The 56,467-nt window shown below is 71.9% G+C and carries 50 protein-coding genes and 1 pseudogene (1 of these 51 running past the window's edge); 19 read left to right on the forward strand and 32 right to left on the reverse strand.

What is annotated here, in order from left to right:
- From ACIBVL_RS23330 to ACIBVL_RS23345, 4 genes are all read right to left on the reverse strand, one after another.
- On the reverse strand, positions 1-568 hold a 568-nt coding region (locus ACIBVL_RS23330), incomplete at its 3' end, for a GNAT family N-acetyltransferase (protein ID WP_399099262.1).
- A 63-nt stretch (positions 569-631) separates the two neighbouring features.
- Positions 632-1,696 (reverse strand): chitinase, encoded by a 1,065-nt coding sequence (locus ACIBVL_RS23335; protein WP_399099264.1) that lies wholly within the window; start codon positions 1,694-1,696, stop codon positions 632-634.
- Between the two features lie 222 nt (positions 1,697-1,918).
- The gene (locus ACIBVL_RS23340; RefSeq protein ID WP_399099266.1) at positions 1,919-2,326 is read right to left on the reverse strand and encodes a Zn-ribbon domain-containing OB-fold protein; all 408 of its coding nucleotides are present in this window, start codon (positions 2,324-2,326) and stop codon (positions 1,919-1,921) included.
- A complete protein-coding gene (locus ACIBVL_RS23345) occupies positions 2,323-2,772 on the reverse strand; it encodes a DoxX family protein (RefSeq protein WP_399099268.1) in 450 nt (149 codons plus the stop codon). Before ACIBVL_RS23345 ends, ACIBVL_RS23340 begins: the two co-directional genes overlap by 4 nt.
- A 332-nt stretch (positions 2,773-3,104) precedes the next feature.
- On the opposite strand from ACIBVL_RS23345, the gene ACIBVL_RS23350 reads away from it, so the two are divergent.
- The 5 genes from ACIBVL_RS23350 (at position 3,105) to ACIBVL_RS23370 (ending at position 10,000) form a co-directional block, all read left to right on the forward strand.
- On the forward strand, positions 3,105-4,304 hold the full coding sequence (locus ACIBVL_RS23350) for a flavin-containing monooxygenase (protein WP_399099270.1): 1,200 nt from the start codon (positions 3,105-3,107) through the stop codon (positions 4,302-4,304).
- Positions 4,305-4,443: 139 nt separating this feature from the next.
- Entirely contained in the window at positions 4,444-5,961 is a 1,518-nt protein-coding gene (locus ACIBVL_RS23355) for a flavin monoamine oxidase family protein (RefSeq protein WP_399099272.1), read from the forward strand.
- A 117-nt stretch (positions 5,962-6,078) separates the two neighbouring features.
- Entirely contained in the window at positions 6,079-8,304 is a 2,226-nt protein-coding gene (locus tag ACIBVL_RS23360) for an acetate--CoA ligase family protein (RefSeq protein ID WP_399099274.1), read from the forward strand.
- A 16-nt stretch (positions 8,305-8,320) separates the two neighbouring features.
- Positions 8,321-9,187, forward strand: coding sequence for an enoyl-CoA hydratase/isomerase family protein (locus ACIBVL_RS23365; RefSeq protein WP_399099276.1), 867 nt, complete (start codon positions 8,321-8,323; stop codon positions 9,185-9,187).
- A gap of 228 nt (positions 9,188-9,415) precedes the next feature.
- Positions 9,416-10,000, forward strand: coding sequence for a flavin reductase family protein (locus ACIBVL_RS23370; RefSeq protein ID WP_399099530.1), 585 nt, complete (start codon positions 9,416-9,418; stop codon positions 9,998-10,000).
- Between the two features lie 26 nt (positions 10,001-10,026).
- On the opposite strand, the gene ACIBVL_RS23375 is transcribed toward ACIBVL_RS23370, so the two are convergent.
- Complete coding sequence (locus ACIBVL_RS23375) at positions 10,027-11,334, reverse strand: MFS transporter (protein ID WP_399099278.1); 1,308 nt, start codon at positions 11,332-11,334, stop codon at positions 10,027-10,029.
- Between the two features lie 71 nt (positions 11,335-11,405).
- On the opposite strand from ACIBVL_RS23375, the gene ACIBVL_RS23380 reads away from it, so the two are divergent.
- Entirely contained in the window at positions 11,406-12,449 is a 1,044-nt protein-coding gene (locus tag ACIBVL_RS23380) for a GlxA family transcriptional regulator (RefSeq protein WP_399099280.1), read from the forward strand.
- Here ACIBVL_RS23380 and ACIBVL_RS23385 read toward each other — a convergent pair.
- The 4 genes from ACIBVL_RS23385 to ACIBVL_RS23400 form a co-directional block, all read right to left on the reverse strand.
- Positions 12,333-13,622 carry an MFS transporter gene (locus tag ACIBVL_RS23385; RefSeq protein ID WP_399099282.1) on the reverse strand — a complete coding sequence of 430 codons (1,290 nt, stop codon included), beginning with the start codon at positions 13,620-13,622 and terminating at the stop codon, positions 12,333-12,335. The genes ACIBVL_RS23380 and ACIBVL_RS23385 overlap by 117 nt on opposite strands.
- Positions 13,623-13,710: 88 nt before the next feature.
- Positions 13,711-14,760 (reverse strand): Zn-dependent alcohol dehydrogenase, encoded by a 1,050-nt coding sequence (locus ACIBVL_RS23390; protein ID WP_399099284.1) that lies wholly within the window; start codon positions 14,758-14,760, stop codon positions 13,711-13,713.
- A complete protein-coding gene (locus tag ACIBVL_RS23395; protein ID WP_399099286.1) occupies positions 14,760-15,914 on the reverse strand; it encodes an acyl-CoA dehydrogenase family protein in 1,155 nt (384 codons plus the stop codon). The genes ACIBVL_RS23390 and ACIBVL_RS23395 overlap by 1 nt, the downstream gene beginning before the upstream one ends.
- A gap of 120 nt (positions 15,915-16,034) precedes the next feature.
- Positions 16,035-16,949 (reverse strand): SDR family oxidoreductase, encoded by a 915-nt coding sequence (locus ACIBVL_RS23400; protein WP_399099288.1) that lies wholly within the window; start codon positions 16,947-16,949, stop codon positions 16,035-16,037.
- An 84-nt stretch (positions 16,950-17,033) separates the two neighbouring features.
- Between ACIBVL_RS23400 and ACIBVL_RS23405 the strand changes: the two genes are divergently transcribed.
- The gene (locus ACIBVL_RS23405; protein WP_399099290.1) at positions 17,034-17,960 is read left to right on the forward strand and encodes a cyclase family protein; all 927 of its coding nucleotides are present in this window, start codon (positions 17,034-17,036) and stop codon (positions 17,958-17,960) included.
- 387 nt (positions 17,961-18,347) lie between these two features.
- On the opposite strand, the gene ACIBVL_RS23410 is transcribed toward ACIBVL_RS23405, so the two are convergent.
- From ACIBVL_RS23410 to ACIBVL_RS23420, 3 genes are all read right to left on the reverse strand, one after another.
- Entirely contained in the window at positions 18,348-18,935 is a 588-nt protein-coding gene (locus ACIBVL_RS23410) for an ATP-binding protein (RefSeq protein ID WP_399099532.1), read from the reverse strand.
- Positions 18,936-19,484: 549 nt separating this feature from the next.
- Positions 19,485-20,366, reverse strand: a complete 882-nt coding sequence (locus tag ACIBVL_RS23415) for an acyl-CoA dehydrogenase family protein (RefSeq protein ID WP_399099293.1) — start codon at positions 20,364-20,366, stop codon at positions 19,485-19,487.
- 9 nt (positions 20,367-20,375) lie between these two features.
- Entirely contained in the window at positions 20,376-21,506 is a 1,131-nt protein-coding gene (locus tag ACIBVL_RS23420; protein ID WP_399099296.1) for an acyl-CoA dehydrogenase family protein, read from the reverse strand.
- A 150-nt stretch (positions 21,507-21,656) separates the two neighbouring features.
- On the opposite strand from ACIBVL_RS23420, the gene tnpA reads away from it, so the two are divergent.
- Both tnpA and ACIBVL_RS23430 read left to right on the forward strand, forming a co-directional pair.
- The gene (gene tnpA / locus ACIBVL_RS23425; RefSeq protein WP_392614371.1) at positions 21,657-22,085 is read left to right on the forward strand and encodes an IS200/IS605 family transposase; all 429 of its coding nucleotides are present in this window, start codon (positions 21,657-21,659) and stop codon (positions 22,083-22,085) included.
- Positions 22,082-23,290 (forward strand): RNA-guided endonuclease InsQ/TnpB family protein, encoded by a 1,209-nt coding sequence (locus ACIBVL_RS23430; RefSeq protein ID WP_399099299.1) that lies wholly within the window; start codon positions 22,082-22,084, stop codon positions 23,288-23,290. The genes tnpA and ACIBVL_RS23430 overlap by 4 nt, the downstream gene beginning before the upstream one ends.
- 41 nt (positions 23,291-23,331) lie before the next feature.
- Here ACIBVL_RS23430 and ACIBVL_RS23435 read toward each other — a convergent pair whose 3' ends face one another.
- Positions 23,332-24,528 (reverse strand): amidohydrolase family protein, encoded by a 1,197-nt coding sequence (locus tag ACIBVL_RS23435; protein ID WP_399099301.1) that lies wholly within the window; start codon positions 24,526-24,528, stop codon positions 23,332-23,334.
- 154 nt (positions 24,529-24,682) lie between these two features.
- On the opposite strand from ACIBVL_RS23435, the gene ACIBVL_RS23440 reads away from it, so the two are divergent.
- Positions 24,683-26,194, forward strand: a complete 1,512-nt coding sequence (locus ACIBVL_RS23440; RefSeq protein WP_399099303.1) for a class I adenylate-forming enzyme family protein — start codon at positions 24,683-24,685, stop codon at positions 26,192-26,194.
- On the opposite strand, the gene ACIBVL_RS23445 is transcribed toward ACIBVL_RS23440, so the two are convergent.
- Positions 26,173-26,685: an EF-hand domain-containing protein gene (locus tag ACIBVL_RS23445; protein WP_399099305.1), complete on the reverse strand. Its 513-nt coding sequence runs from the start codon at positions 26,683-26,685 to the stop codon at positions 26,173-26,175. The genes ACIBVL_RS23440 and ACIBVL_RS23445 overlap by 22 nt on opposite strands.
- A gap of 352 nt (positions 26,686-27,037) precedes the next feature.
- Entirely contained in the window at positions 27,038-27,421 is a 384-nt protein-coding gene (locus ACIBVL_RS23450) for an STAS domain-containing protein (protein WP_399099307.1), read from the reverse strand.
- A gap of 372 nt (positions 27,422-27,793) precedes the next feature.
- Between ACIBVL_RS23450 and ACIBVL_RS23455 the strand changes: the two genes are divergently transcribed.
- Both ACIBVL_RS23455 and ACIBVL_RS23460 read left to right on the forward strand, forming a co-directional pair.
- Positions 27,794-28,375, forward strand: a complete 582-nt coding sequence (locus ACIBVL_RS23455) for a sigma-70 family RNA polymerase sigma factor (protein WP_399099309.1) — start codon at positions 27,794-27,796, stop codon at positions 28,373-28,375.
- Between the two features lie 5 nt (positions 28,376-28,380).
- Positions 28,381-29,703 (forward strand): maleylpyruvate isomerase N-terminal domain-containing protein, encoded by a 1,323-nt coding sequence (locus ACIBVL_RS23460; RefSeq protein WP_399099534.1) that lies wholly within the window; start codon positions 28,381-28,383, stop codon positions 29,701-29,703.
- 76 nt (positions 29,704-29,779) lie between these two features.
- On the opposite strand, the gene purU is transcribed toward ACIBVL_RS23460, so the two are convergent.
- Positions 29,780-30,664, reverse strand: a complete 885-nt coding sequence (gene purU, locus ACIBVL_RS23465) for a formyltetrahydrofolate deformylase (RefSeq protein WP_399099311.1) — start codon at positions 30,662-30,664, stop codon at positions 29,780-29,782.
- 71 nt (positions 30,665-30,735) lie between these two features.
- Positions 30,736-31,236: a hypothetical protein gene (locus ACIBVL_RS23470; RefSeq protein WP_399099313.1), complete on the reverse strand. Its 501-nt coding sequence runs from the start codon at positions 31,234-31,236 to the stop codon at positions 30,736-30,738.
- A 118-nt stretch (positions 31,237-31,354) separates the two neighbouring features.
- Here ACIBVL_RS23470 and ACIBVL_RS23475 point away from each other — a divergent pair, with 118 nt between their 5' ends.
- Both ACIBVL_RS23475 and ACIBVL_RS23480 read left to right on the forward strand, forming a co-directional pair.
- On the forward strand, positions 31,355-32,686 hold the full coding sequence (locus ACIBVL_RS23475; protein ID WP_399099315.1) for an ABC transporter substrate-binding protein: 1,332 nt from the start codon (positions 31,355-31,357) through the stop codon (positions 32,684-32,686).
- Between the two features lie 16 nt (positions 32,687-32,702).
- Positions 32,703-32,948: pseudogene (locus ACIBVL_RS23480) on the forward strand (transposase); the annotation flags it as partial.
- Between the two features lie 169 nt (positions 32,949-33,117).
- On the opposite strand, the gene ACIBVL_RS23485 reads toward ACIBVL_RS23480, so the two are convergent.
- The 3 genes from ACIBVL_RS23485 to ACIBVL_RS23495 form a co-directional block, all read right to left on the reverse strand.
- The gene (locus ACIBVL_RS23485) at positions 33,118-33,663 is read right to left on the reverse strand and encodes a GNAT family N-acetyltransferase (RefSeq protein WP_399099317.1); all 546 of its coding nucleotides are present in this window, start codon (positions 33,661-33,663) and stop codon (positions 33,118-33,120) included.
- 88 nt (positions 33,664-33,751) lie between these two features.
- Complete coding sequence (locus tag ACIBVL_RS23490; RefSeq protein ID WP_399099319.1) at positions 33,752-35,401, reverse strand: hypothetical protein; 1,650 nt, start codon at positions 35,399-35,401, stop codon at positions 33,752-33,754.
- A gap of 199 nt (positions 35,402-35,600) precedes the next feature.
- Positions 35,601-36,986, reverse strand: a complete 1,386-nt coding sequence (locus ACIBVL_RS23495) for a transcriptional regulator (protein WP_399099321.1) — start codon at positions 36,984-36,986, stop codon at positions 35,601-35,603.
- Positions 36,987-37,252: 266 nt separating this feature from the next.
- Between ACIBVL_RS23495 and ACIBVL_RS23500 the strand changes: the two genes are divergently transcribed.
- From ACIBVL_RS23500 to ACIBVL_RS23510, 3 genes are all read left to right on the forward strand, one after another.
- On the forward strand, positions 37,253-37,915 hold the full coding sequence (locus tag ACIBVL_RS23500; protein WP_399099323.1) for a bifunctional DNA primase/polymerase: 663 nt from the start codon (positions 37,253-37,255) through the stop codon (positions 37,913-37,915).
- 95 nt (positions 37,916-38,010) lie between these two features.
- Positions 38,011-38,781: an ABC transporter ATP-binding protein gene (locus ACIBVL_RS23505; protein WP_399099325.1), complete on the forward strand. Its 771-nt coding sequence runs from the start codon at positions 38,011-38,013 to the stop codon at positions 38,779-38,781.
- Between the two features lie 5 nt (positions 38,782-38,786).
- Positions 38,787-40,385: a transporter gene (locus tag ACIBVL_RS23510; RefSeq protein ID WP_399099327.1), complete on the forward strand. Its 1,599-nt coding sequence runs from the start codon at positions 38,787-38,789 to the stop codon at positions 40,383-40,385.
- 31 nt (positions 40,386-40,416) lie between these two features.
- Here the strand turns inward: ACIBVL_RS23510 and ACIBVL_RS23515 are convergent, their stop codons facing one another.
- Together ACIBVL_RS23515 and ACIBVL_RS23520 are read right to left on the reverse strand one after the other, a co-directional pair.
- A complete protein-coding gene (locus tag ACIBVL_RS23515) occupies positions 40,417-41,334 on the reverse strand; it encodes an alpha/beta fold hydrolase (protein ID WP_399099330.1) in 918 nt (305 codons plus the stop codon).
- 508 nt (positions 41,335-41,842) lie between these two features.
- A complete protein-coding gene (locus ACIBVL_RS23520; RefSeq protein WP_362755197.1) occupies positions 41,843-42,535 on the reverse strand; it encodes a metal-dependent transcriptional regulator in 693 nt (230 codons plus the stop codon).
- A 261-nt stretch (positions 42,536-42,796) separates the two neighbouring features.
- Here ACIBVL_RS23520 and ACIBVL_RS23525 point away from each other — a divergent pair, with 261 nt between their 5' ends.
- Positions 42,797-43,552 carry an SIS domain-containing protein gene (locus ACIBVL_RS23525; RefSeq protein WP_399099332.1) on the forward strand — a complete coding sequence of 252 codons (756 nt, stop codon included), beginning with the start codon at positions 42,797-42,799 and terminating at the stop codon, positions 43,550-43,552.
- A gap of 24 nt (positions 43,553-43,576) precedes the next feature.
- On the opposite strand, the gene ACIBVL_RS23530 is transcribed toward ACIBVL_RS23525, so the two are convergent.
- The 3 genes from ACIBVL_RS23530 to ACIBVL_RS23540 all read right to left on the reverse strand — a co-directional run bounded on the left by ACIBVL_RS23530 (position 43,577) and on the right by ACIBVL_RS23540 (position 47,151).
- A complete protein-coding gene (locus ACIBVL_RS23530) occupies positions 43,577-45,001 on the reverse strand; it encodes a PAS domain-containing protein (RefSeq protein ID WP_399099334.1) in 1,425 nt (474 codons plus the stop codon).
- A 250-nt stretch (positions 45,002-45,251) separates the two neighbouring features.
- Positions 45,252-45,659 (reverse strand): RidA family protein, encoded by a 408-nt coding sequence (locus ACIBVL_RS23535; protein ID WP_399099336.1) that lies wholly within the window; start codon positions 45,657-45,659, stop codon positions 45,252-45,254.
- Between the two features lie 391 nt (positions 45,660-46,050).
- A complete protein-coding gene (locus ACIBVL_RS23540) occupies positions 46,051-47,151 on the reverse strand; it encodes a citrate synthase 2 (protein ID WP_399099338.1) in 1,101 nt (366 codons plus the stop codon).
- 217 nt (positions 47,152-47,368) lie between these two features.
- Between ACIBVL_RS23540 and pdxH the strand changes: the two genes are divergently transcribed.
- A complete protein-coding gene (pdxH, locus tag ACIBVL_RS23545) occupies positions 47,369-48,067 on the forward strand; it encodes a pyridoxamine 5'-phosphate oxidase (protein WP_399099340.1) in 699 nt (232 codons plus the stop codon).
- A gap of 14 nt (positions 48,068-48,081) precedes the next feature.
- Here pdxH and ACIBVL_RS23550 read toward each other — a convergent pair whose 3' ends face one another.
- The 7 genes in view from ACIBVL_RS23550 to ACIBVL_RS23580 are tightly spaced (at most 40 nt apart) and all read right to left on the reverse strand, a layout consistent with a single transcriptional unit that may run on beyond the window.
- Positions 48,082-48,708, reverse strand: coding sequence for a TetR/AcrR family transcriptional regulator (locus ACIBVL_RS23550; RefSeq protein WP_399099342.1), 627 nt, complete (start codon positions 48,706-48,708; stop codon positions 48,082-48,084).
- Positions 48,696-49,430: an enoyl-CoA hydratase family protein gene (locus tag ACIBVL_RS23555; RefSeq protein ID WP_399099344.1), complete on the reverse strand. Its 735-nt coding sequence runs from the start codon at positions 49,428-49,430 to the stop codon at positions 48,696-48,698. The genes ACIBVL_RS23550 and ACIBVL_RS23555 overlap by 13 nt, the downstream gene beginning before the upstream one ends.
- Positions 49,427-50,995, reverse strand: coding sequence for a 4-coumarate--CoA ligase family protein (locus ACIBVL_RS23560; protein ID WP_399099346.1), 1,569 nt, complete (start codon positions 50,993-50,995; stop codon positions 49,427-49,429). Before ACIBVL_RS23560 ends, ACIBVL_RS23555 begins: the two co-directional genes overlap by 4 nt.
- A gap of 20 nt (positions 50,996-51,015) precedes the next feature.
- Positions 51,016-52,143: an acyl-CoA dehydrogenase family protein gene (locus ACIBVL_RS23565; protein ID WP_399099348.1), complete on the reverse strand. Its 1,128-nt coding sequence runs from the start codon at positions 52,141-52,143 to the stop codon at positions 51,016-51,018.
- 40 nt (positions 52,144-52,183) lie between these two features.
- Positions 52,184-54,073 carry a biotin carboxylase N-terminal domain-containing protein gene (locus ACIBVL_RS23570; protein ID WP_399099350.1) on the reverse strand — a complete coding sequence of 630 codons (1,890 nt, stop codon included), beginning with the start codon at positions 54,071-54,073 and terminating at the stop codon, positions 52,184-52,186.
- A gap of 5 nt (positions 54,074-54,078) precedes the next feature.
- Positions 54,079-55,677 carry an acyl-CoA carboxylase subunit beta gene (locus ACIBVL_RS23575; RefSeq protein WP_399099352.1) on the reverse strand — a complete coding sequence of 533 codons (1,599 nt, stop codon included), beginning with the start codon at positions 55,675-55,677 and terminating at the stop codon, positions 54,079-54,081.
- Positions 55,674-56,467, reverse strand: the end of a protein-coding gene (locus ACIBVL_RS23580; protein ID WP_399099354.1) for an acyclic terpene utilization AtuA family protein. The gene runs 877 nt beyond the window's last position; 794 of the gene's 1,671 nt are visible here — the last part of the coding sequence; its start codon lies beyond the right edge, outside the window; its stop codon occupies positions 55,674-55,676. Before ACIBVL_RS23580 ends, ACIBVL_RS23575 begins: the two co-directional genes overlap by 4 nt.

The following is a 56,467-nucleotide window of genomic DNA, read 5'->3' on the forward strand; positions in this document are numbered from 1 at the left end:
ACGGCGCCTTCGGCTCCGGGTCGGTCGCCAGGCGGCCGTGGCGGTGGGCGTCCCGGAAGGCGTCCCTGCGCTCCGCCTCCCACATCGCCCCGCGCAGGGTGCCTTCGTACAGGAACCCGCACCGCTCGGCGATCCGGCAGGAGGCCTCGTGGCCGAGGGCGTGGCCCAGTTCCAGCCGGTGCAGTCCGACCTCGTCGAACGCCCAGCGGGCCGCGAGCAGCAGGGAGCGGGTGGCGACCTGCCGGCCGCGGGCCTCGGGCAGCACCCAGTACCCGACGATGCCGTTGCTCAGGATGCGGTCGATCGCGTTGACGGAGATCTGACCGAGGACGGTCCCGTCGGCGGCGTCCGTGACGCAGAAGGTCATGGCGAGTCCGGCGGCCACGTCCGCGGCCTTGGCCGCCAGCCCCTCCCGGGCACTGGCGGCGTCGGTGATCGTGCGCAGCGGGGTGTTCCAGCGGCGGAACTCGGGGTCGAGGTGTCCGCGCAGCCACGCGTCCACATCGGTGGCGGACTCGGAGTCCCAGTGCCGCAGGACAAGGCCGTACCCGTCAAGAACATCGGTCATCGGGCCATTCAACACCTCCGGTCCCGCCCCCACGCCGTCCTCGGGACCGGAGGGAGAGGACCGTCAGTCCCGCGCGAACCGCTCGAAGGCGTGGCTGAAGTACCAGGTGTCCTGGGCGATGCCGGAGCAGGAGTCGGAGCCCCCGGTGCCCACGCAGCCGCCGTTGTCGCGCTGGAGTGCCCAGAACGAGAGCGTGTTGATCCCCTTGGCCTCGGCCCACTTCTCCACGGTGACCGCGTCCTGCGTGGTGAAGGTCTCCTCGGGGCCGAAGTCGTCGATGCCGGGCATCTCGATGACGCCGATCATGTTCCACAGCTTCGCGGGGCTCTTCTTCGGGTAGAGCGCGGCCAGTTGGCCGTACAGCCCCTCGGCGGCCGTCTTGGTGTCGGCGGCCATGTCGTGGGTGGCGCCGTCCCAGTAGTCGAACGTCATGAGGTTGACGACGTCGACGCGCGCGCCGTTGTCGACGGCGTTCTTCAGCAGGGCCACGCCGTTGGCCGCGAGACCGGTCGTGGTGGTCGGCAGGGTGTAGGAGAACTGCACGCTGTGACCGGTCTGTTCGGCCCAGGCCTGCACCTCGGCGATGGCCTTGTTGCGGCGGTCGATCCCGGCGGCGTTGTCGATGGAGTCGCCCTCGATGTCGAGGTCGATGCGCGTGATGCCGTAGGTGGTGACGAGGCTCTCGTACACCGCGGCGATCGCGTCCACGCTGGTGCAGTTGTCCGCGAGTTCGGTGCCGGTCGTGTCGGCGGTCCATCCGCCGAAGGACGGGACGACGTTGCCGCCGCGTGCCTGGATCGTGGCGATGTCCTGCCCGAGGGTCGCCCGGGAGATCGGCTGGTCGGCCTCGCCGTTCCAGTAGGCGGTGCACGAGCCCGCCGCGGCCGTCTGCAGGAAGGCCAGGGTGAGGTACTTGTTGCCCGAGGCGGCGGCGAGCGCGGCCGGGCTCTCGCCGGCCCAGGCCTCGAAGTACGGCGCCGCCACATGGGCCGGCATGGGCTTCACGGGGGCGGGGAGGGAGTCCGGCGCGGCGAGCGCGCTCCCTCCCCCGAGTCCGGCAAGCCCGGCGGACAGCGCGGTGACGCTCAGACAGGACAGCAGCGCACGAACAGAACCAGGTCGTCTCACTGACGCTCCCAGGGGGAAGGGCGGGCGGGGACAGCGGAAGGACAGAACCGCGGGCCAGAACAGCGACCATGCTTGGACTAGACCATTTAACTGTCAAGGTTCTTTACAGTTAACTGACCCAAGGAAAAGGCCGTCAGCGCACCGATCAAGGGGACGACGGCCCCTACGTGTTCGCCCGACCACCTCACCGCGAGATCCCTCACCGAAGGACCTGAACAGCCCTCACACCAGCCGGAAGACCGGCACGCCCTCCCGGAAGTCCACCGCCAGCGCCATCCCGGCCGAGAGCTCGCCCGGCACCCCCGCCCCCACCACCTCGGTCGACATCCGCGGCCCCTCCGCGAGGTCGACGACCGCGGCGACGTACGGGGTGCGCTCCCCGAAGGGCGGCAGGTCGTTGCGGTGGACGACCGACCAGGTGTAGAGGGTGGCCCGGCCGCTCGCCCGCTCCCAGGTCACGTCCTCGCTCCAGCAGTACGGGCAGAACTCGCGGGGGTAGTGGTGGGCCCTCGCACAGGCTCCGCAGCGGCGGAGCAGCAGCGTGCCCTCGGCGGCCGCCTCCCAGTAGGTGCGCGTGAAGGCGTCGGCCTCGGGGAGGTCGTACCGGACGGACTCGGGACGGGCGCTCACCGGAAGAGTCCCAGCGCGCTGTCCACCGACCATGTCTGCCAGGCCATCCCGCCCAGCCCCACCACCGAGATCAGCGCCATCATGCCGTTCTGCCCCTGCTCGGCCCAGTCGTGGATCATGAGGACGAGGTAGATCAGGTTGAGCAGCAGACCGCCGGCCAGGGCGATCGGGGTCAGGAGGCCCGCTGTCAGGCCGACGCCCAGGGCGAGCTCCGCGTAGACGACGACGTACGCCATCACGCGCGGGCGCGGCTGGACGACCACCGCGAAGCCGGAGCGCACGGCGTTCCAGCGGTGCTTGGCCGCCACGTCCGCGGCCCAGGTGATGCCGGTGCCCTCGAACCAGCTCTTCTTCTCCTTGTGCCGCCAGCTCTCCAGCCACCACAGCCCGAGCCCGATCCGCAGCACCGCCAGCCACTGAGCACCGTCGAGCCAGATCGCATCCATGAATCTGACGGTACGTCAGATGACGGGATCCGGGAACCCCGGGCATGCCCGATGGGAGAACTCCCGGCGCCTCCGGGAGGCATCCCGGACGCGGCGGCGCCTGTTTCCCTTCACAGCTACCGACGCCGTCCGCTCGCGACGCCTGGCCCAAGCGCACCCGGACCGGGCGTCGCACCTTTTCCCGGAGCGCGTCCTCGCCTCCAGGCCTTCTCCACGACCAGGTGAAGTACGACACCGGTCCCACCCGCATCTCCCCCAAGCGTGATCGATCCGCAACCAATTCCGGTCTTGACCGAGACCCATCAACCTCCTGCGTGATTACGCTCGCGCTCATGGAAGACTCCGCACCGCCAGCGATCACCAGCGCGAACCCCGCCGACCGCCCCGTCTACGTCATCGGCGGCGGCCCCGGCGGACTCGCCACCGCGTACGCCCTGCGCGCGCACGGGATACGCGCCGTCGTCGTGGAGAAGGCCGACCGGGTCGGCGCGTCCTGGCGGCGCCACTACGACCGGCTGCATCTGCACACCACCCGCCGCCTCTCCGCCCTGCCGGGACTGAGGATGCCCCGCCGGTTCGGCCGCTGGGTGGCCCGCGAGAACGTGGTGCGGTACCTGGAGAAGTACGCCGAGGTCCACGAGCTGGAGATCGTCACCGGCGTCGAGGTCTCGCGGATCGAGCGCACCCCCGACGGCACCGGCTGGCTGCTGCACGCCACCGGCGGCCGCGAACTGACCGGCTCGGCGGTCGTCGTCGCCACCGGCTACAACCACACCCCCCTCCTGCCGGACTGGCCCGGCCGCTCCACGTTCTCCGGTGAACTCGTCCACGCCGCCGCCTACCGCAACGGCACGGCGTACGCCGGCCAGGACGTCCTCGTCGTCGGCGTCGGCAACACCGGTGCCGAGATCGCCGTCGACCTCGTGGAGAGCGGCGCCTCCCGCGTCCGGCTCGCCGTGCGCACCGTCCCGCACATCGTCCGCCGCTCCACCGCCGGCTGGGCCGCCCAGTACACCGCGATCCTCGTACGACGGCTGCCCGTCGGCCTCGTCGACCGGCTGGCCCGCCCGATGGCGAGACTCAGCGTGCCCGACCTGTCGGCGCACGGCCTGCCGCGCCCCGACACCGGCCTCTACAGCCGCGTGAGGGAGGGCGCGATCCCGGTGCAGGACGTCGGTCTGATCAACGCGATCCGCAAGGGCCGGGTCGAGGTGGTGGCCGCCGTGGAGAGCTTCGAGGACGGCAAGGTCGTCCTCACGGACGGCACCCGGATCTCCCCGGACGCCGTCGTCGCCGCCACCGGTTACGTCCGCGCCCTGGAGGACCTGGTCGGCCACCTCGACGTCCTCGACGAACGCGGCCGCCCGCTCGCCCACGGCCCGCGCACCGCCAAGAACGCGCCCGGCCTGTACTTCACCGGCTTCACCACCCCCATCAGCGGCACCCTCCGCGAGCTGTCCCTCGACGCGGAGCGGATCGCGAAGGCCATCCGCCGAGGGCTTCGCCAGGGCGTGCTCCAGAACACGCGCTAGACCCCCAACTCCTCTCCTTTCCCTGCCTGTTACACGTGTGTCAGATGTGACGAGAGCGTTGTGGCGCGCCCGCGCACGGCACCAGAATGTGAGCCCTGTTCACCTTTCCGGCTCCGCCCCCTCTCTACGGAGGACGCACGTGGCAAGTGAAAGACACCTCCCCCGCCGTTCCGTCGACGGCCTCTCCCGCCGCTCCCTGCTCGGCCGCACCGCCGCCGTGGCCGCCGGGGCCACCGCTCTCACCACGACCGCCGCCGGCACGGCGTCCGCGGCGGCCACCCGGAGCGTGGACGTCGCGATCGTCGGCGCCGGCCTCGCCGGCCTGACCGCGGCCCGCGACCTGGTGGCGGCCGGCAAGACGGTCGCCGTCCTGGAGGCCCGCGACCGGGTGGGCGGCCGGGTCCTCAACCTGTCCCTGGCCAACGGCGGGGTCACCGAGGGCGGCGGCGAGTTCATCGGCCCCACCCAGGACCGCATCAAGGCGCTCGCCGACTCCCTCGGCGTGGCCACCTTCGCCACCTACAACACCGGCAAGAACCTCCTCTACAAGGACGGCAAGAAAACCCCCTACGCCACCGACGGCCTGCTCGGCTCGGTCCCGCCCGTCGACGCGGCAGGCCTCGCCAACGCGGCGATCGTGCAGGCCTCCCTGGACGACATGGCCAAGACCATCCCGGTCGACGCGCCCTGGACCGCCGCGAAGGCCGAGGAGTGGGACCGGCAGACCTTCGAGACCTGGCTGCGCGCCAACGCCGTGATCCCGTCGGCCAAGTTCCTGCTGGACGTGGCCTGCACCTCGATCTTCTCGGCCGAACCCCGGGAACTCTCCCTCCTGTTCGTCCTCTTCTACATCGCCGCCGCCGGCAACGAGTCCACCGTCGGCACCCTCGAGCGCCTCACCGAGACCGCGAACGGCGCCCAGGAACTGCGCTTCGTCGGCGGCTCCCAGCTGGTGCCGGTCAAACTCGCCGCCACCCTCGGCGACCGGGTGGTGCTCAACGCCCCGGTGCGCACGATCAGCCAGTCCGGCGGCACGTACGTCGTGACGGCCGACGGCATCACGGTCACCGCCAAGAAGGTCGTCGTCGCCGCACCCCCGCCGCTCGCCGCCCGCATCACCTACGACCCGCTCCTCCCCGCCGGCCGCGACCAGCTCACCCAGCGCCTGCCGATGGCCTCGGTCGGCAAGGCGATCGCGATCTACGACACCCCCTTCTGGCGCGCCGACGGCCTCAACGGCCAGGTCGTCAGCGACACCGGCGTGGTCAGCTCCACCTTCGACAACTCCCCGCCCGACGCCTCGTACGGCGCCCTGATGGGCTTCATCGAGGCCGACAAGGCCCGGGAGTGGGACGCGGCGAGCGAGGCGGAGGTGAGGGCCGCCGTGCTGAAGGACTATGTGACGTACTTCGGCGAGAAAGCCGCCTCCCCCACCTCCTTCGTCCTGCAACGCTGGAACAACGAGGCCTACACCCGCGGCGGCCCCGTCTCCATCGCCGCGCCCGGTGTCCTGACCCAGTACGGCCCCGCCCTGCGCAAGCCCGTGGGCGGCATCCACTGGGCCGGCACCGAGACCTCGACGCACTGGATGGGCTTCATGGACGGTGCCGTCCGCTCGGGCGAGCGGGTGGCGAAGGAGGTACTGGCCGCGCTGTAGTCCCGTCCTTCGAAGGTCTGCTCCTTTCTCTGTGCACACCCATTCCTGACACACCGTCAGATAGGTAACCTGACAGTTCGTCAGTTACTTGGCAGTCACACAGGAGCGGGCGGACCGATGCTTGGATCAACCCACGGCACCCTCACCACCGACTCCCGCCGGGCCCGGGTCGTCGCATGCGGCGAGCAGCCCGGGCCCGCCGTCCACGGCCGGCCGGCCGACGTCGACGACCTGGACGTCAGCGGCCGCCCGTTGTATTCGACCGTCCCCGATCTCGACCGGTTCTTCCGGCCCGAGTCGGTGGCGGTCATCGGCGCCTCGGACGCCGAGGGCCGCCCGAACACCGGTGTCACCCGGCAGCTGGTGGGCTGGGCCGAGCGGGTGGGGGCGCGGCTGCATCCCGTGCACCCCACCCGCGAGTCCGTCTTCGGCATCCCCTGCACGGCGTCGGTCGCGGATCTGCCGGAGCAGGTCGACCTGGCCGTGCTCCTGGTCGCCGACCCGCTGCCCGTGATCGAGCAACTGGCCGAGGCGAAGGTGAGGTTCGCCGTCGTCTTCGCCTCCGGTTTCGCGGAGACGGGTGACGAGGGTGCGGCGGCACAGGCCCGTCTCGCGGCGGCCGTGGAACGCTCGGGGATCCGTCTGCTCGGCCCCAACACCAACCTCAACGCCTTCGAGCGCTTCCGGGACGACCTCACCGGCCCGTCCATCGCCCTGATCACCCAGTCCGGCCACCAGGGCCGTCCGGTCTTCGCCCTCCAGGAACTGGGTGTCCGCCTCTCCCACTGGGCCCCCACCGGCAACGAGGCCGATCTGGAGACCGCCGACTTCCTCTCCTACTTCGCCGAGCGCCCCGAGGTCGGTGCCATCGCCTGCTACGTGGAGGGCCTGAAGGACGGCCGCGCCTTCCTCCTCGCCGCCGACCGGGCGGCCCGGCGCGGGGTCCCGGTGGTCGCGGTCAAGGTGGGCCGCACCGAGACCGGCGCCCGCACCGCCGCCTCCCACACCGGCAAGCTGACCGGCGCGGACGAGGTGGTGGACGCGGCGATGCGGCAGTACGGCGTGATCCGCGTGGACGGCCTGGACGAACTCCAGGACACGGCCGCCCTGCTGGCCCGGGCCCGCCCGCCGCGGGCCGACGGCGTCGTCATCTACTCGATCTCGGGCGGTACCGGCGCCCACGCGGCCGACCTGGCGACGGCGGCGGGTCTGCGCCTGCCGCCCCTGTCGCCCGCCAGGCAGGCGGAGCTGCACCAGTGGATCCCCGAGTACCTGAACGTGGCCAACCCGGTCGACAACGGCGGGCACCCGGTGGGCGACTGGCGCGGCCGCAAGATCATCGACGCGATCCTCGCCGATCCGGCCGTCGGCGTCCTGATCTGTCCGATCACCGGCCCGTTCCCGCCACTGAGCGACCGTCTCGTGCAGGATCTGGTGGACGCGGCGGAGCAGACGGACAAGCTGGTGTGCGTGGTGTGGGGATCGCCGGTGGGCACGGAGGCCGCCTACCGCGAGGTGCTGTTGGGCTCCTCCCGGGTGGCGACCTTCCGCACCCTCGGCAACTGCATCACGGCGGTGCGCGCCCATCTCGACCACCACCGCTTCGTGAGCGGCTACCGCTCCCCCTTCGACCAGGCCCCGCGCACCCCGTCCCCGTCCTTCCGCAAGGCGCAGCTGCTGATGCGCCCGGGCCAGCAGCTGAGCGAACACGCGGCGAAGCAACTGCTTCGGGCGTACGGCATCCGGGTCCCGCGCGAGCAGCTGGTGACCAGCGCGGCGGCGGCAGTGCGGGCGGCGGGCCTGGTCGGCTACCCGGTCGTGATGAAGGCGTCCGGCGCGCAGATCGCCCACAAGACCGAGCTGGGCCTGGTGAAGATGGGCCTGACCTCGGCCAGCCAGGTCCGCGACACCTACCGCGAACTGACCGACATCGCCCGCTACGAGGGCGTCGCGCTCGACGGTGTCCTGGTCTGCCAGATGGTCGAGCGGGGTGTGGAGATGGTGGTCGGGATGACCCACGACGACCTCTTCGGCCCGACCGTCACGGTCGGCCTCGGCGGGGTCCTGGTGGAGGTCCTGCGCGACGCCGCCGTACGCGTACCGCCCTTCGGCGAGGACCAGGCCCGGGACATGCTCGCCGAACTCCGGGGGAGGACCCTGCTGGACGGCGTCCGGGGCCGCCCGCCCGCCGACGTGGACGCCCTCGTCGAGGTGGTCCTGCGGGTGCAGCGCATGGCGCTGGAGCTGGGGGACCACCTGGCGGAGCTCGACATCAACCCGCTCGTGGTCCTGCCGCGGGGGCAGGGAGCGGTGGCGCTGGACGCGTTGGCGGTGTGCAGCTGACATGAATGAGACGAACATGACCGATTACCCCCGTGAGTCGGCTGCTTCTGGAACATCCGGAGTGACCGGAACTCCCGACAAGCCGGAAAGTTCCCCTGACTCATTGGTACGGCACGCCACTGACAGTCACGTCTCGACCCTCACCCTCAACCGCCCCGAGACGCTCAACGCCATCACCCCTGACCAGCGCGAACGCCTCATCCAACTTTTTTCCGAGGCCTCCGCCGACCCCGCCGTGCGGGCCGTCGTCCTCACCGGCACCGGCCGCGGTTTCTGCGCCGGGGCGGATCTGCGGGGCGGGGCGTCGGCGGGGGAGCGCGTGGCCGGCGACGTGGCCCGCACGCTGCGCCTGGGCGCCCAGCGACTGATCGCGGCGGTCATGGACTGCGAGAAGCCGGTGATCGCGGCGGTGAACGGCACGGCCGCGGGCCTGGGCGCGCATCTCGCCCTCGCCTGCGACCTGGTCCTGGCCGCCGAATCGGCCCGGTTCATCGAGGTGTTCGTCCGCCGCGGCCTGGTCCCCGACGGCGGCGGCGCCTACCTCCTCCCCCGTCTGGTCGGCCCCCAGCGGGCCAAGGAGCTGATGTTCTTCGGCGACGCGCTCACCGCGCCGGACGCCGAGCGCCTCGGCCTGGTCAACCGGGTGGTCCCGGACGGCGAGCTGGAGAAGACGGCCCGCGACTGGGCGATCCGCCTGGCCAACGGCCCCACCCGCGCCCTGGCCCTCACCAAGCACCTGGTCAACGCCTCCCTCGACACCGACCGGGCCACGGCCTTCGCCGCCGAGGCCGCCGCGCAGGAGATCAACATGACGACGGCGGACGCGAGGGAGGGAGTGGCGAGTTTCGTGGAGCGGCGGGCGGCCCGGTTCGGGGGCCGGTGACGATCAGGCGGCGGCCGGCCGGAGGATCCGCAGCCCGGAAGCTGTGCCGCCCCGGCCGCCGCAGCCGCGGCCATGTCGGCGCCGGCCCCTTTTCGTCCCATTTTCGTGCGCATGCCACCCCACCCCATGGCGGGCAGCGTACGCGGCGTGCCGCCACGCCCGCCGGCCGCCACCGGGAGGCTCACACCCCTTCCTATCTGACATACCGTCAGCTTCAATGGGGACATGATGGGACACGCGGGAATGGCGGCCGCCGCCGTCCGTTACCTGAGGGCAGGCCCGGTCGAACCGTTGCCGCGCCCCGAACTGCGCTGCGTCCGCGAGGACGAACGAGCGCCGGTGGACCAGGGCGAATTCCGGCGGGTCCTGGGGAACTTCGCCTCCGGCGTGACCGTTGTCACGGCACCCGGCACCACCCCCGACGACACCCCCGCCGGCTTCGCCTGCCAGTCCTTCTCCTCCCTCTCCCTCGACCCGCCCCTGATCGCCTTCATGGTCGGCCGTACGTCCACGACCTGGCCGCGCATCGCCCGCGCGGGCGTCTTCTGCGTCAACGTGCTGGGCGCGAGCCAGGGCGCCCTGTGCCGCGCCTTCGCGAGGAGCGGCACGGACAAGTTCGCGGGCGTCGAGTACGACGCGTCCCCGGTGTCCTCCTCCCCCCGCCTCGCCGGCACGCTCGCCTGGATCGACTGCGCGATCCACGCCGTCCACACGGGCGGCGACCACCTCATCGTCGTGGGCCGGGTGGACGCCCTGGGGGCTCCGGACGGGGACGAGCCGCCGCTGCTGTTCCACCGGGGCCGGTTCCTCTGAGGAGCGAGCCCGCGCCGGTACGGCTCTCAGACCGCCGCAGGCACCGGTGACACCGGCCGCCGCCGGATCACCAGCGCCATCAGCGCCGCCGCCGCGCACAGCGCCCCCGACGCGTACCAGACCACGTCGTACGAGCCGAACACGTCCCGCGCCGCGCCCCCGAGGAAGGCCACCAGGGCCGCGCCCACCTGGTGGGAGGCCAGCACCCAGCCGAAGACGATGGCGCTGTCGTCGCCGTAGTGCTCGCGGCACAGGGCGAGGGTGGGCGGGACGGTGGCGACCCAGTCGAGGCCGTAGAAGACGATGAAGAAGATCATCGGGGGGTGGACGGCGGGGGCGAGCAGCATCGGGAGGAACAGCAGCGAGACGCCGCGCAGCGCGTAGTACACCGCCAGGAGCCGGCGCGGCGAGAAGCGGTCGGTGAACCAGCCGGAGGCGATCGTGCCGACGACGTCGAAGACGCCGATGACCGCCAGCAGGGAGGCCGCCGCCGTGACCGGCATGCCGTGGTCGTGGGCCGCCGGCACGAAGTGGGTCTGGACCAGGCCGTTCGTCGAGGCGCCGCAGATCGCGAAGGTGCCGGCGAGCAGCCAGAACGGTCCCGTGCGCACCGCCGAGAACAGGACCTGCACGGTCCGGCGCGCGGCTCCCCGCACCGCCGCCGGCTTCGGCACGAACTCCCGTGCGCCGTACGGCTTCGCGCCCACGTCCGCCGGGTGGTCGCGCAGCAGCAGCCAGACGAACGGGACCACGGCGAGGGCGGCCAGGGCGACCGTCACGGCAGCGGGGCGCCAGTCGTGGCGCGTGACGATCCAGGACAGCAGCGGCAGGAAGATCAGCTGGCCGGAGGCGGAGGCCGCGGTGAGGATGCCGCTGACCAGGCCCCGGCGTTCGGTGAACCAGCGGTTGGTGACCGTCGCGGCGAAGGCCAGTGCCATCGAGCCGGAACCGAGGCCGACCAGCAGGCCCCAGCAGAGGAGGAGTTGCCAGGCCGCCGTCATCCAGACCGTCAGGCCCGAGCCGAGCGCGATCACGGTGAGGGCCACGGCCACGACCCTGCGGATGCCGAAGCGGTCCATCAGCGCGGCCGCGAACGGCGCGGTCAGCCCGTACAGCGCGAGGTTGATCGAGACGGCCGCGCCGATCGTGCCGCGCGACCAGCCGAAGTCCGCGTGCAGCGGGTCGATGAGCAGACCGGGGAGGGAGCGGAAGGCGGCCGCACCGATGATCGTGACGAAGGTGACGGCGGCGACGAACCAGGCGCGGTGGATGCCGGGCCGGGAGGTGGGCTTCTGTTCCTCTATGGCTGCGGGAGCCTCGCTTGTCTGGGTCACGCCATAAAGAGTGCGGTGTCCGTCTCGGCGCGACGAGTGGCCCGAAGGCCAGCATTCATTAGGATCGGGCCATGAGCGCAGAGAGCGACCGTCCTCCCCACCGCGTCGTCGTCCTGGCCCTCGACGGCCTGCTCCCCTTCGAACTGGGCATCCCGCACCGCATCTTCGGCCGCCCCAAGGATGCCGAGGGCCGGCACCTGTACGAGGTCGTGACCTGCTCGATCCGGCCGCCGGGGCCGGTCGGGACGGACGCCGACTTCGCGATCATGGTCGAGCACGGCCCGGAGACCCTCGCCACCGCCGACACCGTCGTCGTCCCCGCCTCGTACGAGCTCGGCCCGGTGTTCGAGGAGGGCGTGCTGACCGAGGACCTGGCCGCCGCGCTCGCGCACATCCGCCCCGGCACCCGTCTCGCCTCCATCTGCACCGGCGTCTACGTCCTGGCCGCCGCCGGCTACCTCGACGGCCGCCCCGCGACCACCCACTGGGCCGACGCCGAAAATTTCCAGCGGCTCTTCCCGAAGGTCGACGTCGATCCGGACGTCCTGTTCATCGACGACGGCGACGTCCTCTCCTCCGCCGGTGTCGCCGCCGGCATCGACCTGTGCCTGCACATGGTCCGCCGCGACCACGGCACCGCCGTCGCCAACGACGTCGCCCGCCGCACGGTCGTACCGCCGTACCGCGACGGCGGTCAGGCGCAGTACATCGAGCGGCCCGTACCCGATCCGCAGCACACCGGCACGACCACCGCACGCGCGTGGGCGCTCGGCCGGCTGCACGAGCCGATCCAGCTGCGGGACATGGCCGCCCAGGAGGCCATGTCCGTACGGACCTTCACCCGCCGCTTCCGTGAGGAGACCGGGGTGAGCCCGGGGCATTGGCTGACCCAGCAGCGCGTCGAACGGGCCCGGCACCTGCTGGAGACCACCGACCTCTCCGTCGACCAGGTCGCCCGGGGCGCCGGCTTCGGCACCGCCCAGTCGATGCGACAGCACCTACAGACGGCCCTCGGAGTCACTCCGACCGCGTACCGCCGCACCTTCCGCAGCGGCAGCGGCGGTACGGGAGTCGGCGAGAGCGAGACCTACGGCGGTGTCGGCGCCCGGCGCTGACCGGGCAGCGGCGCGCCGCGCCTCGCCCCACCACCCGATCCCGGTCAGCGCCAGCGTCAGACCCACCCCTGCCAGGATCGCGGTCGACGGCGCCACCACCTGGAGCAGGGCACCGGCCAGCGATCCCGTCGCCGCGTAACCCGCTCCCGCGGCCGCGTACATGACCGAGTACCCCGCGGCCAGGGCGCCCGGCGGGAGGGCCTCGCGCAGGGACAGGTTGCGGGTGAGCATCGCGCCCGACTGGAGCGCGCCTCCCACCAACAGCGCCGGCGCGATCCCCGCCGCGTGCGGTATCAGCGCGGCGCACATGACGCAGACCGAGGTACCGGCCATCAGCACCACGCTGCGGGTGCGCAGCCGTCCCGGCCAACCGCGCAGACCGTAGAGGAAGGCGCCGAGCCCGCCGCCCACCGCCATCCCGGTCAGCAGCGGGCCGGACCAGCCGACGCCGACGCCCCGCTGTTCGAGCAGCGCCGGCAGGACGAGTTCGGCGAGGCCGAGCAGGGTCAGGCTCGCCGCACCCGTGACGTACACCGGCCAGGCGCCGGTCAGGACCCTCGGCAGCGACGCGCCCGCGCGGTCCTCACCACCCGTGTCGCCCGTGCCCCACGCGGCCGGAAGGAGCCACAGGCCCGCGACCGACGAGGCCATCAGGGCGGCGGCGAGGAGCAGCGGGACGCGCGGCGCGGCACCGAGGGCCAGGCCGGCGACCGCGGCCGGGGAGACGGCCCACACGCCGGCCGACAGTATCGACTCGACGGACAGCGCCTGCGCTGCGGCGTGTTCGGGCACCAGCTCGGTCAGCAGGGTGCGCAGCCCGCCGGTGGAGGCGGCCGGGGCGGCACCGGCCACGAACGCGAACACCCCGAGGACGACGGGATGCGCACCCGGTGAAACCCCCGGTCCCGCGAATCCGAGGGCTCCGAACGCCAGGCCGACGGCCAGATGAACGCGGGCCCGCTCAGGGCGTAACCGCATCCCGAGAACGGGGGCGCCCACGATCTCACCGATGACGTAGGCGGCCGCGAGGACCGCCCCCAGGGAGTAGCCGCCGGGACGCTCACGCACCAGGAACACCAGGGCCAGCGGGGCCATGGCGACGGGCGTGCGGGCGCCCACGGCGGTGCAGGCCCAGATCAGGACCTGCCGGGAGGCGACGTCGCGGTAGCTCATGAAACGACGGTAGGCGCCGGTACCGACAGCGCCCCGGGGATTTTCCGCGGCCTGTGGAAAACCGGCCAGGACCGGCCCGCCGAAACTCTTAGAACGTCAGTACGCCCCGAGCCACCCGCCCCGCCTCCGCGTCCGCCGTCGCCTTCTCGAAGTCCTCGACCGGGTAGGTCTGGGTGATGAGCTCGTCGAGGAGGAGGCGGCCGTCGCGGTAGAGGTCGGCGTAGAGGGCGATGTCGCGTTGGGGGCGGGAGGCGCCGTAGCGGCAGCCCAGGATGGACTTGTCCAGGAAGAGGGAGGAGACGAGGAAGGACGCCTCGGCCGTGGCAGGGGGAACGCCCAGCAGGACCGCCTGGCCGTGCCGGTCCAGCAGGTCGATCGCCGCACGGATCAGCTCCACCCTCCCCACGCACTCGAAGACATGGTCCGCACCCGTCGGCAGCACCTCCCGCACGCCCTCCGTGGACGTCAGGAAGTCCGTGGCCCCGAACCGCCGCGCCACCGCCTCCTTCGCCGGGTTGGCGTCGACCGCGACGATCCTCAGCGCACCCGCGATCCGCGCGCCCTGGAGGACGTTGAGCCCGATGCCGCCCGTCCCGATGACGACGACACTCTCCCCGCACCCCACCCGCGCGCGGTTGAGCACGGCACCCACCCCCGTCAGCACCCCGCAGCCGATCAGCGCGGCGGACGGCAGCGGGATGTCCTTCGGGATCCGCACCGCCTGCACGGCCTTCACGACGGTGCGTTCCGCGAAGGCCGAGTTGGACGCGAACTGGTACACCGGCCGCCCCGCGCGCGTGAACGGCTGCTGCGGCCGCCCGATCGCCTGCCGGCACATCGTCGGCCGCCCCCGGTCGCACTCCGCGCAGGTCCCGCAACTGGCGAGTGTGGACAGGGCGACATGGTCCCCCGGCACGACATGGGAGACCCCGGCCCCGACCGCCTCCACCACCCCCGCGCCCTCGTGCCCCAGCACCACCGGCGCCGGGAAGGGAATCGTCCCGTCGACCACCGACAGGTCGCTGTGGCACAGCCCGGCAGCGGAGATCGCGACGAGCACCTCACCGGGTCCCGGATCGCGGACGTCGAGATCGTCGACGACCTCCGCCCGCTTCCCGTCGAACAGCACGCCTCGCATCAGACGACCCCCTTGCGCTCTCTGGGCAGGCCGAGCACGCGCTCGGCGATGATCGTGCGCTGGATCTGGTCCGAGCCGCCGTAGATCGTGTCGGCCCGGGAGAACAGGAACAGGTGCTGGGTTTCGTCGAGTTCGTACGGTGACGCGGGCGTCCAGTCCGACGGACCCGCGCTCGCCGCCGGACCCCGCACCTGCACCGCGAGCTCCCCCAGCCGCTGATGCCAGCCCGCCCACAGCAGCTTGGCGACGCTCGGCGCGCCCGGTCCGCCGGAACCCCCCAGCGTGCGCAGCGCGTTCCACCGCATGGTCCGCAGCTCGGCCCACAGCCGCACCAGTCGGTCACGTACGACGGGGTCGTCGGCCGCGCCCGTCTCCACCGCCGTACGGATCACGCGCCCCAACTCGGCGGCGAAGCCGATCTGCTGGGCGAGCGTCGACACCCCGCGTTCGAAGCCGAGGAGGCTCATCGCGACCCGCCAGCCGTCGCCCACGGCGCCGACGACGTGCTCCACGCGTGCGTGTGCCCCGTCGAAGAAGACCTCGTTGAAGTCGCTGGTGCCGGTCATCTGCCGGATGGGCCGCACCTCGATCCGGCCCGGCTGGTCCATGGGGACGAGCAGGAAGGTCAGCCCGTGGTGACGCGTCGAGCCGGGGTCGGTGCGGGCGAGGACGAAGCACCAGTCGGCCTCATGCGCGAGGGAGGTCCAGATCTTCTGACCGGTGACACGGTACGTCCGGCCGTCGGGGGCGAGTTCGGCTCTCGTACGGACTCCGGCGAGGTCGGACCCGGCGCCGGGTTCGCTGTAGCCCTGGCACCAGAGTTCGGCGCCCGCCGCGATCGGGGGCAGGAACCGGGACTTCTGCTCGGCCGTACCGTGCGCGAGGAGGGTCGGCGCGAGCAGGTTCTCCCCGATGTGCCCGGAGCGGGCCGGCGCGGCCGACCGCGCGTACTCCTCGGCCCAGGCGACCTGCTGGGTGAGGCTGGCGGTCCGGTTCCCGTACCCGCCCTCCGACCACCCGAGCCCGATCCAGCCGGCGGCGCCCAGGGTGCGCTCCCAGGACCGGCGGTCCTGTCCTTGCCCGGCGTGCGCGTCGAGCCAGTCACGCGCTTCGGCACGGAACTCGTCGTCCTCTGCGGCGAACCCGAAATCCACGTTCAGCTCCTCGAGAAGCGGTTACTGCACCTACCCGGGGGCGCCGGCCGTATCGACAGGCGGCTCTCCGCGTGAACGCGGCCGGCCGCGACGAACCCGCACCCGCCGACGACTCCCGGCTCACCCGTTGGGCCGCGCCCCTTCCGCCGCCGCGCGAGCCATCTCCTCCAACCGCTCCAGCATCGGCATCGGATCCACCCCCACCGACCCCGGCAACGCCTCGGCGATCCGCGACGGCGTCCAGGACCCGCCCTCGGCGTACGCGGCGCGCAGCTCCCGCGGCTGTGCCCACACCGCGATCTTCGCACCGGCGACCGTGTAGACCTGTCCGGTTATCCCCAGCTCCCGCGCGCGGTCCGACAAGAGGAAAATCACCATCGCGGCGACATCCTCCGGCTCCCCGATCTCCGCCAGCTCCATCGGCACGCCCGCCGACATCCGCGTCCGAGCCACCGGCGCGACCGCGTTGGCGGTCACCCCGTACTTGTGGAGCCCGAGGGCGGCGCTCCGCACGAGGGAGATGATCCCGCCCTTCGCCGCGCTGTAGTTGGCCTGCGACACCGACCCCTGGTGGTTGCCGCTGGTGAAGCCGATCAGAGTGCCGGAGCGCTGTCGGCGCATCACCGCCGAAGCCGCCCGGAACACGGTGAACGTGCCCTTGAGATGGGTGGCGACGACCGGGTCCCACTCCTCCTCGGACATGTTGAACAGCATCCGCTCGCGCAGGATCCCGGCCACGCACACGACCCCGTCGAGCCGCCCGTACGCCTCCAGCGCCACGTCCACGACCCGCTGCCCGCCCGCCATCGTGGAGATGTCGTCGGCGACCGCGACGGCCTCGCCGCCCGCCGCCTCGATCTCCTTGACGACGGCCTCGGCGACCTCGCTCGTGGGCGCCGCGCCGTCCACGGCCACCCCGTAGTCGTTGACGACGACCCGCGCGCCCTCGGCCGCCGCCGCGAGCGCCACCGCCCGCCCGATACCCCGCCCCGCCCCGGTGACGGCGATGACCTTGCCGGTCAAGAAGTTCCCCACGCCCGGCCCCTTCCCGCAGTTTCTGACGGACCGTTAGATTTTATGTCCCGTCAGACAGTCGGAGACAAGCCCCGGGGAGCACCGATGTCACTGCCGCAGGCGTTCCAGGACATCGCCAAGCGCGTCAACAACTGGGGACGCTGGGGCCCCGACGACGAGATCGGCACCCTCAACCTGATCACCGACGAGGTCGTACGGGGCGCGGCGGCCGAGGTCCGCGCGGGCCGCCGGGTCCCGCTGGCCCTTCCCCTGCGCGAGGACGGTGTGCAGACGGGGCTCATCCCCGGGCGGGTCAACCCGTTGCACGCCATGGTGCAGATCAACCAGGAGATCTTCGGCCCCGGAACGGTGGCGTGCAGCGACGACGCCGTGACGATGGGCCTGCAGGCGGCCACCCACTGGGACGCGCTGACCCATGTCTCGCACTCGGGGAAGCTCTACAACGGCCGCCCGGCCGCGACCGTCACCGCGCACGGCGGCGCGGAGTTCAGCGGCATCGACAAGGCGCGGCACATCGTCTCGCGCGGGGTGCTGCTGGACGTGGCACGCGCGCGTGGCGTCGACCGGCTGGCGGGAGGGCACGCGGTCACCCCGGAGGACCTGGAGGCGGCGGAGGAACTGGCCGGTACGCGCGTGCGTGCCGGTGACATCGTGCTCGTACGGACCGGGCAGATCCAGCTGTACCTGGCCGGCGACAAGCACGGCTACGGCTTCCCCTCGCCCGGGCTGTCGGTCCGCACGCCGGAGTGGTTCCACGCGCGCGATGTGGCCGCCGTGGCGAACGACACCCTGACCTTCGAGATCTTCCCGCCGGAGATCGAGGACCTGTGGCTGCCCGTGCACGCGCTGGACCTCGTGGAGATGGGGATGCTGCAGGGCCAGAACTGGAATCTCGAGGAATTGTCCACAGCCTGTGGAGAAGAGGGCCGCTACACGTTCCTGCTCTCGGCGATGCCCGAGCCGTTCGTCGGCGGCACCGGAACTCCGGTGGCGCCCGTGGCCGTTCTCTGATTCCCCCGGACATGTTGGATGGCGGCGCGCCGCTGCCCGCCCCGAGCACGGCACCGCGCGCCGCCATCCGACCCCGGCGTCCCCGCCCCCGTTCCCCTCCGACCCCGAGAGGCCCGACGCCGCATCGCGACCCGCACTCGGCGAGGGCCTCCGTCACCGAAGCCCTCGTCGTCCCCTCGCGGCGGATCGCTGACCACAAGCGTGATCAAACGGACATGCCGCGTCAACACCCGAACGGGGATTTGTTACTTACGCCCTATTTCCCATAGGCGCGCACGGAAGCACGTCCGGGCGCACCGAGGCCGCTCCGGCACGGCTCGACAGCGCTTTCTGCGACCGTGCACCGCCCCCGACGGACTTTGCACCCCGTGCACCCGCCGCCCCCTGTCAGACGACCTCGAACGCGCGCCCCTCGAACGCCGGCTCCGGGCGCACCGGCGCCTTCGAGTACACCGGCTCCGGGAAGGCCGTACCCCGGCGGTCCGTCACGCTCTCGCGGTCGGCGGCGCTCCGGCACTCCACGGCGCCGCCGTGCCCCGCGACGCTCCCGAGGTCCGCCGCGCTCTCGGCGGGCTCCTCGCAGCGGTCCAGTTCGCACCAGATGCGCTTGCCGCCGCCCTCCACGCTCCAGCCCCAGCGGTCCGCGAGACAGTCGACGAGGGCCAGGCCCCGGCCGCCCGTCGCGTCGTCGCCCACGCACCGGGGCACGGGGGCCCGGTCGCTGGTGTCGGCGACCTCCAGACGGACGGTGGCCGCCCCGTCCACCGCACCCGGCCCGCCGCCCGGCAGGGACAGCCGCACGACGGCCGGACAGCCGGTGTGCACCACGGCGTTGGTGACGAGTTCGGAGACGAGCAGGATCAACGTCTCGGCGAGCGACTCGTCGTCCCCTATGCCGGACCCGGCAAGGCGCGAACGGGCCCACCTCCGTGCGCGCCCCACTTCTGCGGGGTCGGGCCGGATCTCCAGCTGCACTTGAAGCACCTGCACCGCTCACACCATCCGAACCGGCGGACACATGGCCGTGCGCCACGCAAGCCACGCGAGCCGCGTGTGCACCATGACGACGGGGGCCACGATCGTAGCCATTTTCTGCATGGCCAGAACAACAGCCAGAGGCAGCGTGACGGAACGTGAATCCCTTACGAGACAGCTTGGTTGACGTACAGTCACCTCAACAAGCGCTTCGGGCATATTCCAGCGCGAAGGAGTACTCGTGCGGCATACTGTGCGACGCCCGCCCCCCGGAGTCGAACAGGCGCGGGCCACCGGCCCGTCCGCCCTGCGAGCAGCGGCACGCACCGCCGGATTCGGCACCGCCCCAGGGGCACCACCGGCATGGCTCATGCTCGGAACCACTCGCATCCCACAGAAGGTACCGGAGCGACCCGCCGACTCCGGGCCGTGACGGGTCACGCATCGGACACAACCCGAAATCAACGCTCCGTGATTCCGGTATGCCACAATCCGCGACACTCCGAGGACGGTCCGGCCCGCGCAGGGCGGTCATCGCAGGCAGACGCGCTACCGGCCCGCCCCGGCCAGCAGTTCCGCCGCGAGCAGTTCCTCACTCTCCGTCCCGCCACCCGCACGCCGGGTACGCACCCAGGCCCGCTTCAGCAGCAGGTGCACGTCCGCCTCCCAGGTGAACCCCATGCCGCCGTGCACCTGGAGACAGTCGCGGGCGCCGCGTACGGCGGCCTCGTCGGCGAGAAGCCGGGCGGCCGCGATGTCGGCCGGATCGGCGGTGACGGCGGCCGCGTAGACCGCCGCACGGGCCACCTCGACCCGTACCAGGAGTTCGGCGCACAGATGCTTGACCGCCTGGAAGGCGCCGATCGGCTGCCCGAACTGCTCACGCGCCCGGGCGTGTTGCACGGCCAGCTCACACGCGCGCGTGGCCGTGCCGAGTTGCTCGGCGGCGGTGAGCAGGACGGCGACCGGGTGCGCGGCACCGGACGCGGAAACCCTGTGCAGGGGCGTCAACGGGTCCACCGACCGAAGGGGTACGGCGTCCGAGGCGTCGCCCCCGTGGACCACGTCCGCCTCCGTCAGCCACTCCACCAGCCCCCCGCCGTCGACGGCCGTGACGACCGTCTCGCCCTCGGCCGCGCCGGGGACACGGCCGGCCGCGAGGTGCGTGGCCACCAGGGGCCCCGGCAGCAGCGCCCGGCCCGCCTCCTCGAACACCACCACCGCCTCGGGCAGCCCGAGCCCGACCCCGCCGTCCGACTCGGGCAGCCGCAGCGCGAAGAACCCGGCCGCGCCCAACTCCCGCCACAGCGCCCGGTCGAGCCCGGGCCGCTCCACCGCCGCCCGCAGCGCCTCCCGGTCGAACCGCCGCGCCAGCAGCTCCCGTACGCCCTGCTTCAACGCACGCTGGTCGTCTGTCAGTTGGAAGCGCATGTCGTACGGTCACCGCCCCTTCGGCAGCCCCAGGATCCGTTCCGCCACGATGTTCCGCTGGATCTGCGAGGTCCCGGCCGCGATGGTGTACGACAGCGAGGAGAGCCGGTCGAGCACCCAGGGCCGGTCGAGATCGAGGGCCGCGTCGCCGAGGACCTCGGCAGCGGCGTCGTACAGCTCCTGACGGGCGTGCGAGTACCTCAGTTTGAAAACCGAACCCCCTACGCCGGGGACGCCGCCCTCCGAGGCCTCGCTCACGTTCCACTGGGTCAGCCGCCACAGCGCCCGGAACTCCGCCTCCAGGAGGCCGAGCCGCCGTCGCAGTGCCGGATCGTCCCAGCGCCCGTTCGCGCGGGCCTGGCGGGCGAGTTCGCCGAGCACGCGACGACAGGCGACGACCTCGCCGACGAACGCCGTGCCGCGCTCGAAGGACAGCGTCACCATCGTCACCCGCCAGCCGTCGTTCTCGTCCCCGACCCGGTTGGCGACCGGCACCCGCACCTCGTCGAGGAACACCTCGGCGAACTCCGCGGACCCGGCGAGCGTCCGCAGCGGCCGTACGGTGATCCCGGGGGCGTCCATGGGCATCGCCAGCCAGGTGATGCCCCGGTGCTTGGCCGCCGTCGGGTCCGTCCGCACCAACAGCTCGCACCAGTCGGCGACTTCGGCGTGCGAGGTCCATATCTTGGAACCGCTCACCACGTAGTCGTCGCCGTCGCGCCACGCGCGCGTGCGCAGCGACGCGAGGTCCGAGCCGGCGTCGGGCTCGCTGAAGCCCTGGCACCAGACCTCCTCCCCGCGCAGGACGGGCGGCAGCCAGCGCTCCCGCTGCGCCGCCGTGCCCTCCGCGGCGATCGTGGGCCCGGCGTGCAGCAGTCCGACGAAGTTGGCCCCCACGTAAGGGGCGCCGGCCTTCTCCGTCTCCTCCAGGAAGATGAGCCGCACGGTCGGGGCGGCGTCCCAGTGCACGTGCGCGTACCCGGCGTCGTACAGCATCCGCTGCCAGCCGAGGTCGTAGGCGCGGCGGCCCGGCCAGTCGTCCGGGGACGGCTTCGGCGGCAGGGTGGGCAGCGCCTTGCCGAGCCAGTCCCGCAGCCGGGCGCGGAACTCGGCGTCCTCGGGGGTGTCCGAGAGGTCCATCAGGACCTAGCCAGGGGACGCCCCGCTTTAGCGGGGTGGGGAATGGCTTCTGAGCCCTGTTCTGACCTCAACTGCGTGCAGGGATCCGCACTGTTCACCTGGGCCCACCTCTCTGCCGCATTAGACCTGCGGCGTGTGTATAGCGATCGTGTGGCCGTGACCAGGAAGGTTCGCCGATTCTCCGGCGGCGTGTACGACCTCGGGCTCCACGTCGTGTGGTGCCCGAAGTACCGCCGTCCGGTCCTCGGCGGCCGGGTCGCGGAACGACTGGACGAACTGATCCGGCAGAAGGCAGACGAACGCGGGTGGGAGATCATCGCCCTTGAGGTGATGCCCGACCACGTGCACCTGTTCGTGAAGCACGACCCGAAGTCGTCGGCCTCGTACGTGGCGAACCAGTTCAAGGGCTTCACGTCCCGCGTGCTGCGCGAGGAGTTCCCGCACCTGAAGTCGCGGATGCCCACGCTGTGGTCGTCGTCGTACTTCGCGGCCTCGGTGGGCGCCGTGTCGGCGGCCACGGTCGAGAAGTACATCAACACCCAGTGGGAACGCCCGTGGAAGAAGGGGGACGGCTCGTGATCCGCGCGTACGAGTTCCTCCTGCGCCCCACGGCCCGTCAGACGGCAGCGCTCGGCGAGATGCTGCGCGACCACTGCTCCCTCTACAACGGCGCGCTGCAAGAGCGCCGGGACGCCTACCGGCACACCTCGAAGACCAGCGTCCGGTACGGCGACCAGTCCGCCCAGCTCAAGGAGATCCGCGCGTTCGATCCCGAGCGGCAGGGCCGCTGGTCGTTCTCCTCCCAGCAAGCCACCCTGCGCCGCCTGGACAAGGCGTTCCAGGCGTTCTTCCGCCGCGTCAAGGCCGGACAGACGCCGGGCTACCCGCGCTTCAAGGGCGTCGGGCACTTCGACACCGTCACCTTCCCCAAGGACGGCGACGGCTGCCGCTGGGACTCCGCCCCCCACGACGCGCAGACCCGCGTCCGTCTGCAAGGTGTCGGGCATGTCCGCGTGCACCGGCATCGGCCCGTGCAGGGCCGCGTCAGGACGATCTCGGTCAAGCGTGAGGGGAACCGTTGGTACGTCGTCCTCTCCTGCGACAACGTGCCCGCCGAGCAACTGCCGCCCACCGGGGCGATCGTCGGTGTCGACATGGGCGTCGCTCACTTCCTGACCACCTCGGACGGCGAACACGTCGCCAACCCGCGCTTCCTCCAAGCGATGGCCGGCGAGCTGGCCGAAGCGCAGCGGCACCTCGCGACGTTCCCGAAGCGGACCCGGCAGCGCACCAAGCGCCACCGCGCCGCCGCCCGGAAGGTCGCCAAGCTGCACGGCAGGATCCGGCGGCAGCGCGCCGACTTCCACCACAAGACCGCCCGTACGCTGATCGCCGGCCACGACGTGATCGCCCACGAGCGGCTCACCACGGCGGGTATGACCAAGAGCCCCGCACCCAAGGCCGACCCTGAGCAGCCCGGCAGCTTCCTGCCGAACGGTGCCGCCGCGAAGGCCGGACTCAACCGCGGCATCCTCGACGCGGGTTGGGCACAGTTCCTCGCAATCCTGGCGAACAAGGCTGAGAGTGCCGGTCGCCTGGTGGTTGCGGTGGACGCGCGCAACACCTCCCGCACGTGCCCCGAGTGCGGGCATGTCGCGAAGGAGAACCGCGCCACCCAAGCGAAGTTCGCATGCACGGCGTGCGGGTTCGCGGCGAACGCGGACCACGTCGGCGCGGCGAACGTCCTCAACAGGGCCGGGCTGGCCCTCTGCGCGGCGGCCTAGCCACCGACGCAGGAAGCCCGCGCGTTTACACGTGGGTGGAGTCACCAGGTGTCGAGGTCCAGGTCCAGCATGCGGATCGCGTTGCCCCGCATCAGCTTGTAGACCGTCTCGTCGTCGAGGCCCTTGACGTGGTCGAGGGCGACCTCCTTGGTGTGCGGGAACGTCGAGTCGACGTGCGGGTAGTCGGTCTCGAAGGTGGCGTTGTCCCGGCCCACCACGTCCAGGGACGCGACCCCGTGCTTGTCGCGGAAGAAGCAGCAGTAGATCTGCCGGTAGTAGTACGTCGACGGCGGCTCGGGGACGAGGTCCCTGACCCCGCCCCAGGCCCGGTGTTCCTCCCAGACGTCGTCGGCGCGCTCCAGGGCGTACGGGATCCAGCCCATCTGACCCTCGGAGTAGGCGAGTTTGAGGCGCGGGAAGCGGACCAGGACACCGCTGAAGAGGTAGTCCATCATCGAGGCCATGGCGTTGTTGAAGGACAGGGAGGCCTGGACGGCGGGGGGCGCGTCGGGCGAGGCGGCCGGCATCTGCGAGCTGCTGCCGATGTGCATGTTGACGACCGTCCCCGTCTCCTCGCACACCGCGAAGAACGGGTCCCAGTAGCCGGAGTGGATGGACGGCAGCCCCAGGTGGGTGGGGATCTCGGAGAAGGTGACCGCGCGCACCCCGCGGGCCGCGTTGCGCCGGATCTCCGCCACCGCCAGGTCGATGTCCCACAGCGGGATCAGGCACAGCGGGATGAGACGGCCGCCGCTGTCGCCGCACCACTCCTCGACCATCCAGTCGTTGTAGGCGCGCACGCAGGCCAGCGCGACCTCCTTGTCGTGCGCCTCGGCGAAGGTCTGTCCGCAGAAGCGGGGGAAGGACGGGAAGCAGAGGCTGGCCTCGACATGGTTGAGGTCCATGTCGGCGAGGCGCGCCTTGGGGTCCCAGCAGCCGCGCCGCATCTCCTCCCTCGTGATCCCCTCCAGGGTCATCTCGTCCCGGTCGAAGCCGACGGCGGCGATGTTGCGCTTGTACGGGAACTTCAGGTCCTCGTAGATCCACCAGTCGGTGGGCGGACCGTCCGGGTCCATCGTGATCTGGTACTTCCCGCCGACGTAGGCCAGCTCACCGATCCCGGCGGTGAGGGCCTGCGGCCCGCGCTCCCGGTACTTCTGCGGCAGCCAGGTCGCGAAGAGATGCGCCGGTTCGATCACATGGTCGTCGACGCTGACGATGCGCGGCAGTTCGGTCATGGAACCCCCACTCGTGAACCGATGTAAACCCATTATCTGATGGACCGTCAGATTCGACGTACCAAGAAGGCTAGTGCGGCACCCCTGGACCAGCAAGGCACCGGGCCCTACGCTCTGCCCAGATCTGACTGAGCGTCAGCTGAAGGGGGCCGTCGTGACCGACACCGCACATGCCCTGAGCTCCTGCGGCACCCTCTGGGAGCTGGTGACCCGCCGGGCCGCCCTCACCCCCGACCGGCCCGTCCTCCTCCAGGAGGACCGCACGCTGACCTTCGGGGAACTACGCGCGCGTGCCGAGCGGACGGCGGCCGGCCTGTACGGCATGGGGGTGCGCCCCGGCACGGTCGTCGCCTGGCAACTGCCCACCCGCATCGAGACGGCCGTGCTGTCCTTCGCACTGGCCCGCCTGGGCGCCGTACAGAGCCCCGTCATCCCCTTCTACCGGGATCGCGAGGTCGGCTTCGCGCTGCGCGAGTCGAAGGCGGAGTTCTTCGCCGTGCCGGGCGTGTGGCGCGGCTTCGACCACGGCGGGATGGCGCTGCGCCTGGGCGCGAGGGGCGTCTTCGAGGCCTACGACGACCTGCCCGAGGGCGACCCGGCCGTCCTGCCCCCGCCGCCCTCCGACGGCACCTCCGTGCGCTGGATCTACTGGACCTCGGGCACGACCTCGGACCCCAAGGGCGTCAGGCACACCGACCGTTCCCTCATCGCGGGCGGCTCCTGCCTCGCCCACGCGCTGCGGCTGACCGGCGACGACGTCGGCTCGATGGCCTTCCCGTACGCCCATATCGCCGGCCCCGACTACACCGTGATGCTGCTGCTGTACGGCTTCCCGGCGGTGATGTTCGAGCAGTTCGCGCTGCCGGACGCGCTGGAGGAGTACCGCCGGCACGGGGTGACGGTGGCGGGCGGGTCGACGGCGTTCTACTCGATGTTCCTCGCCGAGCAGCGCAAGCGGCCGGGCGAGAAGGTGATTCCGACCCTGCGGCTGCTCGCGGGGGGCGGTGCGCCGAAGCCGCCCGAGGTGTACCACGCCGTCGTACGCGAGATGGGCGTGCAGCTCACCCACGGCTACGGCATGACCGAGGTGCCGATGATCACCATGGGCGATCCGGACGACACCGCCGAGAACCTCGCGACGACCGAGGGGCGGCCCCCGGAGGGCATGGAGATACGGATCGCGGAGGACGGGGAGGTGCGGTTGCGCGGGGAGGCGGTGTGCCAGGGGTATCTGGATCCGGCGCAGACCGCGGAGGCCTTCGACGAGGAGGGCTTTCTGCGCACCGGCGACCTGGGGTACGTGACGGACTCCGGGCACCTGGTCCTCACCGGGCGGCTGAAGGACGTGATCATCCGCAAGGGCGAGAACGTGTCGGCGAAGGAGATAGAGGATCTGCTGGCCGCCCATCCGGCCGTCGGGGACGTGGCGGTGATCGGTCTGCCGGACGCCGAGCGCGGGGAGCGGGTGTGCGCGGTGGTGGAACGGGCCCCCGGGAGCCGGGAACTGACCCTTGACGCCATGACGTCGTATCTGCGCGCGGAGGGGCTGTCGGTACACAAGGTGCCGGAGCAGCTTGAGTTGGTGGACGCGCTGCCGCGCAACGAGACGCTCAGGAAGGTGCTGAAGTACAAGCTCCGCGAGCGCTACTCGGGCACGGTGAAGTAGCGGGCGAACGCGGGCACGATGTCCGGCTCGCCGACCCTGCCGTCCGCGTCGGCGTCGAGGACGCCGGCGACCGCGCGGGCGAGGTCCTCCGGCACGCCCAGGACCCGCAGCACGCGCGCGGTGTCCTCGACCGTGGCCAGGCCGTCGCCGTCGCCGTCCGCGATGGCCAGGGCGGCGTGCAGGAAGGGACGGGCGATCTCGGCGAACCGGTCGGGGTTGTCGTGCAGGCGTTTGACGGCGCCGCCCACGAACTCGTCCCGGGTGATGCGCTGGTCACCGTCGCGGTCCGCGATGCCCGCCATGCCCTGCCAGAAGGCCTCCGCGCCCGCGTACAGCGCCTGCCCCTTGTCGGACCGGGCCGGCGTGCCGAACTCGGCGAGCAGCGCCTTGGCCGCCGTACCGAAGTCCTCCCGGTCGATGTACCCGTTGCCGTCCTGGTCGAAGGTGGCGAACCGGCCCGCGATCCTGCGTTCGTACTCGCTGCTGACCATGTCTGCTCCGACCGCCTTTCGCCGCCCCTTGGGGGATGCTTCCGGCAGGGAGCGTACGACGCCGGCGAGCGCTCCGGCAGCGGAAGAACGGCGTCTGTACCAGGACCGGGAGAATTTCGGGACAGGGCCGTGGCAGAGCGGTGATGTGGTCGGCTGTCCGGTGCGCAGGCCGTGGCGGCGAGTGCCACAGCGGCGCCGGGGACCCCGCTGGGCGCGGGCGGGACGCACCGGTTCGACTGCGGGCGGTGGAGCGCACCGAACGGTTCACCCGCGACGACGACATCCGCCGCGACACCACCCGCCCGCTGATCACGGAGTTCGCGGCCCAGGCCAGGGGCACGCCCGGCACGCCCTAGGCGGACAGTGGTTCCGGGCCGTCCTCGGCCAGGGCTTCCGTCAGGTCGCCGTACACGTCGAAGAGGCGGCGGACGCCGAGAGCGCCCAGGACCCGGTTGACGTGGGAGCCGTCCGCGGCCCCGCGTGCGGGCAGGATCAGGCGCAGGCGGCCCCGGCAGGAGCGGATGAGGCGGCGGGCGGCGATGAGCACGCCGACGCCGCTGGAGTCGCAGAAGTACACCTCGGAGAGGTCCAGGACGAGGCTGTGGCGGCCCTCGGCCACCTCGTCGTGCACCCGCTGACGCAGCACCGGCGACGTCACCAGGTCCAGCTCGCCCGACACTTGGAGCACGGCCCACCCGCCCCGCTCGCCGCCGGTCACTTTGAAGGCCACCACCACGCCCTTCGCTCGCTGTAAACGGAAGCTGTCCCTTCGCTTCCTTGCAGCGCGGCTGCCCAGCGGCGGTGCCCCGAAACACCGAGCGAAAAACGGAAACCGTGAGGGAGAGGCTGGTTTTCGTCGCATCCAGTCCTGTTCGATCCACCTCGATCAGATATCGGTAAGACATCGATCAGCCATCGGTCATAGATGTGCCGTACTCGAACCGGCTTGGTCAGGGGGACCCTGGGTAGGCGCCGCCCAATACCACTGCCCGGCCGCCCAGGGGCGCACATTGGAACAAAGGGGCGTGCGTTGTCGGACGTGCCGACTACATTCGAGGTGACGGTGGACGCAGGCTGGGCACAGGGACGGGCACGGTGAGGGGGCCGCATGGCGAAGAGGGACGCACCGCCCCGCTGGGACCGCAGGATGCAGCAGCGCCTCGCGCGCGGTGAGGCCGCCGCCCTCGGTGAGCTCTACGACCGGTTCGCTTCGCTCGTGCACGGGCTCGCCCACCGCGTGCTCGGAGACGAACACGCGGCCGACGGCATCACCCGCGACGTCTTCGCCCACCTCTGGGAACACCCCGACGCCTACGACCCCCAGGAGTGCCCCCTGCGCACCTGGGTCGCCACGCTGACCCACCGCCTCGCGGTGCAGCGGCTGCGCGCCACCGAGACCGCCGCGCTCGCCGAGGGCGGCCACGGCTCCACCGAGGAACTGGAACTGAAGGTGCGGCACGCCTCGGTCGCCGCCCGCGCCGACTACATCGTCCAGGCCATGCCCGCCCCGCTGCGCGCCGCCCTGGAGCTGGCCTACTTCCAGCGCCGCGACTACCGCCAGACCGCCGCCGACCTCGGCGTCACCGAGGACGAGGCACGCCGTCGGCTCCGCCTCGGCCTCCAGCTCCTCTCCACGGCCCACGACGCCCCCTCCCCGGGTGCCCCGCCCGAATACGGGGGTGCCGCTTGAACGGCATGGACGGCTTCGAGGAGTACGACGGTGACGAGGAGGAGGACAGCACGGAGGAAACCGAGGGCACGCCGGCTTCGATCCACGCGGAGGGCGCGGACGGCGACAGGGTGAGCTCGGCGCGCATACCGCTCCCCCGGGCCTCCGTCGAGGACACCGGGTTGCCGTTGCCCGAGCTGGAGGCGCTCACCGCGCCGGAGCCGCTTCGGCTGGAGCACCCCGTGCTCAAGGCCCTGCTGGGCGCCTGGGCGCTGGCGGCCTGCTCGGTGAAGGAGACGGCCGCCGTCGAGGACCACCTCGGCAGCTGCGGCACCTGCGCGGACGAGGCCCGGCGGCTGCGCGAGGCGGTCGGCCTGCTCCAGCGCCCGGAGAGCCTCGACCTCGACCCCGGCCTGCGCACCCGCGTCCTGGATGCCTGCCTGGACCGCCGCCCGCCGCACATCCCGGTGCCGGCGTGGGCAGCCTCGTACGACGCCGAGACCGCCCGGCTGGACGCCCTGCTCCAGGACTTCGGGGACGCCGAGTGGCACGCGCCCGTGCGGCTGCGCTGGTTCCGCGGCGGGGGCGAGGCGACCCGCCGGACCACCGTCGCCGGTGTCATCGCCCACCTCCTCGCCGTGGACGGCCTGGTCGCCGTGGCACTGGGCCTGGAGGACCCGCTCGGCGCACACGAGAAGGACGAGGCGGACAAGCCACGCACCCCCGCCGGGCGCACGGAGGCGTTCTGGGAGGCCTCGCACTTCCCGCCCACCCGCTCGGTGCGCGGACCCTGGCGCGAACTGAGCCACGCCGTCGTACGCACGGTCTCCTTCACCGGCCCGGGCCCCGGCACCCTGCCGGTCTCGTACGGCGATTTCGAGCTGCCCCTGCGGGACGCCATGCTGGACCGGGCCTTCGAGTGCTGGGTGCACGCCGAGGACATCGCGGAGGCGGTCGACTACCCGTACGCGCCGCCCGCGCCGCGCCATCTCCGCGGCATGATCGACCTGGCCGCGCGGATGCTTCCGCGGGTACTCGCGGCCCGCCGCCGCACGGGGCTCGCCACACCCGCCCACAGCCGCCATCTGGTCACCGCCGGCGAGCCCGGCCGCAGCCTCCGCCTGGAGATCGAGGGCGACGCCGGCGGCCAGTGGCTGATCCCCCTGGACTCCCCCGGAGCGGTGGGCTCCGCGGATCACGAGGTGGCCCACGTGGCCCTGGACGACGTGGAGTTCTGCCGGCTGGCCGCGGGCCATGTGTCACCGGAGGAAGCGGCGGCGGGGCAGCTGGGCGACCGGGCGGCCATCAGGGATGTGCTGTTCGCCGCGGCGAGCTTGAGCCGGATGTAGGGGCTGGCCGCGGGTGGTCGTGGCCGGTCGCCTCGACGCACCCGCGGCCGCCCGCGAGCCCCAGATCCTCGAGGTGTCAGGCGAAAACGACCGTCCGTCGCCCGTTGAGCAGAATCCTCCGCTCCGCATGCCACTTCACAGCCCGCGCAAGCGCCTGGCACTCCACATCCCGGCCCACCGCGACCAGCTGATCCGGCGTGACGTCATGCCCCACCCGCTCGACCTCCTGCTCGATGATCGGCCCCTCGTCGAGATCGGCGGTGACATAGTGCGCCGTCGCGCCGATGAGCTTCACGCCCCGGGTGTGCGCCTGGTGGTACGGCTTCGCGCCCTTGAAGCTCGGCAGGAAGGAGTGGTGGATGTTGATGATCCGCCCGCTGAGCTGCTTGCACAGGTCGTCGGAGAGCACCTGCATGTAACGGGCGAGCACGACCAGCTCGACGTCCTGCTCCCGCACGAGGTCGAGCAGCTTCGCCTCGGCCTCCGCCTTCGTCTCCTTCGTCACCGGAATGTGGTGGAAGGGAATGCCGTACGAGCCCACCAGCTCGGCGAAGTCGGTGTGGTTGGACACCACGGCCGCGATCTCCACCGGCAGCGCGCCGATCCGGGCGCGGAACAGCAGGTCGTTCAGACAGTGGCCGAACTTGCTGACCATGAGGACGATGCGCATCTTCTCGTCGGCCCGGTTGATCTGCCAGTCCATGTGGAAGGAGTCACCGATCGCCGCGAAGCTCGCGCGCATCTTGTCCACGGTCTGCGGCGACTCCGCCGAGAAGTGGACCCGCATGAAGAACAGTCCCGTGTCGTGGTCGCCGAACTGCTGGCTGTCCTCGATGTTGCATCCGGTCATGAACAGGTAACTCGACACGGCGTGCACGATGCCCTGCTTGTCCGGGCAGGAGAGGGTGAGGACGTACTGGTCGACGGGGGTCGCCGCGGCTCGGCTGGACTGCTCGTTCATGCAGCACAGGGTCTCACGTTCGCGCAAGCCGGGCGGAACGCCGTCCGCAGGGCGGACCTACGCGGGCACGCTCACGCGGACCGGGTCATGATCCGCAGAACCTCCAGCGTGCGCGGCGGCGTGTCCGGGTCCTCGCCGTCGGCCGCCGCCAGGCGCACATGCGCGTCGCGTGCCGCGTGCACGGCCTCCGGCCAGCCGGGGTGGGAGACGTAGGTGGAGACGGGGGCGTCCGGTCCGACCTGGTGCATGATCCGCAGGACCCGGAGGACGGCGGTGTCGACGAGGGCCGCCTCCTGGGAGTCACGGAAGATCGTGCCCACGTACTTCTCGGCGGACCAGTTGTCCAGCCAGGTGTCCTCGACCAGGCGGTACACGGCGTCGGTCACGTCGCCGTAGCCGTCGACGCCGGCCAGCCAGACGTTCTGCTGGAACACCGGGTCGGAGAGCATGTGCAGCGCGGAGCGCACATTGCTGCGCCAGCGCCACCACGGCATGTCGTTGAGTGGCATGCCGCCCATGGTGGAGGAGCGACGGCCGCGACGGGAAGAGTTCTCCGAACCTTGCACGGTCATCGATCGTACGTTCTACCGCTTCGGAGGCCTCGGGGACCCCTGCAATTCACCTTCGCGTCACCACTCGTTGACCGTGGGTCACTCCCAGGTTAGTGATGTGACGGAATCGTGCGTGTCCATGACCGGCAGTCGACGCAGTTCCACGCGAAGCACCTTCCTCCCCGGGTTCCTCCGCAAAACCGGCTCCGTCAGAGCGAACGCCCTCGCGGCGGGCGCTCTGGCCGCCTGTGCGTCGCTCACCGCCGGATGCGGGGTCGTCCCCGGTACCACGGGGGGTTCCGGGGACGATCCGATCGTCGTGATGACCTGGGCACCCGTGGGCACCGCCGCCACGAACAAGCCCGGCATGCCCGCCTTCGCGCGCGCCTACGCGCGCTGGGTCAACGCCCACGGCGGCCTGAACGGCCGTAAGCTCACCGTCCTGACCTGCAACGACCACAACGACGCGGTGTCCGCGGCGGACTGCGCGCGGCGCGCGGTCAAGGAGAAGGCGGTCGCCGTCGTCGGCTCCTACAGCCAGCACTCCGACGCCTTCTTCCCGCATCTGGAAGGCGCCGGCATCCCCTACGTGGGCGGCTACGGCGTCACCAACGCCGAGTTCACCAGCCCCCTGTCCTTCCCCGTCAACGGCGGCCAGCCCGCCCTCCTCGCCGGCCTCGGCAAGACACTGGCCGAGAGCTGCTCGGGTCCCGTCGCGCTCGTCCGCCCCGACACCATCGCGGGCGACGCCCTGCCGCCCATGCTGAACGCCGGACTGAAGGCGGGCAGGCACGACAGCGCCGAGGACCAGCGGGCGGCGGAGGACGCCACCGAGTACTCCGCGCAGGCCGAGCAGGCCCTGAAGACGGCGACCGCCGGCCCGGCCGGGACCGCGAAGGGCTGTGTGGTGCCCGCGCTGGGCGACCGCAACAGCACCTTCATGGACTCCTTCCGCCGCAGCCGCCAGGGCTACCCCGCCGTGCACACCGGCACCGTGCTGGGCAGCGTCGACCAGACACTCATCGACGCCAGCGGCGGCGGCTCGGGACCGTACGAGGGGGCGTACGTGACCGGCTGGTACCCGGTGTCCAGCGACAAGCGGTGGGCCGGCATGCAGAAGGTGATCAACGAGTCCGCCTTCACCGACACCAGCATCGACCCCTCGGACACCGGTGTGCAGACCACCTGGATCGCCTACACCGTCTTCGAGCAGGCCGTGAAGTCGCTGGGCGACGGCGAGGTGAGCGCCGACACGGTACGCACCGCCCTCAGCAGCGGCCAGGAGTTCAGCACCGACGGACTGACACCCGCCCTGCGCTGGAAGTTCACCAGCCGGCTGGCCGCCATCGGCTTGCCCCGCCTGACCAACGCCGACGTGACCGTGCAGCAGGTGCAGCAGGGCCGCCTGGTGGCCGCCAAGAAGGGCTTCGTCGACACGACGAGGACCCTCGAGTCGGCCGACCTGGATTAGGACGTGAAAGTGGATCTTGGCGGGAGATGATCTCGGTTCGGGGCGCGGGGGGGATCCGACGGACGAGCAATGGGCGGCGCTTGAGCCGCTGTTGCCCCTTGGCAAGAAGCCTGGCGGACCGCCGCCATGGACCCGGAGGCAGCTGATCGACGGCATACGTTTCCGGGTCCGCACCGGCGTCCCATGGCGGGACGTGCCCGAGCAGTACGGACCGTGGGGCCGGGTGTACGACCTGTTCCGCCGCTGGCAGCGCAACGGCACCTGGCACCGGATTCCGGGTTCCCGTCTCGAGCCCGGCCGACCGCGCACCCGGCCGAGGCGGGTCCGTGCCGACAAGGCGTACGCCTCCCGCGCAAACCGGACAAGCTCGCGATCCGCTATGAGCGACCGTCCTCGTCGCCGCCATCAACGAGTGGCTGTGACCAGCCACATCACGATGCCGCCGCGTAACAGTGGATGGCCACCAGTTGAGACGGGCTCCATCGTTGCTCAACCGTGGCCATCAGTTCCCAGCCCAGCCGCTCATACAGGGCCGCCGCAGCGGTATCGGACGCCACGACGTCGAGCACCGGATGCAGGCCACGCCCTCGGGCTTCCTCCACGGCCTGGCCGATCAGCATGGCACCGATTCCATGCCCTCTGGCCTGCGGGGCGACGAACAGCCGACTGACCACCGCGGTCAGGTCCTTGCTCGTCCCGTTCCGGTCGCTCCACAAGCCGGGGGCCAGATCCCCCTCGCCGCTGCGGGACAAGCTGACATGGCCAACGACACAGCCGCCGAGTTCAGCGACCCAGGCCCCCCACAGGGAGGCGTGTGACAACCACTCATCAGGCTGGTCAGGCCAGTTCACCGGGTAACCGTCATGTTGATGGACTTCCGCGAGAACCCGCACGCACTTCTCGACATCGCCATCAGTCCTCCGCCGGACCCAGCGGCCTGGCCTCTCCGCAGCAACCCCGGAATTCTCGATGTTCACTCCGGCAGGGAAGCACAGGTCACAGAGTCACAACCAGCCACTTTCGGCACACGCCCCAGGGCCGCGGCACTGGCACCCAGCCGCCCGACTACAGCTGGGTCGGCTGGCGCTGGGTCAGGCCGTACTCCTTGGCGATCGCGTTCCACAGCCGGGCGGCCTGGTTCTTCTGGGAGCTGGCGGTGCCGCTCTCCCGGTTGCCCTGCTGGGTCGAGGAGGTGGCGCGGGCCGTGCCCCTCTTGCAGGCCTTCTTCTTGTCGCCGGCCACCTCGTCGGCCCACGCCGCGTAGTGGTTGTCGGCGGCGGCCGACGCCTGCCAGGCCTTGGTGAGGGCGCTGGTCAACGCGGCATGGTCCGGAAGCTTGTCGACGGCGAGCCCCGACAGCTCGGTGACCAGCTCGGTGCGCTGCCCGGCCGCGTTCCGCAGGTCCGCGGCGGCCTGCGGGAGGTTGGTGCACGCCTTGACGTTCGCCACCGCCGCGATCACGCTGGCCCGGCTGCTGCCGCTGTCCGCGAGCAGCTTGTCCAGGGCGACCGCCTGCTGCTTGGCCGCGTCGGAGGACGCCGACGGCTCGGTCGCGGGGGCGGACGCGGCGACGGTCTTGTTTCCGCCGCCCTGGTCGTCGTCGCCTCCGCCGCCGAGCAGCGCGCCCGCGCCGATCCCGACCAGGGCGATCGCCACACCGATCGCCGCGAACAACGGAACCCGCGAACCGGTACGGCGCCCGCCGCGCCCACCCGCGCCGTGGTCGTCGTCGCGCGCAGGAGGCGCGTAGGGGGACTGGGGGGCCGCGTAGGAGGGCTGGGGGGCGCGCCCGGCGGGTCCCGCGCCGTAGCCCTGGGGGGCGCCGCCGTAGCCGGGGGTCTCCGGCTCGGAGAAGCGCGGCAGATGCTGGGTGGCCCCTGCCGGGCTCTCACCGCCCGGCCCGCTGCGGAAGAGGTTCTCGAACTCGGCCGGCGGCTGCCGGTCCCCGCCGGGCGCCCCGTAGTCCTGCGCGGGCACGGGCGGGATGTACTGCGTGGCCTCGGCGTCGGGAGGCGAGGCTCCGGGCATCGGGCCGGGGTTGTTCTGCGCGCCGGTGCCCAGGAAATGCGTCGACTCGGCCGGCGCCTCGGGCGGCAGCGCGCCGGGACGGACCGGCGGGATGTACTGCGTCGCGCCCTCGTCGCCGCCCGGGGCGGGGCCGGAGGCGGGGACGGGCGGCAGGTACTGGGTCCGCCCGTCGTCGACCGGCCCGGCCGGGACCGGCGGTATGTACTGGGTGGCGCCCTCGTCGACGACCGGCGGCAACGGCACACCGGCCGCCCCCTGACCGTACGACGGCGGCGACGCCGGTGCCGGCGCGCTCTGGCCGTACGACGGCGGCGACGCCGGTGCCGGTGTCCCCTCGGGCGGGAGCGGGCCCGCGCCCCAGGCGTCCGGCTGCTGGGTGCCCCACTGCTGGGACTGCTGGTCAGCGGGCAGCGGCCAGCCCTGCTCCGGCTGCGGGGCCGCCGGCTGCTGGTCGGGCCCCCACGGCTGGCCCCAGGTCTGCCCGCCGGTCGGCGCCTGCTGACCGTACGACTGAGCTCCGTACGGACCGGGCTGCTGACCGGGGTGCGGAGCCGGCTGCTGCGGGGCCGGACGGGAGCCGCTCGACGTCATGCCCGGGAGCAGGGGCTCACCCCCGTCCGAGGGCAGCACGATGCCTTCGTGCGCGGGCCGCGCCGAGGGCTCCTCGCCCTGTCCACTCTGCGTCACCGGGACTCCTACGAACGGGGGACTGCGGGAATCGTCGGCTCACGCTACCGGGTCCCCGGAACCCCGTGCCACGCAGCTCAGGACGTGATCTCCCTCCCAGTGACGTCCGTGACGGATCCGGAGCGCCGTGCGCTGTCCCGTCGCCTCCCGCGCGGGAACCACGCTTTCCCGTGCGTTCACGCTCCGGCGCCCCGTCCGTTCACGCCGCGGTCTGCAGCTCCAGCCGCGCCCCGAACTCCCTCACCACCGGCTCGTCCCGGTACGGCTCCAGCCGCTGCTGGAGGTCCTCCAGGTACTCCGCGCCCCGGTTGGAACGGAGGGTCTCCAGCAACTCCACCGCCTTCAGACCGGTGTTGCAGGCCTGCTCGACCTCGCGCTGCTGCGCCTGCGCGGTGGCGAGGAGGACGTAGCCGATGGCCCTGCGCCGCGCCCTGCTCTCCGGATGCCCGGCCAACGACTGCTCGGCGCACCGCACCGCCGCCTCGGCCTGGCCCAGGTCGCGGTGGCAGTGCGCCAACTCGTCGGCCAGATAGGCCTCGTCGAAGTGCGCGATCCACACCGGGTCGTCGCCCGAGGACGGATCGGCCGCCTCCAGCGCCGACACCGCCCGCCCGGACGCCAGGTGCGCCGCCCGTGCGTCGCCCATCAGGGCGTGACCGCGCGCCTCCGCCGCGAGGAACATCGCCTCCGCGCGCGGTGTCACACTCCCCCGCGCCCCCTCCTGCGCCGCGCGCGCCAACTGGGCGATCTCGCGCGGGTTTCCGAGCTGGGCGGCGAGGTGGCTCATGGAGGCGGCGAGGACGTAACCGCCGTACCCCCGGTCGCCCGCCGCCTGCGCGAGACGCAGGGCCTGGATGTAGTACCGCTGGGCCAGGCCGGGTTGGCCGGTGTCGACGGCCATGTACCCGGCGAGTTCGGTCAGACGGGCCACGGCGGCGAAGAGTTCACGGCCCACCGCCTCCCGGTAGGAGCCGGCCAGCAGACCCGAGACGACGCTGTTGAGGTAGTGCACCACGACCGGGCGGACATGCCCGCTGCCGTACTGGTGGTCCAGGTCGACCAGCGCCTGGGTCATCGCCTTCACCGCCGCCACGTCGGACAGCCCCACCCGCGGCCCCGCCGAACGCGCCACCTGGGCGTCGGGCGACGAGATCAGCCAGTCGCGGCTCGGCTCCACCAGCGCCGAGGCGGCCACGGACGAACCGGAGAGGAAGTCCCGCCGGCCCACGTCACTGCGCCACAGCTCGCAGACCTGCTCGATGGCCCCCAGTACCGTCGGCGAGAACTGGAGACCCACACCCGAGGCGAGGTTCTTGCCGTTGGCCATGCCGATCTCGTCGATCGTGACCGTACGGCCGAGCTTGCGGCCCAGAGCCTCGGCGATGATCGCCGGGGCGCGCCCGCGCGGCTGCTGGCCGCGCAGCCAACGGGCCACGGACGTCTTGTCGTAGCGCAGGTCGAGACCGTGCTCGGCGCCGCACATGTTGACGCGGCGGGCGAGCCCGGCGTTCGAGCACCCCGCCTCCTGGATGAGCGCCTGCAACCGTTCGTTCGGCTGCCGCGCGACTAGAGGCCTTGCGGCCATTGGCACTACCCCCTGTGGAGTTCCGCACCGAGAAGTTCCGGCCGAGAAGATCGATGCCCCGTGGGCATACCGAAAATGCGAGGCATGTGCGGATTGCCGAGTATTTCCTGGTTACCGGCGGAAGCCCGCCCCCCTCCGTGACTACCCGCTCCCGCGCCCCTTCCTGCCACGCGCCCCCACTCGTGCATCCATGCGCCCCGAACGCGGAATCGATGCTCCTCCCCCGCGCACAGTGGCGGGCGTAACCCCTGGTGACCGCTAGAGTTGTGCTCATCGTGGAAGAGACCATCGCGGGCGCCGACGCCACTCAAATCCCGAAGCAGCGCGGGGAATCGCTGCTGGAGACCGCTGTTCGCTACGCCGAGGAACGTCACTGGGACGTCTTCCCCGGCACCTGGCTCGAAGCCGTCGGCGGAGTGCAGCGCTGCTCCTGCGGCGACGCAGCGTGTGCGGCGCCGGGGGCGCATCCCGCGGGGCCGGACTGGGCGGCACAGGCGACGGGCAGTGCGACCGTCGCGCGCCGGATGTGGCAGAAGCAGCCGGCCGCGTCGATCCTGCTGCCCACGGGGCGCACGTTCGACGCGATCTGCGTTCCGGAGACGGCCGGGTTTCTCGCGCTGGCCCGGATGCAGCGGATGGAGCTGACGCTCGGACCTGTGACGTCGGCGCCGAACCGGCGGATGCAGTTCTTCGTGCTGACCGGGGCCTCGGCGAAGGTGCCGGATCTGGTGCGCACGCTGGGCTGGTCTCCCGCGGCTCTTGATCTCGTGACGCTCGGGGAGGGGGCGTATGTCGCCGCGCCGCCCACTCGGTTCGGGTCTCGGGGGGCTGTGCAGTGGGCCTGCCGCCCTACCGCTGCGAATCGGTGGTTGCCGGACGCAGAGGAGCTGATCTCGCCGCTCGCCTATGCGTGCGGTCGGGATCGGTAGAGCTCTTCGCCGTCGCCGGGTTCGGGCGGTCCGTGGTTGCCCGCGCGCTTCCCCGCGCCCCTCTTGGGCTGGTTGTCGCGCCGTAGGGTTTGCGCATGACGTCCGTACGCGTACGTGGTCTGTGGAAGCGGTTCGGGCAGCAAGTCGCCGTCGCCGGTATTGATCTCGATCTTCCCTCCGGGAAGTTCATCGGGCTTGTCGGGCCCAACGGGGCCGGGAAGACCACCACCCTCTCCATGGTGACCGGGTTACTGCGGCCCGATCAGGGGGTCGTCGAGGTGGTCGGACGGGACGTGTGGCGGGATCCCGTCGAGGTGAAGGCGCGGATCGGGGTGCTGCCGGAGGGGCTGCGGCTGTTCGAGCGGCTCTCGGGGCGGGAACTGCTCGGGTACAGCGGGCGGTTGCGCGGACTGCCCGGGGCCGAGGTCGACAAGCGGGCCACGCAGTTGCTGGACGTCCTCGACCTCGCCGGCGCCCAGCACAGACTCGTCGTCGACTACTCGACCGGCATGCGGAAGAAGATCGGGCTCGCGGCCGCACTCCTCCACAATCCCGAGGTCCTCTTCCTCGACGAGCCGTTCGAGGGCGTCGATCCCGTCTCCGCGCAGACCATTCGGGAGGTGCTGGAGCGGTACACCGCTTCCGGTGCCACGGTCGTCTTCTCCTCGCATGTGATGGAACTCGTCGAGTCGTTGTGCGACTGGGTGGCCGTGATGGCGGCGGGGCGTATCCGGGCCCACGGGACCCTCGAGGAGGTGCGTGGGGCCGCTCCCTCGCTGCAACGGGCGTTCCTCGAACTGGTGGGCGTGCAGGGGCGGGACGCCGGGGCGGATCTCGACTGGCTGGGCGGCGGGGCGGCCCGGTGAGCGGGGTGGCCTCCGTCCCGGGACTGGTCTCCGTCGTCGTACGGCTGAAGCTGTCGCTGTTGCGCAACGGGCTCAGGCGGTCCGGGGGACGGCGGGCCGCGTATGCGGCGTCCGCGGTGTTCGCGTTGTTGTTCGCGGCGCTCCAGCTGATCGGGCTGATCGCGCTGCGGGGGCATGCGCATGCCGGCTCGCTCGTGGTGCTGCTGGTCGCGGTGCTGGGGCTGGGGTGGGCGGTGATGCCGCTGTTCTTTCCCGGCGGGGACGAGACGCTCGATCCGGGCCGGCTGGTGATGCTGCCGCTGCGGCCCCGGCCGCTGGTGCGGGCGTTGCTGGCGGCCTCGCTGGTGGGCATCGGGCCGTTGTTCACCGTGCTGCTGCTGGTGGGATCCGTCGTCAGCGTGGCGCACGGGGTGGCCGGCTGGGCCGTCGGGGTGGTCGCCGTCGTCGTCGGGCTGCTGGTCTGTGTGGCGCTCGCGCGGGCCGTCGCCATCGCGAACGTGCGGTTGCTCAGCAGTCGCAGGGGGCGCGATCTGGCGGTGCTGAGCGGCCTTGCCGTCGCGGTGGGGGCGCAGGTCGTCAACTTCGGGGCGCAGCGGCTGGGGACGAGAGGGCTCGGGCAGCTCGATCCCGTCGCGGACGTGCTGCGGTGGCTGCCGCCGGCCTCGGCGGTGGGCGCCGTGGACTCGGTGAGCGCGGGGGCGTACGGGGTCGCGGCTGTGCAGCTCGCGCTCAGCTTGGGGGCGTTGGCGGGGCTCCTGGGGGTGTGGGCGCGAAGCCTGACCCGGCTGATGACCTCGCCGGACGGTTCGACGCTGCAGGCCGCCGAGCACGGCGCCCGGGACCGGCGGAGCGCGTCGGGCTGGGCGCGGCTGCTGCCGGACGGGCGTACCGCAACCGTGGTGGAACGCAGCCTGCGGTACATCTGGCGCGACCCGAAGACGAAGGCGGCCTGGGTGACGTCCCTGGCGATCGGGCTGATCGTGCCCGTGTTCAACGCGCTGCAGGGCACCGGTTCGATCTACTTCGCCTGTTTCGCCGCCGGGATGCTCGGCATCCAGATGTACAACCAGTTCGGGCAGGACACCTCGGCGTTCTGGATGGTCGCGATGACGATCTCCTCGCGCCGGGACGCCTACGTCGAACTCCGTGCGCGTGCGCTCGCGCTGCTGGTGATCACCCTGCCGTACGCGACGCTCGTGACCGTGGTGACCACCGCGCTGCTCGGGGACTGGCCGAAGCTGCCGGAGGCGCTGGGGCTGTCGCTGGCGCTGCTCGGGGCGATGCTGACGACCGGTGCGTGGACGTCGGCCCGCTTCCCCTACTCGATACCGCAGGAGGGCCACAAGAACGTCGCCCCCGGCCAGGCCGGGCTCGCCTGGATCGCGGTCGTCGGGGGCATGGTCTCGGCGGCCCTGCTGTGCGCGCCCGTCATCGCGGCGACGGTCTGGCTGAACATCAGTGCGCGGGGTGACGCGTGGAGTTGGGTGCTGCTTCCGGTGGGCGCGCTGTACGGGGCGGGGATCACGCTGCTGGGGCTGCGGCTGGCGGCACCGCGCGTGGCGGACCGGCTGCCGGAGATCCTGGCGGCGGTCAGCCAGGGGTGACCACGAGGCGCTCGCAAGGGAGAGGTGCCTCTTACGGCGTGCTGAGTACGGCGTCCAGGAACGGTTCGATCGCCGTGCGCCAGGCCTCCGGCTGGTCGTAGTGGACGAGGTGGCCGGCGTCGGCGACCTCCGCGTACTCGCCGCGGGGCAGGACGCGGACCATCTCCTGGGCCTCGGCCCGGCCGAGTTCGCCGTCGAGCCCGCGGACGACCAGGGCGGGGCACTGGACCTGGGTGAGCTCCTCCCAGTGGGCGTCGTACACCCAGGTCTCGCGGGACTTCAGCATCTGCTCGGGTTCGAAGACGGGGCGCCAGCCGTGGGGAGACTCCTGCATCACCTCGGCGTAGAACTCGCCGCGTGCGGGGTTCGGGCGCTCCACCCAGGGGTCGTCCTCGCCGAACCACTTGCGGACGTCGGCGAGGGTGGCGAAGGGGAGCGGCCAGGACTTGAACCAGTCGGCCCACTCGCGCTGCGAGGCGGCGCCGAGCGCGGAGGCCCGCATGTCGCAGATGATCACCCCGCGTACCAGGTCGGGGCGTTTCGCGGCGAGCTGCCAGGCGGTGAGGGCTCCCATGGCGTGGCCGACGAGAAGGGCCGGGGCCAGGCCCAGCTGTTCAAGGGCGGCCTCCGCGTCCTCGACGTAGGCCTCGCGGGTGAAGGCGGCCTCGGGGGGCTTCTCGCTCTGGCCGTGGCCGCGCTGGTCCAGGGCGACCGCGCGGTGCCGCTCGGAGAGCCAGCGGGCGGTGGACGCCCAGTGCGAGGCCCGGCCCATCAGCCCGTGCAGTAAGAGGACGCCGGAGGTCCGCCCGGGCTCCGCGGGCGGCGTCTGCCGCTCGGCCGTGGACTGTGCGGGGATCACGGGGTCCGCCCCGCTCTTGAGCGGGTCGCCGAACTCCCAGGCCGCCAGGCGTACGCCGCCCGCCCCCGTCACGTCGATGCGTCGCGCCATGGATCCTGGCACCCCCCTAGCCGTCGTACCGGTGTGCTGCTGATGCCCTCGGTGCTGCCCTTCATCACCCGCAGGCTATCGAATACCTTTTCGAGAAGCGCACTCTCCGCGACCAACACCCCTCGTTCGAGTGACCATACTCAAGGAATGATCGCCGTCGCTGCGGGGAGACCTTCAACGGGAGGCGGACCGCTCGGGGAAACCGGTCCGAGGGGAACGACCCTGAGAGCTCGGGGCTCCGGGTCGCAACAGGGGAGGACAGGCCCCGGTGCCACACGGCACCGGGGCCCTCCACTTGTCTGCGGCACCCCATCCCCGCCCCCTCAGGCCATATGCCTCACGCGACAGACTGGCACGCGAACCGCCGGGGCGCTGCGATTCGGCGCAGGGAATCCTGAATTTCGACCGGTTCGAGCGAAGCCCCAACTGCCCCATGGACCACAGAAGTTGAGCACTGCTCAGCAGAAGCTCAGCAGTGGTCAGCCGTGCCCCCGGCCTTCAACGGCGCTCAGCGCTTGGCGACGAACACATGGGAAGCGACGTCGGACACCAGCTCGGCCGCCTCGCCCCCACTGCCGACCAGCACACCGCCCGCCGACTCCGTCACACTCACCACCGAACCGGGCTGCACACCCGCCCGACGCAGCGTGTACATCAGCTGCGCGTCCGTCTGGATCGGCTCACCGATCCGGCGCACCACCACCGTCTTGCCCTCCAGACCCGGATCGAGGTCGGCCAGCGAGACCATGCCCTCGTCCAGGAACGGATCCGCGCCGTCCTTCTCGCCCAGCTCCTCCAGACCGGGGATGGGGTTGCCGTACGGCGACTCGGTGGGGTGGCGCAGCAGCTCGAGGACGCGGCGCTCCACCGCCTCGCTCATCACGTGCTCCCAGCGACACGCCTCGGCGTGCACCTGCTCCCACTCCAGGCCGATCACGTCCACCAGGAGACACTCGGCGAGGCGGTGCTTGCGCATCACCCGCGTGGCCAGCCGGCGGCCCTCGTCCGTCAGCTCCAGGTGCCGGTCACTGGCCACCGAGACCAGGCCGTCACGCTCCATGCGCGCCACCGTCTGGCTGACCGTCGGCCCGCTCTGGTCGAGCCGCTCGGCGATCCGGGCGCGCATGGGGACCACACCTTCCTCCTCCAGCTCGAGGATGGTGCGGAGATACATCTCCGTGGTGTCGATCAGTCCGGACATTAGTGCCCCTCGATGAGATCTGCCGAAGGCTCGACGGCTCTCCGGCGCGTGCGCTGGCCCTGACCCCAATTCTGCCGGATACCACTGACAACCGTGCCGCGCCGTTGCAACGAGGCGGTTACGCCGGAGCACTCCTACCGCGCGGGGACCGCACCATGGCCGTATTGACAGCGCACTGGTCCAGACCACACAGTGATCCGCGACACAGGGCACCGACACCGACGGTGGCCCGCCACCCGACCCGGCAAAGGGGCCCCTCGGATGAGCGACCACAGGCTCGCCGCCCAGTTCTTCGACGCCGCGATCGGCCTGCTCCAACGGGTCCGCGACGAGGAGGCCGAGACCGTACGGGCCGCCGGCACGCTCCTCGCCGACACCGTCGCCGCGGGCGGCCGCCTCTTCGCCTTCGGCGCCGGCCACTCCTCCCTCCCCGCCCAGGACCTCGTGTACCGCGCGGGCGGCCTCGCCCTGATGAACCTCCTCGCCGCACCCGGCCTCGTCGGCGTCGACGTCAGGCCCGCCACCCTCGGCTCCGCCCTGGAACGCGTCGACGGCCTCGCGAGCGTCCTCCTGGACACGTCCCCGCTCCGCGCCGGCGACGCCCTCGTGATCATCTCCCTGTCCGGCCGCAACGCCCTGCCCGTGGAGATGGCCCTCCACGCGCGCGCCCTCGGCGTGAAGGTCATCGGCGTGACCTCGGTGGCGTACGCCTCGGAGACGAAGCCCCGCAACCCCTCGGGGACGTTCCTCAAGGACCACTGCGACATCGTCCTGGACTCGAAGATCGCCGTCGGCGACGCCGAGCTCACCCTGGACACCGTCCCCGCCCCCTTCGCCCCCGCCTCCACCGTCGTCACCTCGGCCCTCCTCCAGGCCGTCATGGCCACCGCGGCCGGCTCCCTCGCCGCCCGCGGCATCGAGCCCCCGCTCCTGCGCTCCGGCAACGTCGACGGCGGCCACGACTGGAACAAACGCGTGATGGAGGAGTACGGCGACCGGATCTTCCACCAGCACTGAACGCGGCCCGGGAGGAGACGGGCATCAGACGTCGTCGTCGCCCCCCGCCGCCAGGCCGGCCAGATCCAGAGCCGCCGCTATCCGCACGGCGACATCCTCGGCGTAGGTCGCGTCGGAACGCTCGAAAGCGGCGCGGCCGGCACCGCGCAGGAACGTCACGACACCCAGCGTGCGGCCCCGGCTGCGCAGCACCGCGCACAACGCGTACACGGTGTCCTCCGGCCACCGGCGGGCCCGCGCCCACTCCCGCGCCTCCTCGGCCGCCACGCTCCCCGCGCCCGCCCGCACCGAACCGGCCCGGGCCACGCACTGCAACGCCGGATGCCCCTCCCCGTAACGGACGGGCAGACCGGCGTACCCGGTGAGCACGCTCGGACCCGGGCCGCCCGACGGAGTGGCCGCGACCCGCACCAGCCGCAGCGGCCCCGTGGCCACCTCCCCGTCGGCCGCCGCACCACCCGCGACACGGTCGATCAGGGCGTGGTCGGCGAATCCCGCCAGCGCGAAGTCGAGATGGACGGTGGCCGCCTCCGCGGGGTCCTCGCACTCCGCCGCCGCACGGGCCGCCCGATGCAGCTGGTTGGTGCGGAACCGCAGCAGCGCCGCCTCCTGCTCACCCTGCTTGGCCTCGGTGACGTCCTGGAACAGCCAGCCGACACCGAGCGGCACCGGTTCCTCCGCGAGCGGCGAGGCCAACCGCAGGAAGCCGCTGCGCCAGCAGCGCCGCTTCTCCCCCTCCGGGGTGCGCACCCCGACCCAGATCTCGGCGGGGGCCGGCGGGGCGCCCTCGGCGAGGACGTGTGTCAGCGCGTTCTCCAGCTCCTCCACGCCCCGGGTGAGCAGGTCGCCCAGCGGGCGGCCCAGGACCGCCGTACGGCCCGTACCGAGCGCCCGGGCGGCATGCGCGTTGACCACGGCCGGGCGCAGGTCGGCGTCGACCAGGACGACTCCCCAGGACGCGTCGTCGAAGAGGGCCTCACTGAGCGCGATGGAACGCTCGAGATCGATCTGGGCATGCACCTCGCTGAAGGCGCAGTACAGCCCCGCGGGCTTCCCGTCGGGCCCGCGCACGGCGGCCGACTGCGTCCGCACGAGCACCCGCCCGCCGTCCTTCGTCAGCAGCGCGAACTCGTGCACCTGTCGACCGGGCGCGTGCATCGCCGACATCAGCCGGCTCTCAACCTCCTCCGCGTCGGCCTCACGCACCGCCCAGCCCGCGAAGCCATGCCGACCGACGGCCTCGGTGGCGCTCCAGCCGAGGATGCGCTCGGCCTCCCGGTTCCAGTGGGTGACGACGCCGTCCACGTCGAAGGCGCACAAAGCCGCGTCCATGCCGTCGAGCAGCGCGGCCAGAAGATCCGCGCCGTCGGGGCCGCCGGGACCGTCCGGCCGCTCGGGCTCGTCCGGCCCCAGCTCGTCGGTGGTCCCACTACGCCGGGAAGCACTCACCTGGACCCCCTGCAGGTTCGCTCACGTGCCCTCATTCAACTCGAACGTGACGCAGCCCACATATGGTTCCCGCAAGATTGCAGAGGAATCGTTGTACCGCACCGGCCGGCCCGGGCCGGGCATCAGCCGCAGGTCCACCCATTCCACCGTCTCACCGTCGAGGAGGTACCGCTCCACCTCGGCACGTCCTCGCCCTCAGGCGGCCGCACAGTGGATCACGACAGCAGCGAACCGCGCCCCCGCACGCGCGTCAACGCGTTCGCGCCCCGCTCCCCGACCCCCGCCGCGCATCCACCTCGATCTCGATCCGCATCCGAGGATCCGACAACCCGCACACCAGCATCGTCGCCGCCGGCCGCACCTCCCCGAACGCCCGCCGCAGCACCGGCCAGCACGGCTCGAAGTCCTCCCGCGCGGGCAGCAGATACCGCACCCGCACCACGTCCCCGAACCCGCACCCCGCCTCCGCGAGGGCCGCCCCGATGTTCCGCAGACACTGCTCGGCCTGCTCCACGACGTCGTCGGAGATGGTCATCGTCGCGTAGTCGAACCCGGTCGTCCCGGACACGTGCACCCGGTCACCGTCGACCACGGCACGGGCGTACCCGATCTGCTCCTCGAAGGTCGAACCACTGAGGATGGCGCGTCGCTCTGTCATGGCCGGAACGATAGGGGGAGCGGCCGGCTCTCGCGGCGGGGGGACGAACACGGGTTCAGCGTCCGGCCGCAGGCCTCGCCATCACCGCCTCGGAAAAAAACACTTGAGCGACCGGAGCGCGCTTCTTAAGGTGGGCGCACCGAAGAGAGGAGGTGGTTCGGAGCATGTACGCACACCGGACGTCGGAGGTGGCTGCGGGCTAGCGGCCCGTCGCCGACTCAGTGTGGTGCCGGGCCGGCGTGTGCGAGACACACGCAGCCGGCCAAACCAACGCAGTCACCCGACCCGCGAGTCGCCGGTACGTCCGGCCGGCCCCCTCCTGGAGGAGGACCAGACTCGCGGGTCGTCTGCGTTTCGCGTCGCGGGCCAGACGGGACTTTCGAAACACGCCCTAGTGGGCGATGTCCGTGTAGCCCTCGACGTCCTGGGGGCTGCGGGTGCCGGGGCCGATGTACCGGGCGGAGGGGCGGACCAGGCGGCCGGTGCGCTTCTGTTCGAGGATGTGGGCCGACCAGCCGGCGGTGCGGGCGCAGGTGAACATGGAGGTGAACATGTGCGCCGGGACCTCGGCGAAGTCGAGGATGATGGCCGCCCAGAACTCGACGTTGGTCGCGAGGACGCGGTCGGGGCGGCGGGCGTGGAGTTCGGCGAGGGCGGCCTTCTCCAGGGCCTCGGCGATCTCGAAGCGGGGTGCGCCGAGTTCGCGGGCGGTGCGGCGCAGGACGCGCGCGCGGGGGTCTTCGGCGCGGTAGACGCGGTGGCCGAAGCCCATGAGGCGTTCGCCCTTGTCGAGGGCCTGCTTGACGTAGGCCTCGGCGTCGCCGGTGCGTTCGATCTCCTCGATCATGCCGAGGACGCGGGAGGGGGCGCCGCCGTGGAGGGGGCCGGACATGGCTCCTACGGCGCCCGACAGCGCGGCCGCCACGTCGGCGCCGGTGGAGGCGATGACCCTGGCCGTGAAGGTGGAGGCGTTCATGCCGTGTTCGGCCGCCGAGGTCCAGTAGGCGTCGACCGCCGCGACGTGCTTGGGGTCGGGTTCGCCGCGCCAGCGGATCATGAAGCGTTCGACGACGGACTGCGCCTTGTCGATCTCGCGCTGCGGGACCATGGGGCGGCCCTGGCCGCGTGCGGACTGGGCGACGTAGGAGAGGGCCATGACGGCGGCGCGGGCGAGGTCCTCGCGGGCCTGCTCGGCATCGATGTCGAGGAGGGGTTCGAGGCCCCAGACGGGTGCGAGCATGGCGAGTGCGGACTGGACGTCGACGCGGATGTCGCCGGAGTGTACGGGGATGGGGAAGGGCTCGGCGGGCGGCAGGCCGGGGTTGAAGGCGCCGTCGACGAGCAGGCCCCAGACGTTGCCGAACGAGACGTGGCCGACCAGGTCCTCGATGTCGACGCCCCGGTATCGCAGGGCGCCGCCTTCCTTGTCCGGTTCGGCGATCTCCGTCTCGAACGCGACGACTCCTTCGAGCCCGGGTACGAAGTCGGACATCAGGCGGCTCCTCGTGATGTGTGCGACATGTGGCGCCGGCGGATCCGCGGTCCCGTGCACGTCGATGTGCGGACTCGCGGTCGTGGGCGGTCACCCCGGTGATGCCCTTCGCGGCCGGCGGTCACCCCACCGGGATGGCATCTGCACCATATCCCCGAGTGTCACATTTGGGGAGTGGTTGCGGCACTCAGTGCCACCCGGTACGTGGAGGTGTTCCATGCGGCAGGATGACCACGTGACCGACGCAGACTCCGTCTACTCCGGCCCCGTCCCCGATCCCGCGTCCATGCGCAAGCAGTACCGGGCGGAGGGGATCGCCGAGGCCGATCTGGCCGCCACGCCCGTGGAGCAGTTCGCGCACTGGTTCAAGGAGGCGGCCATCGAGGCCCATCTGTTCGAGCCGAACGCCATGGTCGTCTCCACCGCGGACGCGGCGGGCCGGCCCAGTTCTCGTACGGTGCTGTTGAAGCAGTTCGACGAGCGGGGTTTCGTCTTCTACACCAACTACGACTCCCGTAAGGCCCGCGATCTCGCGGAGAACCCGTATGTGTCGCTGCTCTTCCCGTGGCATGCGATGGCCCGCCAGGTCATCGTGCGGGGTGTGGCCCGCCGGACGGGACGGGACGAGACGGCGGCGTACTTCCGCACCCGGCCGCACGGTTCCCAGCTGGGTGCCTGGGCCAGTGGCCAGTCCTCGGTGATCGCCTCCCGCGCCGACCTGGACGCTTCCTACGCCGAGCTCGCGGCTCGCTATCCGGAGGGTGAGCAGGTGCCGGTGCCACCGCACTGGGGCGGCTTCCGGGTGGCGCCGGAGGTGGTGGAGTTCTGGCAGGGCCGTGAGAACCGGCTGCACGACCGGCTGCAGTACGTGGCGCGGGCGGACGGGGGCTGGCGGGTGGAGCGGCTCAGTCCGTGAGAAGCGGTCCCCCATCAGTCCCGTCGGTCTTCCAGCACCCTGTCCAGCAGCCCTGCCCACTGGTCCACCACCCGTTCCCGGCGTCCGGCGTCGTCGGTGAGGAGGTTGGCGAGGCCGAGGCCGCGGGCCATGTCGAGCAGGCCCTGGACGGTTTCGCGGACGCCGGGGAGGGATTCGTCGGCGCCGAGGAGTTCGACGGCCATCCGGTGGGTCTCGCGGCCGACGCGGGCTTCGAGTTCGGTGACGCGGGGGCGCAGTTGCTCTTCGTTGGAGGCGGCCACCCACAGGTGGAGGGCGGCCCGGAAGAGGGGACCGGTGTAGAGGTCGACGAGGGCGGAGACGACCGCGTGGCGTTCGGCGCCGCCTTCGGGGAAGAGGGCGCACAGTGCGGTGGAGCGTTCCTCGGCGACGTATTCGACGGCGGCGGTGAAGAGGTCCTCCCGGGTGGGGAAGTGGTGCTGGGCGGCGCCTCGGGAGACGCCCGCGCGTTCGGCGACGACGGTGACGGTGGAGCCCGCCCAGCCGTGTTCGGCGAGGCAGGACACGGCCGCTTCGAGGAGTCGCTGCCGGGTGGCCCGGCTGCGGTCCTGCTTGGGGACGCGGTCGCCCGGGACACGGTCGGCCGCGGTCACAGCACCCATGCGGGATCCCGTCGTTCGAGGAAGGCCGTCATCCCCTCGCGCGCCTGCGGGGAGGCGAACAGGCGGGCCGAGAGCGCGGTGAGGTCGGCCCCGTCTCGGTCGAAGGTCTCCAGCACCCCGGCCGTGAGCAGCCGTTTCGTCTCGGCGAGGCCCTGGGGGGCGGATCTGCGCAGTCCGTCCAGGACGGGGGCCAGGACGGCGTCGACATCGTCGCCGGCCGCGGTGAGCAGGCCGATGCGGGCCGCCTCGGGGGCGTGGAAGCGCTCGCCGGTGAGGTAGTAGCGGGAGAGGGCGCGCGGGTCGGTGCGGGGGAGCAGGGGGAGGGAGATCACCGCGGGTGCCAGTCCGATCCGCACCTCGGTGAAGGCGAAGGTCGACTCGGTGGAGGCGGCGGTGATGTCGCAGGCGGCGAGGAGGCCGAGGCCGCCGGCCCGGACGTGGCCGGTGACCCGGGCGACGACCGGTTTGGGCAGCTCGACGATCTGCCGCAGCAGGCCTGTCAAGGCGTCCGGGGCGGGTGGGTCGCGCAGGTCGGCGCCCGCGCAGAAGGTGCCGCCGGTGTGGGTGAGGAGGACCGCGCGGACGTCGGTGTCCTCTGCGCAGTCGGTGAGCGCGTCGGCCAGTTCCCCGAGGAGGGCCGAGGACAGGGCGTTGCGGGTGTCGACGGCGTCGAGGCTCAGGGTCTCGACGCCTCGCGCGCGGGTCCGGTCGATCAGGGTCATGGGGTCTTCCTCAGCTGCCGGCGCAGGATCTTCCCGGAGGCGGCCCTCGGTACGGCGTCGACGAAGGTGACGTGGCGGACGCGTTTGTAGGGGGCGACCCGTTCGGCGACGTACATCGCGATCTCTCCTTCGGAGACGTCGGGGGAGGTCGGCTGGCGGACGACGTAGGCGTGCGGGACTTCGTTGCCGTCGTCGTTGTAGACGCCGATGACGGCCGCGTCCGCGACGGCGGGGTGGGTGAGCAGGAGAGCCTCCAGTTCGGCGGGGGCCACCTGGAAACCCTTGTACTTGATGAGTTCCTTGACGCGGTCGATGACGAAGAGCCAGCCGTTCGCGTCGACGCGCCCGATGTCGCCGGTGTGCAGCCAGCCGTCGGTGTCGATCATGGCGGCGGTGGCGTCGGGGTGGCCGAGGTAGCCCTTCATGACCTGCGGGCCCCGGATGAGGATCTCGCCGTCCTCGCCCACGCCGAGGTCCTTGCCGGGGTCGTCGAGGGAGACGATGCGCATCTCGGTGCCGGCGATGAGTTTGCCGACGGTGCCGGCGGGGGCGTCGCGCATGGCGTCCAGGGGGACGACGTGGGTGCCGGGGGACAGTTCCGTCATGCCGTAGGCCTGGCCGAGGGGCGGCAGGCCGAGGCGGTCGGCGCAGGCGGCGGCGAGATCGGCGTCCAGGGGTGCGGCCGCGCTGATGACGTACTTCAGGGACGACAGGTCGTACTGGGCGACCGCCGGGTGCTTGGCGAGGGCGAGGACGATCGGCGGGGCGACGTACAGGCCGGTGATGCGGTGGGTCTGGACGGCGGCGAGGAAGGTCTCCAGTTCGAAGCGGGGCAGGACGACGACGGTGGCGCCCTGGCGCAGGGGGGCGTTCATCAGGGCGGTGAGGCCGTAGATGTGGAAGAAGGGCAGTACGGCGAGGATGCGGTCGCCGGGGCCGGCCGAGATCGCCGGTTCGAGCTGGGCGAGGTTGGTGGCGATCTGCCGGTGGGTGAGCATCACGCCCTTGGGGACGCCGGTGGTGCCGGAGGAGTACGGCAGTGCCGCCACGTCGGCCACGGGGTCGATGTCGAGGTGCGGCTCGGGGGCGGCGGAGGCGAGCATGTCGATCAGTGAGCGGTGTCCGGGCGCGCTGTCGCAGACGAAGATCTCTTTCACGCCGCCGGCGAGTTCGGCGGCCCTGCGGGCGGTCTCCAGGAACGGGGAGACGGTGACGATCCAGCGGGCCCCGGAGTCACCGAGCTGTTTGGCGAACTCCTCCGCCGTGGCGAGCGGATGCACGGTGGTGACGGAGGCGCCTGCGCGGGTGGCCGCGTAGAAGGCGATCGGGAAGGCGACGGTGTTGGGGCTGTGGAGCGCCAGCACGTCTCCCTTGCGCACGCCGGCCTCGGCGAGTGCGGCGGCGACGCGCCGGTGGAACCGGTCCACCTGCTCGTAGCTGAGGGTGGTGCCGTCCGTGCCGTCGATCAGCGCGGGGGCGTCGCCGTATGCGGCGGCCCGGCCCAGCACGGCGTCGTGGATGGGGAGTTCTACGGGTGGGACGTCTGCGTACTCGCTGCGGAACACGGTTCCTCCAAGGCGGCGGCCTAGTACGACTTGGGCAGGCCCAGGGTCTGGTGGGAGACGTAGTTGAGAATCATCTCCCGGCTCACCGGGGCGATACGAGCCACGCGCGAAGCCGTTATCAGCCTGGCCAGGCCGAACTCGCGCGTGAGGCCGTTGCCGCCGAGGGTGTGCACCGCCTGGTCGACCGCTTTGACGCAGGCCTCGCCCGCCGCGTACTTCGCCATGTTGGCGGCCTCGCCCGCGCCGGTGTCGTCCCCCGCGTCGTAGAGGTGGGCGGCCTTCTGCATCATCAGACGGGCCAGTTCGAGGTCGATGTGCGCCTGGGCGAGGGGGTGGGCGATGGCCTGGTGGGCGCCGATCGGGGTGGTCCAGACGGTGCGGTCGCGGGCGTACGCGACGGCTTTGGAGAGGGCGTGGCGGCCCATGCCGATCGCGAAGGCGGCCGTCATGATCCGTTCCGGGTTGAGGCCGGCGAAGAGTTGCAGCAGGCCGGCGTCCTCGTGGCCGACGAGCGCCTCGGCGGGCAGCCGTACGTCGTCCAGGACGAGCTCGAACTGCTTCTCCGTGCCGTGCAGTTCCATGTCGATGGGGTGCCGGGAGAAGCCTTCCGCGTCGCGCGGGACGATGAACAGGCAGGGCTTGAGGCGGCCCGTGCCGGCGTCCTCGGTGCGGCCGACGATGAGGGTGGCGTCGGCGATGTCGACGCCGGAGACGAAGACCTTGCGGCCGGTGAGCAGCCAGTCGGTGCCGTCGCGGCGGGCGGTCGTGGTGAGGCGGTGGCTGTTGGAGCCGGCGTCGGGTTCGGTGATGCCGAAGGCCATCATGCGGGTGCCGTCCGCGAGGGCGGGGAGCCACTCCTGCTTCTGGGTGTCGGTGCCGAAGCGGGAGATCACCGTGCCGCAGATCGCCGGGGAGACGATCATCATGAGAAGGGGGTTGCCCGCGGCGCCCATCTCTTCGAGGACGAGGGAGAGTTCGGTGATGCCGCCGCCCCCGCCGCCGTACGCCTCCGGCAGGTTGACGCCGATGTAGCCGAGTTCGGCGGCTTCCTGCCAGAGGGTGCGGGAGTCGCCCGAGTGGCCCTTCGCGAAGGAGGAGACCGCTTCTCGGAGTGCCTTGTGCTCTTCGGGTTCGACGAGGGTGGTCACCGTGGCTCCTTCGGGTGCGGATCGTCGTGGGTGGTCGCGCTCACGTGGCGGAGCCGGGTGTCGATGCGGCCCCGCGCCCCTGGGGCGTCTCTTGCACTACCGCCAGCACGGTGCCGACCTCCACCTGCTGGCCTTCCGTCACCTGCAGCGCCGTCACCGTGCCCGTCACCGGTGCGCACACGCGGTGTTGCATCTTCATCGCTTCGAGCCAGAGCAGTGGTTCACCGGCCCGGACACTCGATCCGGTGATGAGGCCGTCCGCCAGCTTGACGACCGTGCCCGGCATCGGGGCCATGAGGGAGCCGGGGGCGTGCTGGTCCTCCGGATCCGGGAAGCGGGGCAGGGCGGTGAGGGTCGTGGCGTTCACGTGGACGCGGTCGCCGTAGCGGGCGACCGCGAAGCGGTGGCGTACGCCGTCGATCTCCAGGACGACCAGGGCGGGGTCCGCGTGCACGATCCGGACGCCGTCCGCCGTGAGGCCGGTCCGCCCGTGAAAGTAGGCGACCTCGACCTCCTGGCCCGCCATCGCGTACCGCTTCCTCTGCGGTTGGGACGGCAGATTGCGCCAGCCCCCGAAGCGGGAACCCTGCTGCGCCTCCGCCAGGGCGGCGGCCAAGGGGGCGTACGGGTCGGAGGTCACCGCGGTCAGTTCAGCGAGGTGGCGGTCGTAGAAGCCGGTGTCCATGCGGGCGGAGGCGAACTCCTCGTGGCGCAGGGAGCGGATCAGGAGGTCGCGGTTGGTGACCGGGCCGTGGAGGGTGGTGCGTTCCAGCGCTCCGGCGAGCTTGCGGACGGCTTCCGCCCGGGTGTGGGCGTGGGCGACGATCTTCGCGAGCATGGGGTCGTAGTGGACGCCGATCTCGTCGCCGTCGTCGTAGCCGGTGTCCAGGCGCACGGCGTCCGGGACGGTCAGGCGGTGCAGGGTGCCGGTCTGCGGGGTCCAGTCGGTCGCGGGGTCCTCGGCGTAGAGGCGGGCCTCGACGGCGTGACCGCGCGCGCGTGGCGGCTCGGAGGCCAGCTCACCGCCTTCCGCCACCCGAATCTGTTCGGCCACCAGGTCGAGGCCGAAGACCGCCTCCGTGACGGGGTGTTCGACCTGGAGGCGGGTGTTCATCTCCAGGAAGTGCGCGCGGCCGTCGGCGACGAGGAACTCGACGGTGCCCGCGCCGACGTAGGCGACGGCGCGGGCGGCGCGCACGGCCAGCGCCTTCAACTCGTTCTCCAGTGCCTCGGAGAGCCCGGGTGCGGGCGCCTCCTCGATCACCTTCTGGTGGCGTCGCTGGAGGGAGCAGTCGCGGGTGCCGAGCGCCCAGACCGTGCCCTGTGTGTCGGCGAGGACCTGCACTTCCACGTGGCGGCCGTTCTCCACGTAGGGCTCGACGAAGACCTCACCGTCGCCGAAGGCGCTCGCGGCTTCGGCGCGGGCGCTCTCCAGCGCGGCGCTCAGCTCCTCCAGGCGGCGCACGATCCGCATTCCGCGCCCTCCGCCCCCTGCGGCCGCCTTCACCAGTACCGGCAGGTCCGCCTCCGTCACCGCCTCATGGGGCAGCGGCGCGAGCCCCATGAGCTCCTTCGCGCGGGTCTTGGAGGCCATCGCCTCGATGGCCTCGGGCGGCGGCCCGATCCAGACCAGGCCGGCGTCCAGGACGGCCCGCGCGAAGTCGGCGTTCTCGGAGAGGAAGCCGTAGCCGGGGTGCACGGCGTCCGCGCCCGCGTTGACGGCGGCCTTCACCACGAGGTCGGCGCGCAGGTAGGTGTCGGCGGGCGTCGTGCCCGGCAGCCGTACCGCCGTGTCGGCCACGCGCGCGTGGAGGGCGTTCTCGTCGGCGTCCGAGTACACGGCGACCGTCCGGATTCCCGACTCGGCGCAGGTGCGGAAGATTCGGCAGGCGATCTCGCCGCGGTTCGCCACCAGAACAGAAGTAATCATGACCCTCACATCCGGAAGACGCCGAAGCCGCCGCGCGCACCCTCGTACGGCGCCGTGTGGATGGCCGACAGGCACAGACCCAGGACCGTGCGGGTGTCGCGCGGGTCGATGACTCCGTCGTCGTAGAGCCGCCCGGACAGGAACATCGGCAGCGACTCGGACTCGATCTGCTGCTCCACCATGGCGCGCAGGGCGGCGTCGCCCTCCTCGTCGTACGGCTGCCCCTTGGCGGCGGCGGACTGCCGGGCGACGATCGACAGGACGCCGGCGAGCTGCTGCGGCCCCATGACGGCCGATTTGGCGCTGGGCCAGGCGAACAGGAAGCGGGGGTCGTAGGCGCGCCCGCACATGCCGTAGTGGCCGGCGCCGTACGAGGCGCCCATGAGCACCGACAGATGCGGCACCCGGCTGTTGGCGACCGCGTTGATCATCATCGCGCCGTGCTTGATGATGCCGCCCTGCTCGTACTCCCTGCCGACCATGTACCCGGTGGTGTTGTGCAGGAAGAGCAGCGGGATGTCGCGCTGGTTGGCGAGCTGGATGAACTGGGCGGCCTTCTGGGACTCCGCGCTGAACAACACCCCCTGGGCGTTGGCGAGGATCCCGATCGGGTAGCCGTGCAGGGACGCCCAGCCGGTCGCCAGACTGCTGCCGTACAGGGGCTTGAACTCGTCGAAGTCGGAGCCGTCGACGATCCGGGCGATGACCTCGCGCGGGTCGAACGGCGTCTTCAGGTCGCCCGGGACGATCCCGAGCAGTTCCTCCTCGTCGTACTTGGGAGGTGCGGCCGGTCCCGGATCCTCGTACGCCTTGCGGTGGTTGAGCCGGGCGACGACGCGCCGTGCCTGCCGCAGCGCGTCCGTCTCGTCGACGGCGAAGTGGTCGGCGAGACCCGACACGCGCGCGTGCATCTCCGCACCGCCGAGCGACTCGTCGTCGCTCTCCTCCCCGGTGGCCATCTTCACCAGCGGCGGCCCGCCCAGGAAGACCTTCGCCCGCTCCTTGACCATGATCACGTGGTCGGACATGCCGGGGATGTAGGCGCCCCCTGCCGTGGAGTTCCCGAAGACGACGGCCACGGTCGGGATCCCGGCCGCCGACAGGCGTGTCAGGTCCCGGAAGATGGCGCCTCCGGGGATGAAGATCTCCTTCTGGGACGGCAGGTCGGCGCCCCCCGACTCGACCAGGCTGATGCAGGGCAGCCGGTTGGCCAGGGCGATGTCATTGGCCCGCAGTGCCTTCTTCAACGACCACGGATTGCTGGCGCCCCCGCGCACGGTCGGGTCGTTGGCGGTGATCAGGCACTCCACCCCCTCCACCACCCCGATCCCGGTGACGAGCGAGGCACCGACGGCGTACTCGCTCCCCCAGGCGGCCAGCGGGGACAGCTCCAGGAAGGGCGTGTCGGGGTCGAGGAGCAGTTCGATGCGCTCGCGGGCGAGCAGCTTGCCGCGTGCGCGGTGCCGGGCGACGTACTTCTCGCCGCCCCCCGCGAGGGCCTTGGCGTGCTCGGCGTCGAGGGCGGCGAGTCTGGCGAGCATGGTGTCGCGGTGCGCGCGGTAGTCCGGCCCCTGGATGTCCAGGGCGGAGGTGATGACCGTCAAAGCAGGGCCTCCGGGATGTCCAGGTGACGGGAGCGCAGCCACTCGCCGAGGCCCTTGGCCTGTGGGTCGAAGCGGTGCTGTGCGGCGACACCGGCGCCGAGGATGCCCTCGACGACGAAGTTCAGCGCGCGCAAGCCGGGCAGGACGTGCCGGGTGACCGGCAGTTCGGCGGTCTCCGGGAGGAGTGCGCGGAAGACGTCGACGGTGAGCGTGTGGGCGAGCCAGCGCCAGGACTCCTCGGTGCGGGCCCACACCCCGACGTTGGCGTCGCCGCCCTTGTCGCCGCTGCGGGCGCCGGCGACGCGCCCGAGGGGGGCGCGCCGGGCGGGCCCCGGTGGCAGGGGGTCGGGAAGGGGTGGTTCCGGTACGGCGTCGGGTACGAGGGTGTCGGTGCCCGGTGGTACGGGGACACGGCGTCCGTCGTCGAGTACGGCGAGGTGCTCGACCTCGTCGCGGGGCACGTACGACGCCTCGAAGACGCCGTAGGGGGAGCCCGGGCCGGGTGGCGCGAGGACGTGGAAGCCGGGGTAGCTGGCGAGGGCGAGTTCGACGGCGGCCCCGCTCAGGGCCCGGCCCACGGAGTTCTGCCTGGGGTCGCGTACGACGAGCCGCAGGAGGGCGCTCGCGGTCTCCTCGGTGCCGGCGTCGGGGTGGTCGGTGCGGACCAGTTCCCAGCGGTGCTCGGCGACTCTGCCGACGGCCGGCGCCATCTGCTCCTGGACGAGTGCCGCCTTGGCCTCGATGTCGAGTCCGGTGAGCGCGAAGACGACCTCGTTGCGGAAGCCTCCGA

Source organism: Streptomyces sp. NPDC049687, assembly GCF_044465285.1.
In the GTDB taxonomy this organism is placed as follows: domain Bacteria; phylum Actinomycetota; class Actinomycetes; order Streptomycetales; family Streptomycetaceae; genus Streptomyces.

What these genes read in the sequence shown, in the direction of transcription:
- ACIBVL_RS23475 (WP_399099315.1), top strand. Translation starts at nt 31,355, where the DNA reads ATGACCGGCAGTCGACGCAGTTCCACGCGAAGCACCTTCCTCCCCGGG.
- ACIBVL_RS23380 (WP_399099280.1), top strand. Translation starts at nt 11,406, where the DNA reads ATGAGCGCAGAGAGCGACCGTCCTCCCCACCGCGTCGTCGTCCTGGCC.
- ACIBVL_RS23555 (WP_399099344.1), bottom strand. Translation starts at nt 49,430, where the DNA reads ATGACCCTGATCGACCGGACCCGCGCGCGAGGCGTCGAGACCCTGAGC.
- ACIBVL_RS23365 (WP_399099276.1), top strand. Translation starts at nt 8,321, where the DNA reads ATGACCGATTACCCCCGTGAGTCGGCTGCTTCTGGAACATCCGGAGTG.
- ACIBVL_RS23495 (WP_399099321.1), bottom strand. Translation starts at nt 36,986, where the DNA reads ATGGCCGCAAGGCCTCTAGTCGCGCGGCAGCCGAACGAACGGTTGCAG.
- ACIBVL_RS23570 (WP_399099350.1), bottom strand. Translation starts at nt 54,073, where the DNA reads ATGATTACTTCTGTTCTGGTGGCGAACCGCGGCGAGATCGCCTGCCGA.
- ACIBVL_RS23345 (WP_399099268.1), bottom strand. Translation starts at nt 2,772, where the DNA reads ATGGATGCGATCTGGCTCGACGGTGCTCAGTGGCTGGCGGTGCTGCGG.
- ACIBVL_RS23455 (WP_399099309.1), top strand. Translation starts at nt 27,794, where the DNA reads ATGGCGAAGAGGGACGCACCGCCCCGCTGGGACCGCAGGATGCAGCAG.
- ACIBVL_RS23360 (WP_399099274.1), top strand. Translation starts at nt 6,079, where the DNA reads ATGCTTGGATCAACCCACGGCACCCTCACCACCGACTCCCGCCGGGCC.
- ACIBVL_RS23470 (WP_399099313.1), bottom strand. Translation starts at nt 31,236, where the DNA reads ATGACCGTGCAAGGTTCGGAGAACTCTTCCCGTCGCGGCCGTCGCTCC.
- ACIBVL_RS23420 (WP_399099296.1), bottom strand. Translation starts at nt 21,506, where the DNA reads ATGGACCTCTCGGACACCCCCGAGGACGCCGAGTTCCGCGCCCGGCTG.
- purU (WP_399099311.1), bottom strand. Translation starts at nt 30,664, where the DNA reads ATGAACGAGCAGTCCAGCCGAGCCGCGGCGACCCCCGTCGACCAGTAC.
- ACIBVL_RS23540 (WP_399099338.1), bottom strand. Translation starts at nt 47,151, where the DNA reads ATGTCCGACTTCGTACCCGGGCTCGAAGGAGTCGTCGCGTTCGAGACG.
- ACIBVL_RS23515 (WP_399099330.1), bottom strand. Translation starts at nt 41,334, where the DNA reads ATGGCGCGACGCATCGACGTGACGGGGGCGGGCGGCGTACGCCTGGCG.
- ACIBVL_RS23520 (WP_362755197.1), bottom strand. Translation starts at nt 42,535, where the DNA reads ATGTCCGGACTGATCGACACCACGGAGATGTATCTCCGCACCATCCTC.
- ACIBVL_RS23460 (WP_399099534.1), top strand. Translation starts at nt 28,381, where the DNA reads ATGGACGGCTTCGAGGAGTACGACGGTGACGAGGAGGAGGACAGCACG.
- ACIBVL_RS23525 (WP_399099332.1), top strand. Translation starts at nt 42,797, where the DNA reads ATGAGCGACCACAGGCTCGCCGCCCAGTTCTTCGACGCCGCGATCGGC.
- ACIBVL_RS23535 (WP_399099336.1), bottom strand. Translation starts at nt 45,659, where the DNA reads ATGACAGAGCGACGCGCCATCCTCAGTGGTTCGACCTTCGAGGAGCAG.
- ACIBVL_RS23550 (WP_399099342.1), bottom strand. Translation starts at nt 48,708, where the DNA reads ATGGGTGCTGTGACCGCGGCCGACCGTGTCCCGGGCGACCGCGTCCCC.
- ACIBVL_RS23370 (WP_399099530.1), top strand. Translation starts at nt 9,416, where the DNA reads ATGGGACACGCGGGAATGGCGGCCGCCGCCGTCCGTTACCTGAGGGCA.
- ACIBVL_RS23390 (WP_399099284.1), bottom strand. Translation starts at nt 14,760, where the DNA reads ATGCGAGGCGTGCTGTTCGACGGGAAGCGGGCGGAGGTCGTCGACGAT.
- pdxH (WP_399099340.1), top strand. Translation starts at nt 47,369, where the DNA reads ATGCGGCAGGATGACCACGTGACCGACGCAGACTCCGTCTACTCCGGC.
- ACIBVL_RS23445 (WP_399099305.1), bottom strand. Translation starts at nt 26,685, where the DNA reads ATGGTCAGCAGCGAGTACGAACGCAGGATCGCGGGCCGGTTCGCCACC.
- ACIBVL_RS23350 (WP_399099270.1), top strand. Translation starts at nt 3,105, where the DNA reads ATGGAAGACTCCGCACCGCCAGCGATCACCAGCGCGAACCCCGCCGAC.
- ACIBVL_RS23415 (WP_399099293.1), bottom strand. Translation starts at nt 20,366, where the DNA reads ATGCGCTTCCAACTGACAGACGACCAGCGTGCGTTGAAGCAGGGCGTA.
- ACIBVL_RS23385 (WP_399099282.1), bottom strand. Translation starts at nt 13,622, where the DNA reads ATGAGCTACCGCGACGTCGCCTCCCGGCAGGTCCTGATCTGGGCCTGC.
- ACIBVL_RS23505 (WP_399099325.1), top strand. Translation starts at nt 38,011, where the DNA reads ATGACGTCCGTACGCGTACGTGGTCTGTGGAAGCGGTTCGGGCAGCAA.
- ACIBVL_RS23435 (WP_399099301.1), bottom strand. Translation starts at nt 24,528, where the DNA reads ATGACCGAACTGCCGCGCATCGTCAGCGTCGACGACCATGTGATCGAA.
- ACIBVL_RS23405 (WP_399099290.1), top strand. Translation starts at nt 17,034, where the DNA reads ATGTCACTGCCGCAGGCGTTCCAGGACATCGCCAAGCGCGTCAACAAC.